This window comes from Marinomonas sp. THO17 (assembly GCF_040436405.1).
Taxonomy (GTDB): domain Bacteria; phylum Pseudomonadota; class Gammaproteobacteria; order Pseudomonadales; family Marinomonadaceae; genus Marinomonas.
Window position 1 is genome coordinate 3,465,306 of sequence record NZ_AP031575.1, and the last position, 57,671, is coordinate 3,522,976.

Below are 57,671 nucleotides of genomic sequence, written 5' to 3' on the forward strand. Positions count from 1 at the left end.
TTTCAATACAGTAGGTGAATTGCCTGCTGTTGGTTCGCAAGCGCCTGATTTTGAGTTGGTTAAAATGGATTTGTCAGTAAGCACCTTGGCTGATTACAAAGGCTCAAAATTGGTATTAAATATTTTTCCTTCAATTGATACACCTACTTGCGCAACATCTGTGCGTAAATTTAACGAGTCTGCTGCGGCGCTGAAAGGTGTGAATGTGATATGTGTATCTGCTGATTTACCGTTCGCTACAGCTCGTTTTTGTGGTGCGGAAGGTATTGATAATGTAGATACTGGCTCGAGTTTCCGTTCCAGCTTTGGTGAGGATTATGGTTTGACTTTTGCTGATGGTCCCCTAGCTGGTTTGCTGTCACGTTCTGTGGTGGTGTTGGATGAGTCTGGTAAGGTCATTTATTCTGAGCAGGTCGCTGAAACGGCTGATGAGCCAAACTACGATGCGGCACTAGCAGTACTATCTTAAAGAGATTAATTTCTTAAGAGCGGCTATCTAAAAAATAGCGAGCTTAAAAATAAAAATCCCGCATGACCAAAAGGTGACGCGGGATTTTTTATATTGGCAGATAAAGCGTTGTTTGAATCAGTTCTTTTGCACCGGGATGGTATTGGTAGAACGTTCTACACTATTGTCTTTGTTTAAGTAAACCAATTTAGGTTTATATTCATCGGCTTCTTGCTCTTCAAATTGGCCGTATGCAGCGATAATGACACGGTCCCCAACTTGTACACGTCGCGCCGCTGCGCCATTCATGGAAATGGTGCCGGAGCCTGCTTCCGCTAGAATCACATAAGTATGGAAGCGTTCACCATTATCGACATTATAGATATCGATCTTTTCAAATTCGCGTAAACCAGCGAGTTTAACCAGGTCTTCATCAATAGCACAGGAACCATCATACCAAAGCTCGGCTTGGGTCACGCTCGCCATGTGAAGTTTGCCTTTTAAAAGTGTTACTTGCATTACAATTTCTCTACTCTTATTTTGCCTGCCACTGAGATCAGAATCTGCAGTGTTCTATTTCCAAATGAAAGGTCCTTCATTTTGGTCATTAATGCGCCACCATTGATCAGGATCTTGTGTGCCTTCTTCTTGCCATCCTTGATAATTGCAGCGAACCTCACATTGTAGGACTGAAAAAGCGTGTTTTGCACAAGCCATATCGTTTTCCCATGGGGTTTGCTCAGAATCAAACCAGACGGATGTGAAGCGTTTTCCAGCAGCTTCTTGCAGTATGGTGACGTCAATTTCTGCCTCTTGATACTGTACTTTTAACTTAGTGCAGAGTTTGCTTAGGGTGGTCTTGTTGATAAGTGTGAATTCTTTTCCAAGCCATTCAATAATGTTTTCCAAAGGACAGGAAAGAACATAGATTTCGATGTCAGTTTGCATCGTCTTCGTCTCTTTTTTGTATCATATGATAAATTCGTAGGACGCTCATCGACAGGTATCCTACTAAGGTCCAGATAACACCGCAAGCCGCTAAAACTAAACCGACAAAGGCGATGATTTCCTGCGCAAAAGAATCTTTCAAAACACGATCAGCGACCATCAGCATGAGCGAGCCAAACACAAACAACAAGCCGCCCTGAATCATTTTAATCAAGGCCCGTCTTGGATTTTTGCCAAGTCTGATGGTTAGGTGGTGAATCTTATCTCTCATGCTGTTTGCTATGCTAATGAAGAAAATTAGCTGTTCTTTATGAACAGATTTTCTAAAATGCGATGATAAACATCACTCAGTTGATCTAAGCTATTGGCATCAACGCATTCGTTAATCTGATGTATGGTGGCATTGACTGGGCCAAGCTCAACCACTTGTGTGCCCATCTTGGCAATGAAGCGACCGTCAGAGGTGCCGCCAGAAGTGGATAATTCAGGCGTGATACTGACTTTTTCCTCGACGGCATCGACAATAGCGTCCACCAATTCACCTGGTCTAGTCAAAAAAGGCAGGCCATTATATGTCCAGTCAATGTCATACGCCAATTGATGTTTGTCTAGTACAGCCAGTACACGTTCTTTTAATGTGTCGAAGTCCAATTCAGAAGAGAAACGGAAATTGAATTGTGCTTTTAGATCACCTGGAACCACATTGGTGGCGCCAGTCCCCGAATGAATATTAGACACTTGAAAGCTGGTTGGCGGGAAGAAATCGTTACCATCGTCCCAATGGGTGCTTGCCAATTCTGCTAGTGCAGGAGCTGCTAGGTGAATGGGATTAACCGCTAGGTGAGGATAGGCAACATGACCTTGTTTACCGTAAATTGTTAGGTCACCGCTGAAAGAGCCACGACGACCGTTTTTAATAATATCACCTAATTGTTTGGTACTGGACGGTTCACCAACAATGCACCAATCCACTTGTTCTTCACGGGCCATGAGAGCATCCACAACACGAGTTGTACCGTCAACAAAGGGGCCTTCCTCGTCACTGGTAATGAGGAATGAAATTTGTCCTGGATGATCAGGATAGGCATTAATAAAACTCTCTACTGCTGTGATCATAGCGGCAAGGCTTCCTTTCATATCGGCAGCGCCGCGACCATAAAGCATGCCGTTGATAATTTGTGGCTCAAATGGTGGTACTTTCCATTCGTTCTCAGGGCCGCTTGGCACTACATCAGTATGGCCTGCGAAACACAGATTTGGTCCTGACTCACCTCGCTTTGCGTAAAAGTTTTTTACCTCACCAAAAGGCATTTTTTCAATTTGGAAATTGAGTTTTTCCAAGCGTGCAATCATCAGGTCTTGACAGCCTGCGTCTTCAGGTGTGACAGAAGCACGTGATATTAAGTCAATGGCGAGTTTTAGCGTTGGTGATAAGTTAGACATTCTTTACCTTTTCGTTGGTTTTCGCTACTTTATAAGAGACTCTGTTACTATAACAGGAGATGATCATAAAGGTGGAAATATGAAGCGAAGCGCCGTTATTTTATTGAGCTTTATTACTGCTGGGTGCGGTGTGTTGAGGCCGCCAGTCGTTCAGGAATCCTATTTTGTTCCAGTTATTCGTTCTGATGTATCTACTTCGGGGTACACACCCACGGTCACTCCAATGATTCAAAAAAAAGAAGATCCGCGTCGAATATATACCCCGGTTCTGCGTTAGTGAAATGCTTGGCTATATTGCTCGGCATTAAAGCCTAATAAAATTTCTGTTTTGGTCTCTATCAAAGGGCGTTTAATGATCGAAGGTTGTTGTTGCATTAATGCCACAGCCTTTTCAGCATCCATAGTATCTTTTGTTGCATCGTCGAGTTTGCGCCAAGTAGTACCACGTTTATTGATCACATTTTCCCAGCCGAGTTTGTCGATCCAAGCTTTTGCCTGTTCCGCCTGTACACCAGCTTTTTTATAGTCATGAAACTGATAGTCGATTTGATTGTCGTCAAGCCAGCGAAAGGCTTTTTTCATTGTGTCGCAATTTTTAATGCCATAGACATTCAACATAATGTTTTCCCCAATGAAGTTGCATTTAAAAATGGCGCCATTCCATGCAGAACAGCGCCATGACTTATTTTAAGGGTGATTAGTTGTGTGCGTGCAAGGCTTCATTAAGCGCAATGGCTGTTTTGTTGGTTTTGCATTCAATAGCGCCGCTTTCAGAGTTGCGACGGAACAAGAGGTCAGATTGACCAGAAAGCTCGCGTGCTTTCACAACAGAAACAACTTGGTTGTTTTCGTCCAATAAGGTCACTTTAGAACCTGCTGTAATGTATAGGCCAGATTCCACTGTGCAGCGATCGCCAAGGCCGATCCCGATGCCAGCATTGGCGCCAATCAAACATTGTTCGCCTACACCGATTACAATGTTACCACCGCCAGAAAGTGTGCCCATGGTGGAACAACCGCCGCCTAAGTCAGAGCCGTTACCAACCACAACGCCAGCTGAAATTCGGCCTTCTACCATGCTGGTGCCAAGTGTACCGGCATTGAAGTTAACAAAACCTTCATGCATTACCGTTGTTCCTTCACCCAAATGAGCACCAAGACGGATGCGAGCGGCGTCTCCCACACGAATACCAGCCGGAACAACAAAGTTAAGCATTTTAGGGAATTTATCTACGCTGAATACTTCAATAGTACGACCTTCCATGCGGGCACTTAGTTGGCGGTCTGCTAATTCACGAACGTCGATGGGACCATCGCTTGTCCAAGCTGTGTTAACCAGTAGACCAAACATACCGTCTAACACTGTGCCGTGTGGTTGCACTAAACGATGAGAAATCAATTGCAGTTTTAGATAAACTTCAGCAGGATTGGCTGGAGCTTCGTCTGTTGCCAATATACAAAGAATCACAGGTTGTGTAGAGGCTTTTAAGCGAGAGGCTAATTCGGCTTGCTCAATATTGCCTGCTTTTAATAGGTTCATATGAAGACGATTGAGGTCGCTTTCATCCAGAACTAGAGTGCTGTTGCCACCTTCATAGTTAGTGCTTTCGACGATAGCATCTACAGTGCTTTTTTCCGCGCCTAGGCAAGGTGCTGAATAGAAAACCTCAAGCCACTGGTCTTCTTTGTTTTGTGTACCAATGCCAAGGCCAAATGCGAAAATTGAATTACTCATGTAATCTTCTCCAACTGAGTGTTTTATAGCGAATGTTTTATAAAATAAGAGTTATCTGCGACTGAGGAAAGCTTTTATACGTTGTGCTGCTTCAGTGCATTCTGATTCTTCGGCAACCAGTGCCATGCGTGCATGTTGACTGCCCGGGTTGTGTTCATTAACCATGCGGCCTAAATAGCTACCAGGTAAGACCAGTACGGCTTCTTCTTGATAAAGGGCGGTGCAGAATGCTTCGTCTGGCATATCCAGCTCAGGCCATAGGTAGAAACCTGCTTCGGGTTTACTGACCTTCATTATAGGCTGCAATATGTTGAGTACCGCATCAAATTTACGCGTATAAATTTGACGGTTTTCGATGACGTGCGCCTCATCATTCCATGCTGCAATAGACGCAATTTGATGATGAAGCGGCATGGCACAGCCTTGGTAAGTACGGTACAGCAGAAAAGGCTTAAGAATGTTGGCATCACCAGCCACAAAGCCTGAGCGTAAACCAGGCAGATTTGAACGTTTAGATAAAGATTGGAAAATTAAGCAATGCTGGTAATCTGTGTTGCCCAATTTTTGGCAGGCTTCCAGCAACCCAAGCGGTGCTTTTTCTCCAAAATAAATCTCTGAGTAACACTCATCTGCCACAATGGTGAAGTTGAACTGCTTGGCTTTCTCAATTAATAGGGCATAGTCTTCTAGTGTGGTGACTGTTCCACTTGGATTATTAGGAGAACATACAAACACTAGCTCACAAGCTTGCCATACATCATCGCTTACTTTGCTGTAATCAATGCGATACTGATTGCTGGCATCACAAGCTAGGAAGTGGCGTTCCGCTCCAGCTAGAATCGCAGCGCCTTCGTAGATTTGGTAAAAAGGATTTGGGCTCACTACTAAAGGTGACGGTTTTTCTCCGACTAGCGTTTGAACAATAGCAAACAAGGCTTCACGGGTGCCTGTAACGGGTAATACTTGTGTCTCTGCGTCTAAATGATCCAAATCAAAGCGTTGTTTAGCCCAATTACTGATTGCTGTTCGTAAGTTGAGTTCACCTTTGGTGCTTGGGTACTTACTAACGCCTTGTAGGTTTGTTTCCAAAGCCTCCAAAGCCACCTTAGGGGCAGCGTGCTGAGGCTCACCAATGGTCAGTTTAATTAACTTTTTATCTGGGTTTGGCGTTAGCCCCTTAAGCAAATCAGCAAGTTTCTGGAATGGGTAGGGGTGTAATGTTTGTATGTGTGGGTTCATTGTGCTGTTATTCCGTTGCTTGCGAAAAGCGGTCAATTTTTTCTTTTAATAGATTACAAATAGTGTCCATACGCTGTGGGTTGCTGATTAGCTCACCTTGGTCGTCTGTGATGTAAAAGGTGTCTTCCACACGTTCGCCTAAGGTGGCAATTTTGGCTTTGTGCAACATGATATTGTTGTGCATAAAAAACTGGCCAATTAACGCGAGCAATCCTGGGCGATCTGGTGCTGTAACTTCCAAAGTGGACCAGACTTCCTCTGCTTGGCTAACAAAATGTGCCGTCGCTGGTGAATTGAATATCTTCAAAATGCGTGGTGTATGTCTTTGTACTAAGCCCACATAAGAAGAGGGATTCTCCAACTGCTCCATCAAGGTACTTTTAATCAATTCAATACGTTGTTTGTCTAGAAACAGGTTCGTATCATTATCATTACTGTCCATCACCACAAAAGTATCTAAAGAATAGTTATCAGTAGTATGACTGATTTTAGCATCCAAAATGGTTAAACCAAGTTGTTCAAAGGTGGCGGCTGTGGCAGCGAACAAGTGGTCGCTGATAGGGGTGTAAATAAAGATTTTGCTGGCGCCGGAGAAGTTGCGGCCACCTAATGGGGTAATGGCAATAAGGGGTTTATCACTCGGTCTGTGGTGAATTATGGACTCTGTATTCCAAGCAATTTCGTCACCGTTAGAGCGAATGAAGTATTCTTCTTCAATGGTATCCCAAATAGCTTCGGCTTCTGCTATGTCCACATTACGCTCAATAATGAATTCTAGGGCTCGTTGTTTATGCTCATCACTGATGGTTTCTGCGTCGATAGGTGAATCAAGGCCTCTGCGTAAGGCGCGTTTGGTTTCTAAGTAAAGTTGACGCATTAACGAAGCGCGCCAGCTGTTCCACATAGTTGGGTTGGTGGCATTAATGTCAGCTACGGTCAGTATAAAGAGGTAATCCAAATGCTCTTGGTCTTTTACATAGCTGGCGAATTCCCAGATGACCTCAGGGTCCGAAATGTCTTTGCGTTGTGCGGTGACCGACATGAATAAGTGATTACGCACTAACCAAACCACTAGTTCTGTATCACGCTTTGAAAGACCATGACGTTCGCAGAAGTCTTGCGCATCCACACAACCTAACTCCGAATGATCTCCACCACGACCTTTAGCTATGTCGTGATATAGCCCTGCGATGTAGAGTAATTCGACTTTTGGTACATGACGGATTGCTTGCGCAGAAATGGGGAATTTTTGTTTGAATTCAGACAGCCATAGGCGACGCATATTTTCAATTAGCTGAAGGGTATGGGCATCAACCGTATAGATGTGAAATAAATCATGTTGCATCTGACCTATGATGGCGCCGAATTCTGGTAAATATCGCCCGAGCAGCCCTAGGTGTTTCATAGATCTTAATATGCTGGTAAGGCGATAGCGACTGGCAATGATGTCTAAAAATAAGTCTGTGTTAACCTTGTTGTTGCGAAAATCATCGTCAATCAGATCTAAGCTGTCACGAAGTTGGCGCATGGTGTTGGCGCGAATGCCTCTAATGCTCTCATGAGTACCGTAGAGTACATAAAGTTCTAGCATGCAGGAGGGGTTGTCCTGGAATAAACGATTAGAACGAGCTTCTAGCTGACCATTGGCAACTTGAAAGTGCTCATTTAAGACTTCAATATTGTTTTGTTCATCACCACTTAAGAAGGATTCTTCAAAGTGTTGTAATAACAAGTCGTTTAGTTGCTGTATGGCGGCCACACTTTGGTAATAGCCCTGCATAAAGCGTTCAACATTGCGTTTCAGATCGTCATCGTCAAAGCCAAAGAGTTTCGCTAAGGTACGTTGGTGATCAAACAGTAAACGGTCTTCTTTTCGCCCTGCGATCATGTGCAATGCCCAGCGGATGCGCCATAAGTGACTGACCGCGCCTTTGATTTGAATGTATTCATCTTCAGACAAAAACTGTTTATCAATCAAGGCACTTAAGCGATGAGTGTGCAAGTGGCGTTTGGCTACCCAGTCGATAACTTGCATGTCTCGTAAACCACCAGGGCACTCTTTTAGATTGGGTTCAAGATTGTATGCAGTATTTTGGTATTTGGCGTGACGCTGCTTTTGCTCTTCTGTCTTGGCTTTGTAAAACGAGCGGCCATCCCACATCTTATCAGTATCGATATTGACTTGCAGTTTAGTGAGCAGGCTGTCTGGGCCAATTAAGGTTCGTGACTCAATGAGATTGGTGATAATAGTGATGTCTTGTTTGGCAATTTCTATGCAGTCGTCAATGCTGCGCACACTGTGGCCAATGTCTAAATTAATGTCCCACAAAAAAGTAATGAAAGACTCTAGTTTGTCTTTTGGCGCAGAGGTTTCGTTGTCAACTAAAATCAGTAAATCAATATCAGATTTAGGATGCAGTTCGCTACGTCCATAGCCTCCGACAGCAACCAAGCTGACATGCTTTTCACTATCTAGTTTTTTGGCGATCCAGGCGGCTTGTAGCACCTCATCAAAAAACGCAGATAAACCTTTTACCAGTTTTTCGATAGGGTAAAGAGAGTGAAACAAGTCATTGTAAGCGTTAGTTTTTTCTTCAATAACAGCCTTATAGCGAGAAATTGAGCAGTCGGTTTGGCTAAGCTCAATTTTTTCTTCCTCAGAAAGCAATGGCGGAGCGTCTGGAAAAGCAGGGAAGTCCATACAAAAGCCTCAATCAATGACAAGATAACCTAATAGTTTGATGAAATGAGAGATGCACTTCTATGCGAAGCGCGTTTCTTCTGGGCGGCGGGTTAGGACTTCTACGCCGTCCGCAGTGACCAAAAGTGTGTGCTCATATTGAGCAGACAAACGACCATCTTTGGTTTTTGCTATCCAATTATCTGGGCCTGAATGTTTCAGTTGCTTCTTACCTGCATTAATCATAGGTTCAATGGTTAATGTCATGCCTTCCTCTAAGGTATATCCAGTGCCCGGTTTACCATAGTGAGCTACCTGAGGCTCACCGTGGAAGGTGGTGCCAACACCATGACCACAATAGTCTTCTACCACGGAATAATGGTTTTTGTGGGCGTGTGCTGCAATAGCGGCACCAATATCACCAAGTTGTATACCAGGTTTTACCATGTCGATGGCCAGGTATAAACATTCCTGAGTGACTTTAGCAAGTCGCTCAGCATGAGCGGCAACTGGGCCAACAAAAAACATTTTACTGGTATCGCCATAATAACCGTTTTTGATGACAGTGATATCTATGTTAACCACATCGCCTTTTTTCAGGGGTTTGTCGTTCGGGATGCCGTGACAAACAACATCATTAACAGAGGTGCAGCAAGATTTTGGGAAGCCATGATAATTAAGCGGAGCAGGAATTGCGCCCTGTTGTTCAATCATGTAATTATGAGCAATGATGTCAAGCTGTTCTGTGCTCACACCTGGCACAACAAATTCTTCCAGCATAACCAGTACTTCCGCGGCAAGGCGGCCTGCGGTTCGCATGCCTTCTAAGTCGTTAATGTCGGTGAAGCGAGTGGCTGCCGGAAGTTTAACGCCAGCAGGTACCTCTACACGGCCATTTTGAGTGAGTTGTTCAACTTTTTGTAGGATTTCGTTGCTCATAGTGTCTTTATCTTAAAAAAGGTTTTAATAATTTGTCGCTTATTCTACATGAGTTAAGTGTTAGAATCCCCATGCAATAGAGAAAAAGTATTCTATTAATTTGATAGTAAAAAGCCATATAAAGTCTTTTGAAATGTGTCATTTTATGGTATAAAACGCCCGCTCGACAGACTTAGGTCTTAGTGTTGGGCAATTAACTTAAACTAACGATCTTGCCGCATGAATTAAAAGTGTCTGGGGTGTCATGGGTTGCTTTAAACCCGGTTTGACTGATGCTTTTAGCTGGTAAGCTTAATGTAACCCGAATAAAGGATAGTAAAATGCCTACAGTTTCTATGCGCGACCTTCTGCAGGTCGGTTCACACTTTGGTCACCAAACTCGTTACTGGAACCCAAAAATGAAACCATTCATTTTTGGTGCTCGTAACAAAATTCATATCATCAACCTTGAGCACACTGTTCCTGCTATTAACGAAGCGCTTGAGCTTGTTAAGAAAATGGCTGAGAACAAAAACAAGGTGTTGTTTGTTGGTACTAAACGTGCTGCATCTAAAACCATCAAAGAGCAAGCTGCTCGTGCTAGCATGCCATACGTTAACCATCGCTGGTTAGGTGGTATGTTGACGAACTACAAAACCATTCGTGCTTCTATCAAGCGTCTACGTGATCTAGAAACACAAATGACTGATGGTACGTTCGATAAATTGACTAAAAAAGAAGCTTTGATGCGTACTCGTGAGCTTGAAAAACTTGAGCTTTCTATGGGTGGTATCAAGGATATGGGTGGTCTTCCAGACGTATTGTTTGTTATCGACGTTGATCACGAGCGTATTGCAATCAAAGAAGCCAACAAGCTAGGTATCCCTGTTATCGGTATCGTTGATACCAACAGTGATCCAGATGGCGTTGACTACATCATTCCAGCTAACGATGATGCGATTCGTGCGGTTCAGCTTTATGTTACAGCTTTCGCTGACGCGGTTCTTGAAGGCCGTTCTGCAACCGCTGGTAGCGCTGACGAATTCGTTGAAGTAAACGAAGCTGCTGAAGCGTAAGCAAACTTTCGAGTTTGTTCTGGTTTCTAAAGGGAGGTTGAGAGTCTCACCTCCTTTTTTAAATTTGAATTGGTATAAGAGGATTTAACATGGCCGCAGTATCTGCAGCATTGGTAAAAGAGCTACGTGAACGTACTGGTCTTGGCATGATGGAGTGTAAAAAAGCACTTGTCGCTGCCAATGGTGATATCGAAGTAGCGATCGAAGAGCTTCGTAAATCTAGTGGTATGAAGGCCGCTAAAAAAGCAGGTCGTACTGCAGCGGAAGGAACCATCGTGATGCGTGTAGCAGACGATGCTTCTTACGGTGTGTTGGTTGAGGTAAACTCTGAGACTGACTTTGCTTCTCGTGACGAAGGTTTTGTTGCCTTTGCAAATAAAGTTGCTGATGTTGTATTCACCACCAAAGAGACCAACATGGAAACCTTGTTGGCTGGTGAGATCGGCGAAGCTCGTGAAGCTTTGGTTCAAAAGATCGGTGAAAATATTACGCCTCGTCGTGCGGTTGTCGTTGAAGGTGGTTTAATCGGTGGTTATCTACATGGTAACGGTCAAATCGCTGTATTGACTCAGCTAGAAAACGGCTCTAACGAATTGGCGAAAGACGTTTCTATGCATGTTGCAGCAGTTGCCCCTCGCGTTGTTAAAGGCGAAGACATGCCTGCTGACATTCTTGCAAAAGAAGAAGAAATCATCCGTGCACAGCCAGACATGGCTGGCAAGCCAGCAGAAATCGTTGATAAAATGATTGTTGGTCGTATGAAAAAGTTCTTGGCTGAGAACAGTCTTGTAGAGCAGCCTTTCGTTAAGAACCCAGAAATTAAAGTGGGTCAATTAGTGAAAGATGCCGGCGCTACTGTCACTTCTTTTGTTCGCCTTGAAGTGGGTGAAGGTATTGAAGTGGAAGAAGTAGACTTTGCAGCAGAGGTTGCAGCACAACTTAAGGGTTAATTCTTAATTGTGTGAATGTTTAAAAAAGGGGCAGCTTGACTGCCCCTTTTTATGAAAGTTGGATGCAAAAGAGTCATTTGCAGGTGATCTCAATGCTCTATTGAATAAACTAGTCCAGGCCGGAGGTGGGTATGCCAAAAGAAAAGAATCCAAATTACAAACGTATTTTGCTTAAGCTGAGTGGCGAAGCCTTGATGGGTGATGAGTCTTTCGGTATAGACCCTAAAGTATTGAATCGTATCGCATTGGAAATTGGCCAGTTACGCGGTATTGGAGTGGAAGTTGGTATTGTCATTGGTGGCGGTAACTTGTTTCGTGGCCAAGCTTTGAGCCAAGCAGGTATGGATCGTGTGACGGGTGATCACATGGGTATGTTGGCAACAGTAATGAATGCGCTGGCAATGCGTGACGCTTTGGAACGCGCTAATATCGCTACCCGTGTTATGTCGGCCATTACCATGACGGGTATTGTTGAGCCTTACGATCGTCGTCGCGCTATGCGTCAAATGAAAGAAGGTGATGTGTTGATTTTTTCTGCTGGTACCGGCAACCCGTTTTTTACCACTGACTCTGCTGCTTGTTTGCGCGGTATTGAGATTGATGCGGACGTGGTATTAAAAGCGACGAAAGTGGATGGCGTTTATTCGGCGGATCCTATGAAAGACCCTGATGCCGTCAAATATGATAAGTTAGGTTACGATGAAGTGCTTGATAAGCAATTAGGGGTGATGGATTTGACCGCTATTTGTTTGACCCGTGACCACAGTATGCCAGTGCGAGTCTTTAATATGAACAAGCCAGGAGCCTTGGTAAATATCATGGTTGGTGGCAATGAAGGTACAGTGATTGAGTGAGGAAGTTATGATTAACGAAATTTTGAAAGACGCAGAAGAGCGCATGTCAAAAGCCGTGTCTTCAGTTGAGTCGGCATTTAAAAAAATCCGTACAGGTCGTGCACACCCAAGCCTATTAGATCCAATTAAAGTGAACTACTACGGTGCTGATACACCGCTTAGCCAAGTGGCTAATATCACGGTGGAGGATGCTCGTACTTTGGGGATTTCTCCTTGGGAAGGAAATTTAGTACCTGAGATTGAAAAAGCCATCTTGAAGTCGGATTTGGGTTTGAACCCTTCTACCACGGGTAATCTTATTCGAATTCCTATGCCGGCATTGACGGAAGAGACTCGCCGTAACTATTTTAAGCAAGCAAAATCGGAAGCGGAAAATGGTCGTATTGCAATCCGTAATATACGTCGTGATGCGAATACTAGCCTAAAAGATTTGGTAAAAGAGAAAGAAATCTCTGAAGACGAAGAACGTCGTGGCCAAGATCAAGTACAGAAAGTCACTGACAAGTTTGTTGCGCAAGTGGAAGAGCGTCTTGCGGCAAAAGAAAAAGACTTGATGGAAATTTAATGAGAAGGGCGAGCTTGTCTCGCTTTTTTTATTGGCTAGGAATGATATATGTCTGAATCGGTTGACGGCAGTGCAGTCACTGTAGTCGGCCCTGCGCATATTGCCATTATTATGGATGGTAATAATCGTTGGGCGAAAAAGAAACTTTTACCAAGTATTGCGGGCCATACCGCTGGCGCCGCTGCGGTGCGGCGTACCGTCGAGGCAGCGGCGCGTTCTGGTGTAAAAGTACTAACTTTATTTGCGTTTTCCAGTGAAAATTGGAAGCGTCCACAGACGGAAGTGGACGGTTTAATGGGATTGTTTATGCGCTCTTTGAAAAAAGAGTTGAAACGCCTTAATACCCATAAAATTAAGTTGCGAGTCATGGGAGATGTTTCAGGCTTCAGTAAGGGACTGCAAGAACAGATTCGTGCAACGGAAGAGGCGACCCAGGATAATGATCATATGACCCTGGTGATCGCAGCTAATTATGGCGGTCGTTGGGATATAGCTCAAGCTGCTAAAGCGTTAGCAGTGGATGTGGCAGCAGGTCGATTGGATGCTAAAGACATTTCCGAAGAAACACTGGCTCAGCATATTCAACTGGCAGACCTTCCAGAACCGGATCTGTTGATTCGTACGTCAGGAGAAGAGCGTATCAGCAATTTCATGTTGTGGCAGTCAGCCTATACGGAATTTGTATTCTTGCCGGTATTGTGGCCGGACTTTGAGCAACAAGATTTTGATGAAGCCATTCGAATTTATCAAAATCGTCAGCGTCGCTATGGTGGACGATAATCATGTTACTTCCTCGTATTTTCAGTGCCGTAGTGATGGCGTTTCTATTCCTTTTCGCCGTTTTTTTTCTTGGCGCGCAAGCTTTCTCTTTATCTATGGCCGCTGTTGTGGTGTTGGCAGCTTGGGAATGGGCAAGTTTGTCTGGGGTTAAAAACCAATCCTTGCGAGTTTTGTTTGCGCTCTTAGTGGCCGCTTTTTGTTATATGACAGCTCGAGCCGACTGGTTGACTATGAGTGTAATGTTGAGTCCCTTGCTGTGGTGTTTGGCTTTATATTGGGTCATTCGTTATCCAACGCCTTTGTTATGGCAGCAAACGCCAGTAAGGCTGTTGTTTGGTGCTTTGGTGATGGTGTCGACTTGGGCTGCTTTAGTGGTGTTGAAGCAATCCGCTGATTTTGTGACTTGGGTATTATTGTTAATGGGTCTGATTTGGGGTGCAGATTCAGGCGCCTATTTTGCGGGTCGTCGCTTTGGCAAGCGCAAGTTGGCTCAATATGTTAGCCCGGGGAAATCATGGGAAGGGGTTTTTGGCGGGATAGTGTTAACGCAAATTGGCGTGGCTGTTTTCAGTTTCTGGCAGCTTTATACAACTCAGGATTGGTTGTTGTTAGCTTTGGTCGCCTTGGTCACTACCGCCGTATCTGTGTTGGGTGATTTAACCGAAAGTTTGTTTAAGCGCTATGAAGGGATGAAAGACTCTAGCCACTTAATTCCTGGTCATGGTGGTGTGATGGATCGAGTGGATAGTTTGGTAGCAGCGGCGCCTATTTTTGTTGTCTTCTTAATGTTGACTGGTTGGTTGTAAATGCAGGGTATTTGTTTATTAGGTGCGACTGGTTCTATTGGTCAAAGTACGTTAGATATCATTGCGCAGCATCCTGATAAGTTTCGCTTGGTCAGTGCGTCGGCAAATGTCAGTGTCGATAAAATGGCACAGATTTGTCGTCGTTTTAAACCTCAAAGAATTGTGATGGGGTCACAACAAGCCCGCGATGAATTAGCGACTCTATGCGCAGAGTCATCCACTTCGTTCGAATGGGGTGATGAAGCTTTGCAGAGCATTGTTGCGGATGCACAAGTTGACCAAGTCATGGCAGCTATTATGGGGTTTGCCGGTTTAAAACCAACCCTTGCTGGTATTCGTGCAGGTAAGCGTATTTTATTGGCCAATAAAGAATCCTTGGTGACCGCTGGTAAGCTGTTTATGGATGAAGTGGCGCAAAGTCAGGTTATGCTGTTACCGATTGACAGCGAGCACAATGCCATTTATCAAAGTTTACCTCAGCATAAGGCGGGGGCTCATAAACAGGATGTGGATAAAATTATTTTGACCGCATCTGGTGGTCCATTTCGTACTTGGTCATTAGATGAGATGGCTAATGTCACTCCAGCTCAAGCCTGTAAGCATCCTAATTGGTCGATGGGGCAGAAAATTTCCATTGATTCGGCTTCTCTGATGAATAAGGGGTTGGAGTTAATTGAGGCTTGCTGGTTGTTTGATGTGACTCCTGATGATGTCGAAGTAGTGATTCATCCTGAAAGTATCATTCATTCTATGGTGTCTTATCGGGATGGTTCTGTGATTTCGCAAATGGGCAATCCGGATATGAAGATTCCCATCGCCTATGGTATGACTTGGCCAAATCGCGTTGAAACTAATGTGCCTTCTTTGAATCTAACGCAAGTGGCTAAATTGCATTTTGAAGCGCCTGATTTACAGCGTTTTCCTAATTTGCAATTGGCTGCTGATGCTTGGTTTATGGGGGGGACAGCAATGGCAATATTAAATGCAGCGAACGAAGTGGCGGTGGCGGCTTTTCTTCAGCACCGAATTGGTTTTTTGCAAATAGCAGAAGTAAACCGAACTGTGTTGGAGCAAGCAGATATTCGATCTGTGAATCAGCTTGACGATGTTTTTGAAGCGGATGCGGCTGCGCGATTGTTGGCTGAACAATGTATTTCATGTGGTGAAAAATAATGCTGCAAAATATTCTTTCGATTGTGATTGCGTTGGGTGTACTGATTACCTTTCATGAATTTGGTCACTATTACATAGCGCGACGTTGTGGTGTCAAAGTGCTGCGTTTTTCTGTGGGCTTCGGTAAGCCGATTTATCGTTATGTAAGTAAGAAAACGGGTACTGAATTCACCTTAGCCATGATTCCGTTAGGTGGTTATGTGCGCATGTTGGATGAGCGAGAAGGGAATGTCCCTGATGCTCTGAAGCATCAAGCTTTTACGCAAAAGAATGTTTGGCAGCGTATTGCGATTGTTGCCGCTGGGCCTTTGGCGAATTTTATTCTTGCAGTAGCGATTTATGCCTTGGTAGCCCTATTAGGAATTCAAAGCTTAGCACCGAAAGTAGGCCATATCATAGACAATTCCCTAGCTGCGCAAACTCAATTACAAGAAGGTGATGAGTTAGTAGAAATCGCTGGTGAGGCAGTTTCTTCTTGGGAAGAGGTGAATTTAGCGCTGGCGGGCTTGATTGGTCAAACAAGAACTATTATCGTTCGCTATCGCGCAGAAGGTCTGTCTAGCATTCAGCAAGACCAGGTGGTGTTGAATCGCTGGTTGGTGGGTGAAGAGCCCAGTAACTTAATTCAATCCTTTGGCCTCTTACCTTGGCAACCAAAAGTGAAGCCGGTGATTGCGCAAGTGGTGGATTCAGGAGCGGCCCAAGCGGCAGGCTTTATGGTTGGAGATGTGATTACTACCATCAACGATGAAGCGATGGACAGCTGGCAGCAGGTTGTAAAGAAAGTGCAAACCAGCCCAAGTGATGAGCTGACAGTAGTAGTATTAAGGCAAGGACAAAGTAAAACGTTATTTTTACAACCTGATGCGACGGAGCGTGATGGTAAATTGGTCGGTTATGCGGGTTTGGCTGTTGTACCGCCTAAATGGGACGAAAGCTTAATTCGTGAGCGTCATTACGGTGTGTTTGCAGCCATGGTTTATGGCGTTGAACAAACCGCAAAAATGATCTCTTTGACCATAGGGTCGATTGGTAAGATGCTGCAAGGGTTAATTTCTCTGGATAACTTATCCGGTCCTATTACCATTGCAAAGGTGGCAAGTGCTTCTGCGGATTCTGGTCTGCAATCGTTTTTAAAGTTTATGGCTTACCTAAGTGTGAGTTTAGGTGTGTTAAATTTGCTGCCTATTCCTATGTTGGATGGTGGGCATTTGTTGTTTTTTGGAATAGAAGCAATTCGTCGTAAGCCAGTGTCAGAAAAGATACAGGGCATGGCTTATCGAGTTGGCGCTTCGTTATTATTTGCCTTAATGGCCGTTGCCATTTTTAATGATATTGCCCGCTTGTAGAGAGGTATATGTGAGAGTCGTTTTAGCTGTATTGTTGGCTTTTTTCAGTGTGTATAGTGTTGCCAAAGCGGTTGAGGACGTTCGAATAGATGGTTTAGTACAAATGCCATCGTCTCGGGCTTTTGATTTGATCGGTTTTAATGAAGATCAGTCATACGACTCAAATAAGGTATATGAAGCCATTAGTGCTTTGTTTGATACAGGTTTTTTCAGCGACATTGATGTGCTGGAAGAGAATGGTGTGTTGGTATTTAAGGTGGTAGAACGCCCATCTATAGGTAACTTGACCATCGAAGGCAATGAATTGGTGAAAACCGAAGATTTAGAGCGTGGCTTACAGTTGTCAGGATTGGAAATAGGTGAAATTTACAAACCTGAGACCTTGAACCAGATTACTCAAGAGCTTCAGCGTCAATATTATGCGTTAGGTCGTTACAGTGCCAAAGTAGATATTGATGTGGAAGACATGCCACGTAATCGTATCGCCATTAAAATTAATATCGACGAAGGTGATACGGCTAAAATCGTTCACATTAATATTGTGGGTAACAAGGCTTTTGATGAAGAGACCTTAACCAAAGATTTTGAATCCCGTGAAACGGGTTATTGGAACCCTTTCAGCTCTGCAGATGAATACGCTAAGGCAAAAATTCAGGGCGACATTAATACTCTAAAGAGCTTTTATCTGGACAATGGTTACCTAGATTTTCAAGTGGTTTCCAGTCAGGTCAGTTTGTCTGCGGATAAACGTGATGTCTATATCGTCATTAATGTGAATGAAGGCCTACCTTATTATCTAAATAACGTCACTCTGAGTGGTAGCTTACCGATTTCGGAAGACAGGGTATGGAAGCGAATCTCGCAGAAAAAAGGTGATCTCTTTTCGCGTAGTCAAGTGACAAAAATCATCGAAGGTATCTCAACTGAGCTTGGTGACGATGGTTATTTATTTACCAATGTCAATGTGATTCCTGAGAAGTTGGATGATCATACAGTAAATTTGAGTTACCAAATTACCCCTGGACCTCAAGTTTATGTGCGCCGCATAACTTTTAGTGGTAACAGTGAAACTCAAGACGAAGTATTGCGTCGTGAAATGACACAATTTGAAGGTGCATTAGCCACGCATTCGAAGATTCAATCTTCTAAGCGTCGTATTGAGCGTCTTGGTTTCTTCGGTAATGTGGACTTACGTACGCGGCCTGTGACTGGCACCACGGATCAGGTTGATATCGATGTTGTGGTAGAAGAGCAAGCGTCTGGAAGTATTCAAGCCAGTATTGGTTACTCTCAGGAAGACGGTACCGTGTTGGGTTTTGGTATCTCCAAACGCAACTTCTTAGGTACAGGCAATAAGCTTTCTTTTAAAGCGTCAAGAACCGATCAGACGGATAACTATTCTATTAGTTATGATAATCCCTATTTTACTGTTGACGGCGTGAGTCGAGGCTTTCAGATTTTTTATCAAGCCAGTGATCATGCAGATGATGATGTTGAAGATTACGATCTCGATGAAATTGGAGCTGGTGTGACTTATGGTTATCCGATTTCTGATACCCAACGTCTAACCTTTGGTATGACGATAAAAGAAAGTACCGTTCAGCTGGGTAGCGAGCCGTCTAATGAGACCGAAAATTATATTGATAAATATGGTGATAATTACGATGACCTGATTGCTAGTTTGACCTGGTCCGATAATGACTTGGTTGGTGGTGTTTTGCCAACGGACGGATACTCGACTAAAGCTTCAATGGAAGTGTCGCTACCAGCGGGTGATCAGGAATACTACAAACTGGGCTTAACCTCTCAGCGATACTGGAGTTTTACAGAGTCCAACCTTTGGTTGTTCCGTTTAAAAGGACGCTTAGGATATGGTTCTGGTTACGGTGATAGTGAGGAATTACCCTTCTTTGAAAACTATTATGCTGGTGGTGCTTATTCGGTACGTGGTTTTGGTGCCTCTTCTCTTGGTCCTCAAAACTCATATGATGATTCCAGCACTAGCACATCTGCTTTGGGCGGTAACATCTTGATTACTGGTACGGCCGAGTTCATTTTCCCATTACCTATGGTCGAAGATCATAAATCAGTTCGTACTTCTTTCTTCATGGACGCAGGTAACGTGTTTACAGATAATTGTTTAGCGGCCAATACTCAGTGTAACGAAGGTGTCGACTTGTCTGAGATTCGTTATAGTGTGGGCTTGAGTTGGACCTGGATTACGCCGATTGCCCCCTTGTCCTTTAACTTTGCACGACCACTTAATGCTCAAGATGGCGACAGTACTGACTCTTTCCAGTTCCAGTTAGGTACCACATTCTGATTCCGTTTACGGTAGCAAGAATAATGTAAATGTTTAAAGAGGATTTGTGATGAAAAGAATGATAATGGCTCTGTGTTCGCTATTGATTACGGTAAACGTGCAGGCGACGGAAGTTGCGGTGGTGGATTTTAGGGCGGCACTTTTACAAAGCAATATTGGTCAAGAAGCAGCCAAAGAGCCGCAACAAAAAATTCAAGCAATGGATGCCAGATTGCAAAAAGCACAAGACGATTTAAAAGCAGCAGATGAAGCATTAAAGCGAGAAGAGTTAACTTTAGCGCCAGAAGAGTTTAATAAGCGTCGTAGAGAATTGGTACAACGTCAAAATGGCATTCGAAAAATGGCTGCCCAAATGCAACAGCAAGCCAAAATATTGGAGAAAAATCTAATAGACAGTCTAACGCCAAAAGGTGAGGCGGCATTAAAATCTATTATTGAAGAACGTAAACTAGACTTAGTCCTCAATAGGCAGCTAAGCTTGTATGCAAATAGTGAATCTGATATCACCAGTGAATTGGTGGAACGCATTAATAAGGATAATTAATATATGAGTTACTCGCTAGGGCAATTGGCTGAGAAAGTTGGTGGTTTGGTAAAAGGTGACAAGCAGCTTGTCATTGAAAAATTAGGAACCCTTGCAAAGGGGACGAAAAACGAATTGAGCTTTTTGGCCAATCCTAAATACCAAAGTCAGCTTGCCAATACTCAAGCGGGTGCTGTTCTTGTTAAAACTGAGGAACTTGCAGCCACCTTAGACAACGCCATTATAGTTGCCAATCCTTATCTTGCCTTTGCTCAGCTTACCCATCTCTTTGTTCCACAAACAGAATCTTGGCAAGGGGTTCATCCTTCTGCAGTGATTGCCGACAATGTAACCTTGGGCAGTAATGTGGTAATTGGCCCCAATGCCGTCATAGATGCAGGCGTGATTATAGGTGACGATTGTGTCATCGGAGCCAATAGTGTGGTCAGTTGTGGCTGTACTTTGGGGCAAGGAACGCGTTTATACCCCAATGTAACCTTTTACCATGATGTGCATGTGGGGGCAGAGTGTATATTCCACAGTGGCTGTATTGTTGGGTCTGATGGTTTTGGTTTTGCGCCCAATAACGGTGAATGGGAAAAAATTGATCAATTGGGTGGGGTTGTTATTGGCGATCGTGTTGAAATCGGCTCAAATACAAGCATTGACCGAGGTGCCATTGAAAATACCCAAATTGGCAGTGGTGTTAAGATAGATAATCAAGTTCAAATTGCTCATAACGTAGTAATTGGTGATAATACTGCAATAGCTGCGAATGCAGCGATTGCAGGAAGTGCAAAGATAGGTGCTTTTTGTACAATTTCTGGTTGCGTAGGGATTGTAGGTCATATCACGATTACAGATCATGTTCATATCACAGCGATGAGTATGGTAAGTAAATCGATTCCAGAAGCGGGCTCATATTCCTCTGGCATGGGGATGGAACCAACGTCCAGGTGGCGTCGTTCGGTGGCTCGCTTTAGACGAATCGATAGTATGGCGAAGCAAATTACAACACTGGAAAAGAAAATTAATAAGCTTTCAGAAAAGGTTGATGTTTAAATGATGGACGTAAATGAAATTCGTCAGTATTTACCTCATAGGTACCCATTTTTATTAGTTGATCGTGTTGTTGAGTTAAATCTGAACGATTCCATCGTGGCATATAAAAACGTGACTGTAAACGAACCATTTTTCAATGGTCATTTTCCTGATCATCCCGTTATGCCGGGTGTGCTGATTATTGAAGCCATGGCACAAGCCGCAGGCGTACTTGGTTTTAAAACCATGGACAAAACGCCAGAAGATGGTTCTATTTATTACTTTGTTGGTTCAGATAAAGCACGTTTCAAGCGTCCTGTTGTGCCAGGTGACCGTTTGCAATTAGAGGCCAAGATTCTGACTGAGAAACGTGGTATATGGAAATTTGAGTGTCAAGCAACCGTAGATGGCGAGTTAGCATGTTCTGCAACCATAATGTGTGCTGATAGGAAGTTATAGTGGCGATACATCCAACGGCTTTAGTTGACCCTAATGCGGATCTTGATCCAAGTGTTGAGATTGGTCCCTTTAGCGTTATTGGAGCGAATGTCAAAATTGGGGCTGGTAGTATTATTAAATCTCATGTTGTGATTAATGGTCACACAGAGATAGGTGAAAATAATGAAATTTACCAGTTTGCTTCAGTTGGAGAAGCGAACCAAGACAAAAAGTATAAGGGTGAACCAACGCGTTTGCTGATTGGTGATAATAACGTTATTCGTGAAAATGCCACCATTCACCGTGGCACCATACAAGATCAAGGCATTACGGTTATAGGCAGTGGTAACTTGTTTATGGCCAGTACCCATGTTGGTCACGATTGTGTTGTTGGTGACAACAATATAATGGCCAATTACGCCGCATTAGCAGGCCATGTCAAAGTGGGTGATAATGTTATTTTGGCTGGCTATACCGGAATTCATCAATTTTGTCAGGTGAACTCCTTTAGCATGTGTGGCATGGGCTCTATGGTGACGAAAGATGTACCCAGATACGTAATGGTGTCTGGTAATCCAGCTAAAGCTCATGGTATGAACTTTGAAGGTATGCGTCGTCGTGGCACACCGAAAGAAGTGATTAGAGCGCTACGTAACGCTTATAAAAGTGTTTACCTGAAAGGGCAGACTCTTGAAGCCGTTCTGAACGAACTAGAACAAAGCGCAGATTTTGCGATTTCTGAAGTGGCTGAATTTGTCGCTTCTATTCGCAAATCTGAGCGTGGGATTGTGCGATAGTTTCCCCGTAAAAAGAAAACCCCGGAAGTATTCGGGGTTTTTTTGTTATTAGAGGTTGTATTAATGAAAGTGGCGTCAACAGTACGTTACGTATTGGTTGCAGGTGAAGCGTCTGGGGACATTCTTGGCGCGAATTTGATTAAGCATCTAAAAAACCTGCAACCGGAAGCAATATTCGAAGGCATTGGCGGGCCCTTGATGGAAGCCGAAGGTCTGACTAGCATGGTTCCTATGGATCGTTTGTCCGTTATGGGGCTAGTAGAAGTGTTAGGTCGTCTCAGAGAATTGTTGGGAATTCGCAAACGACTTTATCAAACTTGCGTTGACAATCCGCCTACTGCATTCATTGGTATTGATTCCCCTGACTTTAACTTACCTTTAGCAAGAAAGTTGAAACTAGCTGGGATTCCAACCGTGCATTATGTTAGTCCATCCGTTTGGGCTTGGCGTCAAAAACGTATTTATAAAATTAAGCAATCGGTTGATCTAATGTTGGCATTGTTTCCATTTGAAATGCCCATTTATCATCAACATCAGATTCCAGTAACCTGTGTTGGTCACACTTTGGCTGATGACATTCCATTACAAAGTGATGCAACAGAAGCGCGTCAAAAACTAGGCTTGGAAAAGGTGGATGGGCCTATATTTGCGATTTTGCCTGGTTCGCGAGAAGGAGAAGTGTCTCGCCTTGCGCCCTTATTTGCTGAGACGATTAAGTTGATTAAGCAAAGGCAGCAGGATGCTACCTTCATTATACCAGCGGCCAATTCAGCGCGGCGAGAACAAATTGAAAAAATTTTGGCTGAGACGCAAGCTGACGCTGTGATTATTGATGGGCAATCCCGAACCGTCATGGCAGCGGCGGATGCCATTTTACTGGCGTCCGGAACGGCTGCTTTGGAAGCCATGTTGGTTAAACGTCCTATGGTAGTTGCTTATAAAGTGAATCGTTTAACCTATGAGATTATGAAACGTATGGTCAAGGTGCCTTATGTGTCCTTGCCAAATTTATTAGCGAATGAAACCTTGGTGCCAGAGTTATTACAAGATGAAGCGCAGCCAGAAAGTTTGGCGACGCGATTATTGCAAACATGGCAGTCCTTCCAGCAGGATAAACAGATCCAACAAAAGTACGTGGATTTGCACAACATGTTGCGTAAAAATGCAGGTGAGCAAGGGGCTCAGGCTATTGTGACTATGTTGGCGGAGAAACAAGCAATGCAGGTGGAGAAACAAGCTTGATGGAAGCCTTTGTTAGTCAGGTTTACTTTGGTGATTTGCTCGCAGGCGTTGACGAAGCAGGACGAGGTCCGCTTGCTGGTGAGGTTGTCGCCGCCGCCGTGATTCTGGATCCGCAACAACCCATTGCGGGATTAGCGGATTCTAAAAAACTGTCAGAAAAGAAACGTGAGGCTTTGTATTTAGAGATTAAAGAAAAAGCCTTGAGTTATGCTATTGCCAGTGCTTCTGTGGCAGAAATTGATCAGTTGAATATTTTGCACGCCAGTATGCTGGCTATGTCTCGAGCGGTTGAGCAATTATCTATCAAAGCTGAGCATGCGTTAATTGATGGCAATCGCGTGCCAGCCAATCTGAGTTGTTCTGCAGAAGCTGTGGTAAAAGGAGATGCTCGTCATGCAGCTATTTCGGCAGCCTCTATATTGGCAAAAGTGACCCGTGATAGAGACATAGTGAAAGCGGCAGAAACTTATCCAGGGTATGGCTTTGATAAGCATAAAGGTTACCCTACAGCTGTGCATTTGCAGGCGATTCGTGAGTTGGGAATCACGCCTTTACACAGGCGCACCTTTGGCCCAGTTAAAAAGATCATTGAGGGATAAATTTTGTCCACGTCATTCATACACCTAAAAGTACATACAGAGTTTTCTTTGGTCGACGGTTTGGTCAAGGTGAAAGGCTTGTTGGGCACTACTGAATTGATGTCCATGCCTGCGGTAGCGATCACAGATGAGAATAACTTATGCGGTTTTGTGCGTTTTTACAAAGGGGCGATGGACAAAGGTATCAAACCCATTTGTGGTACAGACATAGTGATTGAAGACGATACCGGAGAAGTCGAATCCCGCTATCGTATGACCTTGTTGGCCATGTCCAACAAAGGATATAAAAACATCATAGAAATCATTTCTAAAGGCTACCAATTAGGACAAGTGGAAGGCCGTCCTATTATTCAGCGTGAATGGATTGAAGCGGCCAGTGACGATGTTATCGCCTTATCTGGCGCAGGCTATGGTGATCTTGGTATCTTGTTACAAAAAGGTCGAATGGAATTGGCCAAGCAGCATATGTCTTATTGGATGTCAGTCTTTCCTGACCGTTTTTATGTAGAGTTGCAGCGTACCAGCCGAGCTGGTGAAGAAGCCTATATTCATAGTGTGGTGCCTTTGGCGGCTGAACTGGGCTGTCCTGTGGTGGCAACCAATGATGTGCGTTTTTTGAAGCGTGAAAACTTTGAAGCCCATGAAGCTCGTGTTTGTATTCATGATGGTGTAACCCTTGATGATCCTCGTCGTGTGCGTCGTTACTCTGAAGAGCAATACTTTAAGTCATCAGAAGAGATGGCAGAGCTGTTTCAAGATATTCCAGAAGCCTTAGAAAATACCGTTGAGATTGCCAAACGTTGTAATGTGGATGTGTTACTTGGCAAATACTTTTTGCCTGACTATCCGGTGCCAGAAGGCATGACCATGGAGGCGTTTTTCAACAAGATTTCTTTTGATGGCCTGCAAGAACGCTTTGATGTATTGAGCTTAAAATATGGTGAACGTATAGAAAAACGCCGCCAAGAATACTGGGATCGTTTGCAATTTGAGTTAGATATTATCAACCAAATGGGATTCCCTGGTTACTTTCTTATTGTAATGGACTTCATTCAATGGGCCAAAGATAACGATATCCCGGTGGGGCCTGGGCGTGGCTCTGGCGCGGGTTCCTTGGTGGCTTATGCGCTAAAAATTACCGATCTTGATCCGTTGGAATATGACCTTCTTTTCGAACGCTTCTTGAACCCTGAACGGGTTTCCATGCCTGATTTTGATATCGACTTTTGTATGGATAATCGTGACAAGGTGATTGATTATGTATCGCGTACTTATGGCCGTGATGCGGTGTCACAGATTATTACTTTTGGTGCCATGGCCGCCAAAGCCGTGGTACGTGATGTGGCTCGTGTACAAGGTAAGCCATACAGTTTAGGGGATAAGTTGTCCAAACTGATTCCATTTGAAATCGGCATGACGTTAGCCAAGGCGTTGGAAGAAGAGCCTGCATTACCTGAGTTTCTGTCGGCGGATGAAGAAGCCGCGGAAGTGATGGAAATGGCCATGTCACTAGAAGGCGTAGTTCGTAACTTTGGTAAGCATGCGGGTGGGGTGGTTATTGCTCCAACTAAGCTTGTTGATTTTGCGCCTCTGTACTGTGAAGAAGACGGTTCAGGCTTGGTGACTCAATATGACAAGAATGATGTGGAAGAAGCTGGCCTAGTAAAGTTTGACTTTCTGGGTTTGAAAACCCTAACAGTGGTCGATTGGGCGGTTAAAAATATCAATGATATTAATGCTTTAGAAGGTAAACCACCTTTGGATATTGCACTCATCGATTTGGAGGATAAGTCTACTTACGATCTGCTGCAAAGAGCCGAAACCACAGCGGTATTTCAGTTGGAATCCCGTGGTATGAAAGAGCTGATCAAGAAACTGCTACCATCGCGTTTCGAAGATATTATCGCCTTGGTGGCCTTGTATCGCCCAGGGCCATTAGGGTCGGGCATGGTAGATGACTTTATTAACCGTAAGCACGGTCGTGCTGAGTTAGCTTTCCCGCATCCAGATTACCAACATGAAGACTTGATTCCTGTATTGGAGCCTACTTACGGCATCATCCTATATCAAGAGCAGGTGATGCAAATTGCTCAGGTATTGGCGAAATTCACTTTAGGTGGTGCCGACTTGTTGCGTCGAGCTATGGGTAAGAAAAAGCCTGAGGTAATGGCTGAACAGCGTTTAATCTTTATGGAAGGGGCGCTGAAAAATAATATAGATAAAGACTTGTCAGGTAACATTTTCGATTTGATGGAAAAGTTTGCTGGCTATGGTTTCAACAAATCTCATTCAGCAGCGTACGCTTTAGTTTCTTATCAAACGGCATGGTTGAAAAATCACTACCCTGCGCCTTTTATGGCGGCGGTATTGTCTGCCGATATGCAAAATACCGACAAGATAGTAATTTTCATTGAAGAATGTCGATCGATGAATTTAGCCTTGGAGCTGCCGAATGTTAATGAGTCGATATACAAGTTTACGGTCAACCCGAAAGGTGCCATTGTGTATGGTCTAGGCGCCATTAAAGGAGTGGGCGAAGGACCGATTGAAGCCATTGTCGAAGCCCGTAAAGATGGCCCATTCAAACACATATTTGATTTCTGTCAGCGGGTGGGCAAGAAGGTTAACAAGCGCGTTATGGAAGCCTTGGTTCGCTCCGGTGCGTTTGACACCATAGGACCCAATCGTGCAACCTTGTATGCCTGTATTGATGAAGCCTTGAAACGCGCTGATCAAGACGCTAAAAATCAAGATGCGGGCATGATGGACTTGTTCGGTGTGGCCGTTGAAGAAAGCACTGAGGATGCCTATAAGGAAATAGGTATTCAACATGAATGGCCTGGACGACAACGTTTAGATGGTGAGAAAGACACCCTAGGCTTGTATGTAACAGGTCACCCAATAGATGAGTATGAAAAGGAGGTCAGACGCTTTGCACGTGCAAAAATTGTTGATTTGCAACCCAAGCGTGGCGATACCCAAGTTATGGCAGGGTTGATTGTTGATTTGCGTGTAACAAAAAGTAAAAAAGGTGGTAATATTGCATTCGTCACATTGGATGATCGTTCGGCTCGTATTGAGGTGACGGTCTTTCCGGATAACTATGACAGCTTCAAAGACGTGATCGTCAAAGATGAAGTGGTGGTAGTAGAAGGAGAAATTTCAGTGGATGAATTTCGCGGTGGCCAGAAGGTCATTGCGCGAAATGTACTTGATATTGCTCAAGCTCGTATTCGCTATGTTGAAGCATTGCGAATCACATGGAGTTCGGAAACGGTAACACCATCTGAAATACAGCTATTGGCTGATCATATGTCAGAATTCCGCGGGGATGGATGTGATGTGGTCATTGGGTTTGACACCCCTGAAGCCTTTGGCGATATCCGTTTAGGTTCGAGTTGGCGAGTTCGTCCTGATGACGAATTAATTCACCAGCTACAGAAACAATACGGTAAACAAAATGTTCAGTTAGTGTATACTTAGGCTCATTTTGAAATGAGTGCAAAGGAGTGCAGCGTAGCGATACGTTAAAAAGCTTTAGAGCAATCGGCATGATGCCTTTTGCCTTATATTAAATGGCAACCAGACAGTAGTGTAGTTAACGATGAATTTAAATTATTTACCTTTCGAGCAGCCGATCGCTGAGCTCGAACAGAAAATTGAAGAATTACGTCTAGTGGGAAATGATAATGAACTGAATATCAGTGATGAAATCAGCCGACTAGAAGACAAAAAAGTAGCATTAACAAAAAACTTATTTAGTAATCTAGGTGCCTGGGAAGTGTCTCAACTTTCTCGTCACCCTAAGCGTCCTTACACACTGGATTACATTGAACACGCCTTCACTGATTTTGAAGAAATGCACGGAGATCGTCATTACGCTGATGACCGTGCCATTGTTGGTGGAGTTGCTCGTATAGACGGCCGTTCTGTGATGGTTATTGGTCATCAAAAAGGTCGCGAAGTGAAAGAAAAGGTATTACGTAACTTTGGTATGCCTCGTCCTGAAGGCTACCGTAAAGCCTTGCGACTTATGGAAACCGCTGAGCGCTTCAAGCTGCCCATCGTTACTCTTATTGACACACCCGGGGCCTACCCAGGTATCGGTGCAGAAGAGCGTGGTCAGAGTGAAGCTATTGCGTACAACCTTGCGGTGATGTCTCGTTTGAAAACCCCCATCATCTCGACGGTGATCGGTGAAGGTGGTTCTGGCGGTGCCTTGGCCATTGGTGTTTGTGATGAACTGATGATGTTGCAATACGGTACTTACTCGGTAATCTCGCCAGAAGGTTGTGCTTCTATCCTTTGGAAGAGCGCTGAGCGCGCCTCTGATGCGGCAAAGGCCATGGGCATCACAGCACCACGTCTAAAAGAGCTTGGTTTGGTGGATACCATTATCCAAGAGCCTATGGGTGGTGCGCACAATGCACATGAGCAAATGGCTCACAGCTTGAAAGAGAATGTCCTAGCGGCTCTTGATCGTATGGAAGCTCTGACCACAGAAGAATTGCTGGCGCGTCGTTATAATCGTCTGATGTCATACGGTTTGTAATCGATTGCGAAGCTTAAGAGCCTCCTTTAAAGGGGGCTTTTTTATTTGTAGAAGCGCATATTGTGGATAACGCTTGTGTATAAAATGACTCTAAATTGACCTGAAGTGAATGATGAAACAATCTTCGCCATTGGATTTGACTAAGCAAAGCGAACTGACTTTTAACCCTATTTGGTTGAATGCTCTTTTTGCGCATGCAGATCGGGTTTGGGTTGGTTTTAGTGGTGGTGTGGATTCTCAGGTTTTGTTACACGCTTTACTTCAGCAAGTGAGCAAAGAGCAAAAACAAAAGTTAGCCGTGCTGCATGTGCATCATGGTTTAAGTGCTAATGCCGATGCTTGGTTGGAAAACGCAGAGCAAATTTGCCAACAGCATGCTTTGCACTTTGAGTATCAAAAAGTACGCGTGTCTTCCGCGTCTTCTTTGGAGGAGGCGGCTCGTGAAGCGCGTTACCAAGTTTTTGAAGACGTCTTGTCAGCGCAAGATGTGCTGTTGCTTGCTCATCATCAAGATGATCAAGCGGAAACCATTTTATTCCGTTTATTGCGTGGTACAGGCGGTAGAGGTTTGACCGGAATGCCGCAGATGAGAAAGCTAGGTCAACAAGGCGCGTATTTGTATCGGCCTTTGTTGCAAGTAACAAAGGCGCAGATTCTTCACTATGCGCAAAAACACAAGCTGCAATGGGTAGAAGATGAGTCGAATCAAGATGATTGCTTTTCCCGGAATTTTTTACGCCATAACATTTTACCCAAATTGCAGACACACTTTACTAAAGCATCACAGAATGTGGTCGCGAGTGCCGATAAGCTTAGGCAGGATTACCTGGTTCTCACAGAATTAGCGGCTGAAAAATTAGCGCATGGGGTGAACGAGTTTGGGGGCCTTTCTGTCGAGTGGTTGGTATCTCAATCCCAAACACAACACGAATTCTGGCTACGTGAATATCTAATAACACAAGATATCAGCCTAACTTTGTCACAACGCTTGAATTTGCTAACTATGTTGGCAAGCTCAACAGACAAGCAGCCGCAATGCGATTTTCCATTAGGTCGTTTGATGCGCCATCAGGGATATCTATATTGCTTGCCTGTGGAGCAACCCGTGCAATATGGAAGCTTAATTTTAGGGCAAAAGTATCAACGTGCCTTTGATCAGTTAACCTTACTGTCTGCTCATAATGTAGAACTTAAACCTCGTCCTTTGGGAGCAAAGCTTTTACAGACTAATGGCCAACATAGAGAGTTGAAAAAGTGGCTTAATGATCAACAAATTCCTGTGTGGTGGCGGGAACATTTACCTTATCTTTTTATTCAAGATGAGTTGGTTGCCATTGGCAATTTATGGCGGCATCCTGCTTATTCCAGTCTGCAGGTGAATTGGCAAATTGATCCAAGCTTGCCTTTGCCCATAAAACAAGCGTCTTTCTAAACTTGAATTAACCAATCTGCTAAACTTGAATTAACCAATCTGCCCTTGATCGCGAGTCAGCTACTGTCTTAGCGTTTAAAGCATCATTTTGTTGGATGCGCTCATTGGCTTGTTGCGCGCTGATGCCCCAAGCCTGCTGGTGGCGTTGGGATAATCTGGCCATGGCGGTATCGAGTGGCACATCCAAAAACCAAGTTTGTTGATAATAGCGTCTTGCCTGTAACCAGTGATGGCTATCAAGTAGTAAATATAAGCCCTCAATAATCACGACTTTGGTTTGACGATGAATCATCAAGCTGTTTTCGATAGGGTCGCCTAAGCTATGGTCAAAGCTTGGCCAATAGCAATCTTCTTGCTGGTAACTTGTTGCCAATTTTTCCACTTGTTGGGCAAAGGCCTGACTATCAAATGTCCAATCTGCGCCACGTCGAGTTAAGGCTTTAGCTGGATCCGGGAAGCTTTTTAGTGCTTGTTTGGTAAAGTGGAAGCCATCCATGGGTAAACTAATGACTGCTGGAATCTCTGTGTCTGTGTTTGAAAATCTTGTTTGCTTGACTAGGTAATTTGCCAAGGTGCTTTTACCGGAACCAGGCCCACCTGCTAAGGCAATAATGGTACGTTCATTGTTATGTAAGTGTGTCTGAATTTTATTTAAAGCCAGTTGAATGGCTTTAGCAGAATGCAATGTATCAAACATAGTTTGTTCTTATCGTTGGATGAGTATCAAAAATATGACGGCTCTTGATGATTATAAATGGATTTAATCTGAACTGATTTCAACGTGCCTGCGTACCAGACTTTGTTGTACAAACTATATCAACAAAACGCGGGGAACAAGCTAATGGAACTAAAACAATTAAAACATACGCAGCATTTCGATAAAGTAAAACTTCATTCACTAGAGTCCAATTTGTATCAATTGTCAGTGGTGGTTGATGGGCAAGAAGAGTACGTTGTCGATGGCAAAGGACGTTTCGTAACCAGTCATAATAAGTTGGATCTGCAATCTTTGTTTAAAGAGAAGCAGGTTGATTCTATGGTGCTATGTCATCAAAGTGCTTACGATGAAATGGTTGGTCAACCTATTGGCGCAGGTGGAAATGTGCTTGAGGTGCCACTGGGTAACACAAATTTAAGTTAATTTGAGTTCGCTTCATTTTGCTTGCAAGACTTTCATTTTGTCTGCGCTGCTTTCTTTTTGTGAAAAAATCTTAGCATAGCCTAGTGTGGCATTAGCGTGTTCTCTCATAATAGCTTCTGCTCTACTCCCCTGACCCTGACAAATGGCGTCAAACACGGCATGGTGTTGCATGTGAGCGAAGTTGAAACGGCGAAATTCTAATGCCAAATTCTGGTGATCAAAAGCCAGTGATCGTACTGATGCGAAAGGTAAGTGTTCGTTTCGGCTAAGCGCTTCAGCAATGGCAGGGTTGCCACTGGCGTCAATAATGATCTGATGAAAAGCTTGGTTGATATCATGGTATTGTGTGAGATCTTGTTCAGCAAGGTGACCCTTTTCAAACAAGGTATCGCCCTTGAGGAGAAGTGATTGTAAAGTTTTGCTTTGTTGCTCTGTTAATCCCCGCTCGGCTGTTTGTCTGGCTGCCAAACCTTCCAGCACGCCTCTCACTTCAATCGCACCTGTAATGTCAGATAAGGTGACTTGTCTAACACAGTAACCCCGTGATGGGCGTTTAGTGAGTAAGCCTTCTTGTTCAAGGCTGCGAAAAGCGATTCGTACAGGCGTTCTTGAAACGCCTAACTGTTCAGCGGTAGGAATCTCCGCAATGCGTTGGCCTGCGCTGAGTTCGCCTGACAAAATCATTTGTCTAAGTCGACTGATTACTTCTTGTCCCGATTTACTCATGTCCTACTTCTTAGTGTCTCTTAAATGTCTTGGTATCTTGCCAGATATGCATTATTGGATCCATTTCTTTTCATAAAAACCAGAGTAATGGCATTTTAATCATTCAAAAATAATTTTATGGATCCAATTTTGTGGATCTTAGCTTCAATATTTTGATTTTTGTTTTATATTGGATCCAATACATAACAATAACAAAGCAGGAGTCAGCAAATGAAACAACAAACCTTTCCTAAAAATACCTGGTATGTTGCCGCAATGGCAGAAGAGGTAGTGGGCAGCAAACCTCTTGGACGAAAAATTTGTGGTGAGAACATTGCTTTTTATCGGACAGCAGACAATCAAATTGCGGCGATATTGGATTTTTGTCCTCATCGCGGTGCTGCTCTTTCGCTAGGCTATGTGGAAGATGGATTACTTGTATGTGGTTACCATGGCTTAAAGATGGGGGCGGACGGAAAAACTCAAGCTATGCCTTTACAGCGTGTCAAAGGTTTTCCTTGCATGAAGTCTTACGCGGTGGAGGAAAGATATGGCTTTATTTGGGTTTGGCCTGGGGATCAAAGTAAAGCGGATAAGAGTTTAATTCCTCATCTGGAGTGGGCGGTTAACCCAGAGTGGGCTTATGGCGGAGGTCTCTATCATATCCATTGTGATTATCGTTTGATGATAGATAACTTGATGGATTTAACTCACGAAACCTATGTGCATGCTTCCAGCATAGGACAAAAAGAAATCGATGAATCCCCAGTCAGTACGGAAGTGAATGGTGATAAGGTGATTACCAGTCGTTTTATGGAAAACATCATGCCACCGCCATTCTGGCAAGCCGCTCTACGGGGTAATGGTTTAGCAGATGATGTACCTGTGGATCGTTGGCAAATTTGTCGTTTTAGTCCACCATCTCATGTAATGATAGATGTGGGAGTGGCACATGCAGGGCACGGTGGTTATCAAGCGGATGCTAAATACAAAGCCAGCAGTACGGTTGTGGACTTCATTACACCAGAAACTGAAACCTCGATATGGTATTTTTGGGGCATGGCTAGACACTTCAAGCCAGAAGATCAAGCACTAACCGATAGCATTCGAGAGGGGCAAGGCAAAATTTTTGCGGAAGACCTTGAAGTGCTGGAAAGGCAACAAGAAAATTTACTCGCATTTCCTGACTATGATTTACTAAAGTTAGATATTGATGCTGGTGGTGTTCAATCTCGTAGAATCATTGAGCGTATTATTGCAGAAGAGATAACACAGCAGGCTGTTGAGGTGAGTGAAAAGCCTTTGCAAGTGATTACTTTTTAAGCGTATGAAAAGGCAGTGAGTATGATTCCAGTAGTAGTAAAAAATCGCGTGATGGAAACTCAAAATGTGGTGCGTTTAGTATTGGCTCGATCAGATGGAAAGAGTCTGCCTGCTTTTTCGGCTGGTGCCCACATTGATATTCATCTCCCTAGTGGTCTTATTCGACAATATTCACTTTGTCGACTGCAAGTGGAGCCAGACTATTATGAAATTGCTGTGTTAAAAGATCCTCAATCTCGAGGCGGTTCCCTTGAGGTCCATACTCTTGCCATTGGAACTGAGCTAGTCATCAGTGAGCCTCGTAACCATTTCCCGTTAAAGCAGGGTCAAGGCCACGTCTTGCTTATAGCAGGTGGTATTGGGGTTACACCTTTATTACCAATGGCACAGACACTTCAGCAAGAAGGCCGGTCGTTTGATTTTCATTATTGTGCCAAATCACCCAATCAAGCAGCTTTTGTCGAAGCGCTGGAAAAAGGTAGCTTTGCTGACAAAATGCATTTTCATTTTAGTCAGGTAGAAGGTTCTGGGCGAATGGATTTAGTGAGTGTGTTGTCTCGACATGCTTTTGCTAGCGAGCTTTATTTATGTGGCCCAGCCGATTTTATTACCGCGGTGTTAACTCAGGCAAGAATGTTGGGATGGAGTGAGGATAGACTGCACAAGGAATTCTTTGCAGCCCCAGAATTAGATGAAATTGCAAGCGATAATGAGACTTTTCAGGTAAAAATCCACAGCACAGGAGAACTGATTGAGGTGGTGCCAGAGCAGAGTATGTTTGATGCACTGGATGCCAATGGTATCTACCTTCCTGTGTCCTGTGAATCTGGTGTGTGTGGAACCTGTCAAACCGCTGTTATTTCAGGCACACCTGATCATAAAGATGTGTTTTTAACTGAGCAGGAAAAAAACAGTGGTAAGTGGGTAATGCCTTGTTGTTCAAGATCAAAATCCGCTATTTTGGAGTTGGATTTATAGCCTAATTTCTGCCCTAACAGACTGCCTTCATCAGGATGCAAAATAGGGATGTTTTACATTGAGTGATGAAGGCAGCGATGTTATTATTTGCTCCCGTCCTGAAGGTGCATTGATCTGTGCCATCAAATTTTATTTTTATCTATTTTTAAGGCGGGCTAAACACTCATGGCGACACGATATATTTTCGTAACAGGTGGTGTAGTATCATCTCTTGGTAAAGGATTGGCATCTGCTTCTTTAGCGGCCATTCTTGAATCTCGTGGGCTAAAAGTCACCATGTTAAAGCTGGATCCTTACATTAACGTTGATCCAGGCACTATGAGTCCCTTCCAACACGGTGAAGTGTACGTTACTGAAGACGGCGCGGAAACCGATCTTGACTTAGGTCACTATGAGCGTTTTATTTCCACTAAAATGGGCAAACGCAATAACTTCACGAGTGGCCGTGTTTATCAGCATGTTTTGAAAAAAGAGCGCCGTGGTGAATACCTTGGTGGTACGGTACAGGTGATTCCTCATATTACCGATGAAATTAAACGTCGCGTTATTGCTGGTGCAGAAGGCGCGGATGTGGCTTTGGTGGAAATCGGCGGTACAGTCGGTGACATTGAATCACAACCTTTTCTAGAAGCCGTTCGTCAATTAAAAGTTGAACTTGGCTCGCATCGTGCGTTGTTCATGCACCTCACTTTAGTTCCTTATATACGTACTGCTGGTGAAACCAAAACCAAACCTACTCAGCACTCAGTAAAAGAACTGCGTTCTATCGGTATTCAGCCTGATATTCTAGTATGTCGTTCAGAAGTGTCTATTGAAGCGCCTGAGCGTAAGAAAATTGCTTTGTTCACCAATGTGGATGAGCGTGCCGTTGTGTCTCTTCCAGATGCTGACACCATCTATAAAATTCCGCAAATGTTAGCTGACCAAGGTTTGGACAGCTTGATCGTGCAACGCTTTAATCTGGATTGCAATATTGCTGATTTGGAAATCTGGAACAAGGTGGCACAGGCAAAATTGAATCCGGAAAAGCAAATCAACATTGCCATGGTAGGAAAATACATGGAATTGTTGGACGCTTATAAGTCTTTGATTGAAGCAATGGATCATGCTGGTATCCATGCTCGTACTAAAGTAAAACTACACTACATAGATTCTGAAAGCATCGAAGAAAATGGCACTGATGTACTAACCGATATGGACGCCATTCTAGTACCAGGAGGTTTCGGAGAACGTGGTGTAGAGGGTAAGATTTTGACGGCCCAGTATGCCCGTGAAAACAAAGTGCCTTATTTAGGTATTTGTTTGGGTATGCAGGTGGCGGTTATCGAATTTGCTCGTAACGTAGCAAATTTACAAGGTGCGCACAGTACCGAGTTTAATCTAAAAGCAGAGAATCCAGTTGTTGGTCTGATCACAGAATGGACTAACGCAGAGGGTTCCAAAGAAATCCGGTCAGAGGAATCCGATTTGGGTGGGACTATGCGTTTGGGTGCGCAAAACTGTAATCTTACAGAAGGCACAAAAGCCTTTGAAGCTTATGGCAGTGCGGTTATCACAGAACGTCATCGTCATCGTTATGAAGTAAATAACTTTTATGTGTCTGCGTTAGAAGAGGCAGGTCTGACGATCTCAGGTCGTTCAGAAGACAAATCTTTGGTTGAAATGGTTGAAATTGCTGATCATCCTTGGTTTGTGGCTTGTCAATTCCATCCAGAATTTACCTCAACGCCTAGATACGGTCACGGCTTATTCAGTGCTTTTGTTCACGCGGCATTGAAATATGCAGGAAAAGAAAAATAAGTAAAGAAAAGGATGGGCAAGGTGTGTTTATCTTGTCGAGGCTTTTCTAAAGCAAACAAGCTGTTTGTGATTTTTTATCTATTTAAAGAGGTTTGTTATGAGTCAAATCGTTGATATCAAAGCACGTGAAGTATTGGATTCTCGTGGTAATCCTACCGTTGAAGCGGATGTTATTTTGGCTGACGGTTCTGTTGGTTCAGCCTGTGCGCCTTCTGGTGCATCCACCGGTTCTCGCGAAGCTTTGGAACTACGTGATGGTGATAAAAGCCGTTACCTAGGGAAAGGTGTTTTAAAAGCCGTTGCTGCTGTGAACGGTCCTATCCGTGATGCTCTGATCGGTAAAGATGCATTAGCGCAAGCAGAATTAGATAAAACCATGATCGAATTGGATGGCACGGAAAACAAATCGACTTTCGGTGCCAATGCGATTTTGGCGGTTTCTTTGGCTGCGGCAAAAGCGGCTGCAACGTCTAAGAAAGTTCCTCTGTATGCTCACATTGCAGACCTAAATGGTACCTCTGGTCAGTACTCTATGCCAGTGCCAATGATGAACATCATCAATGGTGGTGAGCACGCTGACAACAACGTTGATATTCAAGAATTCATGATTCAGCCAGTGGGTGCGCCTAACTTCCGTGAAGCTCTGCGTTACGGGGCGGAAATCTTTCACGCGTTGAAGAAGGTTCTGAGTGCTCGTGGTTTGAACACAGCAGTGGGTGATGAAGGCGGTTTCGCGCCAAACCTATCTTCTAATGCTGAAGCTTTGGCAGTAATTAAAGAAGCAGTTGCTGCGGCTGGATACGAACTAGGGAAAGATATCACACTGGCGATGGATTGTGCGGCGTCCGAGTTCTATGAAGAAGGTAAATACAACCTGAAAGGTGAAAACAAAGTCTTCACTTCAGAAGGTTTTTCTGACTACCTTGCTGAACTATGTGAAACCTACCCAATAGTGTCCATTGAAGATGGCTTAAACGAATCCGACTGGGAAGGTTTTGCTTATCAAACTAAGATTCTAGGTGACAAGATCCAATTGGTTGGTGATGACTTGTTCGTAACCAACACTAAAATCTTGAAGCGTGGTATTGATGAAGGCATTGCTAACTCTATTTTGATTAAGTTCAACCAGATCGGTTCGTTGACGGAAACGTTGGAAGCGATCAAGATGGCGAAAGACGCTGGTTACACAGCCGTTATCTCTCACCGTTCTGGTGAAACGGAAGACGCAACCATTGCCGATTTGGCGGTGGGGACAGCGGCAGGTCAGATCAAAACGGGTTCTTTGTGTCGTTCTGATCGTGTTGCTAAGTACAATCAATTGCTACGAATTGAAGAGCAATTGGGTGGTAAAGCACCTTACAACGGTCTTTCTGAGATCAAAGGTCAGGCGTAATGTCGTCTTGACCTGAAAAAGGGAGAACTGAGTTCTCCCTTTTTTTATTTTTTTATGCGATTCCTTCGATAATAAAAGAAGGTTTTTAACATAGAGGATGTTATGGCGCGTTTATTATTGGCTTTTTTTGTCTGTGCCATTGGCTATCAGTGTTATCACTTGTACTTTGGTGAACAAGGCATTAAGCGACAAGAGGGGTTGGCAAAGCAAATTGCCTATCAGGAACGCATTAATCAAAGATTAAAGCATCGTAATGACGCTTTGCGTGCGCAAGTGGAAGACTTGCGCCTAGGTGAAGAAGCGGTGGAAGAACACATTCGAACTGAGCTGCAGTACATTAAAGAAGGTGAAGTGTTTTATCGTATGGTGGAAAAAAAATGAGTCAGCTTATTTGGGTTATTATTCCGGCGGCTGGAGTAGGTAAGCGTATGCAGGCAGATTGCCCAAAACAATATTTGCCTCTAGCCGGAGAAACCATCCTTGATCGCACTATCGGCTTGTTTTTAGCACATCCGCAAGTTGCGGGGGTGGCAGTAGGGTTGAGTGAAGAAGATGACTATTGGTCAGAGTCTAAATGGTTGGAGCACCCAAAGGTAATGACATTCATTGGTGGTGCTGAGCGTTGTGATACCGTATTGCAAGGCTTGCTTTTTGTTCAGTCTCAAGTCAGTGATCAAGAGCAAGCTGTATTAGTGCATGATGCAGCTCGACCTTTGTTATCCCAAGCTTCCTTAACTCGTATTATAGAGCACAGTGCAGATCATGGTGCTTTATTGGCTATGCCGTCTCGAGATACGGTGAAGCAGCAAATGTCAGATACTAACCAAGTGTTGGCTACACTGGATAGAAGCCATATTTGGTTAGCCCAAACTCCACAGAAATTCCCATTAAATGCATTGCAAAATGCGCTACAACAGGCGGCTGAACAAGGTCTTACCCTAACAGATGAATGTTCCGCAATGGAGTTAATGGGTTGGCAGCCAGATTTGGTCATGGGAGAAAGCAGTAATATTAAAGTGACCTTACCGGAAGATTTGCTTATTGCTGAAGCTTTATTTGGGCATCTGCAACAAAACGGTCAGGTCTAAGTGAGGAAGGATTATGTTGCCATTTCGTATTGGTCATGGGTTTGATGTACATAAATTTGGTGAGGGTGACCATATTATTTTAGGGGGGGTGCGCATTCCCTATGAACGGGGGTTGATCGCTCATTCGGATGGTGATGTGGTATTGCATGCATTGACGGATGCTTTATTAGGGGCAGCCACTTTGGGTGACATAGGAAAGCATTTTCCCGATACGGATGCCGCGTTTGCTGGAGCGGACAGCCGTATCTTGTTAAAGCGAGCTTTTGCGGAAATTAAAGCCCTGGGGCATAAAGTGGGTAATGTGGATGTCACCATATTGGCGCAAGCGCCTAAAATGCGTCCATACATTGATACCATGCGTGCGCACATAGCAGAAGATTTAGAATTGCCTATGGACCGCGTGAACGTCAAAGCCACGACCACAGAAAAGCTTGGTTTCACTGGTCGTAAGGAAGGCATCGCGGTGGAAGCGGTTGCCTTGCTTTATCAATGACAGAAAGGACAAATATGAATACAGAGTGGCATTATGCTTGGTCAAAACCTACCAATACTGGTGATTTAAAAACCTTTGCTCAGGACTTTTACGTTGAGGAACAATTGGGCTTTGAACCAGATGGGAAAGGCGAGTTTTGTTATGTATTCATCGAAAAGATTGGGGTTAATACGGATTTTTTGGCGAAGCGTCTTGCACAGCTTGCTGGTATTGCAACCAACAAAGTAACCTATAGCGGTGTGAAAGATCGTCATGCTTGTACTCGTCAATGGTTCTGTCTGCATACATTGAACCAAGAGCCTGATTTAAGTGACATACAGCAGGCTTTTCGTGAGCCAGAAAGTGTGCGTGTAGTAGCGCAATTAAAACATTCTAAGAAGCTTAAAACGGGCACCCATTTTGCCAACCGTTTTGTTATTCGTCTGCGTAATCTTGATGGAGATTTAGCCGAGCTGAATGCGCGTTTACAGCTGATTAAGCAAGCGGGTGTGCCAAACTATTATGGTCCACAGCGTTTTGGCATTAACGGAAATAATCTGCATAACGGCAAAGACTTTGTGCTCAAAGGGCGGCAAAGTCGTCGCAAATTATCTAAAACAGAATCCTTTTGGTTGTCAGCTATTCGTTCTTGGTTTTTTAATCAGGCTTTAAGTGATCAGGTGGAAAACGGCATGTGGGCCCGCTTATGCGATCATGATATAGCGCAATTTCAACATGATGATGAGCAATTTCGGGTTCAGCAAATGTCGGCATTAATGCATCTCAAAGTGCAGCAAGGCCAGATTAGCCCTGTGCTGCCTTTATTGTGCGAAGGTTGGCAAGCCGGTACGGGATCTGAACGCGAAGCGGCCATTAAGGCTTCTCTGTTAGATGATTGGTCTTTAGTAGAAGGGTTGATGAGCTTTGGATTGTCACGCGATAGTCGTCTGGCCAGATTGATGCCGATAAACATGGCCTGGGAATTGCTAAACGAGAGAACCGATAGTGCTGAAAAGCCACAATTGATTTTAGAGTTCTCGTTGCCGAAAGGCTGTTTTGCAACCAGTATGTTGCGCGAGATGTTGGATTTTACCGATAAATCTGCTGAGAAGCTTCATGAAAATATTGATCGCCAATGACGATGGTATTGATGCATTAGGCATTCAAACCCTTGCTCGTCATTTATCAGCACAATACGACACCTTATTGGTGGCTCCAGATCGAAATCGCAGTGGTGCGAGTAATTCACTGACGTTAACGCGCCCTTTGCAGCCTAGTCAGGTTGATGAGCATGCTTATAAAGTCGATGGCACGCCAAGTGATTGTGTGAATCTGGCTTTGTCTGGTGTGATTGATGGGCCAGTGGATATTGTGGTGTCTGGTATTAATCATGGCCCCAATTTGGGCGACGATGTGATTTATTCTGGCACGGTGGCCGCTGCTATGGAAGCTAGGCATCTAGGCCGTCCAGCTTTGGCGATATCTTTGGTTGGTACGCATCATTTTGACAGTGCTGCTCAGGTTGTCATGATGTTATTGAAAGATTCACACACATTGGCCATGCCAGCGGGCGTTTTATTGAATATCAATGTGCCGGATTTGCCTTATGAGCAAATCAAAGGACTTAAAGTAACTAGGCTGGGTTATCGTCATCAGGCGCAAGCGCCTATTTCGGCTCAACACCCCAGAGGTGTGCCTAGTTATTGGATTGGCGCATTGTCAGAACCTTATGATGCGTCACCAGGGACAGATTTTGATGCAGTGGCTAATGGGTATGTATCCATTACGCCAATACATACCGATATGACTTGTTATCAAGCGAAAACCTCTCTGGAAAACTGGATTGATGTTGTTACCTTATGAGCCAATATGATCTCAATGGTTTAGTCACTCATACTGAACCTCGTGCTTCTGGTATGATTCAACAACTGCAACAGCAGGGCATCACTCATCCTGAGCTATTGGCTTTGATGGGAAATATCCCACGTCAGGACTTTGTTGAACCCGCTTTTTCTCATTTGGCATATTCAGCAACGCCTTTGCCTATCGGACGAAATCAAACCATCAGTCAGCCTTTGACTGTAGCTCGCATGACGGAATGGCTACTGCGTTACGCGCGACTAGGCCGAGTATTGGAAATCGGCACAGGATCTGGTTATCAGACTTGTATATTGGCTCATTTCTTTAACAAGGTGCACACCATAGAGAGACAACAAAGTCTCTATTCGCAAGCGCGTCAGCGTTTGGCGGGTATGGGTATTAAAAATGTAGAATATTTGTTTGCGGATGGTCAGGCGGGTTGGCCACATAAGATTGAAATGGATGCGGTTATTATTACCGCAATGGCCAGTAAAATTCCTTTGGCTTTAACCAATTGTTTAAAAGACAAAGGAATACTAATTATGCCAATCGACCATCCGACACCTCAAATAGGTTGTTGGCGTAAAGAAGGTGATCGTTGGAAATGTTTGGGGAGCGAAGCTGCGTCTTTTGTCCCATTATTAGAAGGAATGGAACATGCCTAAATGGCTAAAAATATACTTAAGTGGTGCCTTGATGGGGGCTGCTGATGTGGTTCCCGGAGTGTCTGGTGGAACCGTCGCCTTTATTTTAGGTGTTTATGATCGATTGATTGCAGCACTCAGTGGTGTTAATAAAAACAGTGTGAGCATGCTGTTCAAAGGTGATTTTAAAGGACTGTGGAGACATTTTGACGGTACTTTTCTATTTACTTTAGGGGCTGGTATTGTGACCAGTATTTTTCTGATTGCTGGGGTGATTACGCATTTACTAGCCGAGTATCCTATCTTCGTATGGAGTTTTTTCTTTGGCTTAATCTTGGTTTCAGCGATATTTTTACTACAGCAAATTAAGGGTTTTGCGGGGCGTCATTTGGTGGCGCTTTTAGTGGGAATAGTCATTGGTGCTAGTGTGTCTTTGTTAGTACCTACTCGTATGGAGGCCAGTCATTTAATGGTTTTCCTAGCTGGCATGATAGCCATTTGTGCGATGATTCTGCCTGGTATTTCTGGCAGTTTTTTGCTGTTGATCATGGGGCTTTATGGTTATGTCTTAAGTGCGGTGAAAAATTTGGATTTGCTGATTATTAGCATTTTTGCTTGTGGTGCTTTGATTGGCTTGTTGAGCTTTTCTAAGTTATTGAATCTTATGCTAAAAAAAGCACATGCTATGACTTTGTCCATATTAACTGGCATTATGCTTGGGGCGTTAGTAAAAGTTTGGCCGTGGAAAGAGACTTTGCGTTGGGAGCAGATTGGCAATAATAACTTGCCAGTGGAGAGTCATTTAATGATGCCTTGGCAGCTATCGAATTATCATTTTACGACGGATTTTTTGTTACCAATGGTTTTCATTTTAATGGGTATTTTGGTGGTTTTTTGTCCGCGTTACATTTATTTACGAAATGAAGACAAAAGATAATAAACGCTACAATTCTATGGTTTGAGGGATAAATTATTCGCCAGTGGGATTTACAGAAGTCATTAAAATCAGTCCTGACTAATTGGTTAGGACGATTGGTTTTGTTGTGCTTTTTTCTGTCTGGATGTTCCTATCAAGTGTTGCATTTTCCAGATAAAAATCTATCGTCTTATTCCTCTAGCCATGCTCGTGAGTCCTCCTTACCATTCTCTGGCTATCATCGAGTAAGTAGTGGTGACACCCTGTATTCTATTGCTTTTCGCTATGGTTTGGATTATCGAGCCTTGGCTAAGGCGAATAATATTAGTGCTCCTTATGTTATTTACCCGAACCAAAAGATTCATCTGAGAGAGGCTAAATCCTTAGCCGCAACACAAGCTCAAGCAACACCAAAAGTGAACGCAAAATCGTCTCAAGTTGTTGCCAAATCGGCCTCTTCAACTGCTGGTAAAGGGGCTTCTCCAGCGGCTACAAAAAATACCACTCTGGTTACAAAAGACATCAAATGGGCTTGGCCAGTTGAGGGCGAGGTGAAGAGGGGGTTTTCAAACGCCGGGGTTAGTAGTAAAGGTATAGACATCAAGGCGCAGAAAGGCGTTTTGGTGAAAGCAGCAGCAGATGGAATTGTTGTGTATGCAGGCAGTGGTCTTATTGGTTATGGAAATCTGGTGATCGTAAAACATGATGATGTTTACCTGAGTGCATACGCTTACAACGAAAGAATAATAGTAAAAGAAAAACAAAGTGTTCGAGTAGGTGACTCCCTTGCTGTAATCGGTGGTAAGGGGGCGGATAGACCCCTGCTTCACTTTGAAGTTCGCCGAGATGGTCAGCCGATTGATCCGTTAGATGTATTACCCAAAAATTGAGTAAAAACTAGCGTTTTAAGGAGGGGGTATGAAGTTAGCAAGTATGGATAAAAGCGCAAACAAAGTCTCTAACGTGCGAGACTTTGACCTTGATACACTTGATGATTATGAAGAAGATATGGTGGATGAGGAGTTTGAATCCGCTGTTAATGCACGTTATGCAGATCACAATGATTCTTCTTCCAAAAGTTTAGACGTCACTCAGTTGTATTTGAGTGAAATTGGTTTTTCACCTCTTTTGTCGGCTGAGGAAGAAGTCTACTTTGCACGCTTGGCTTTGAAAGGTGATGAAAAAGCACGTAAGCGTATGATCGAGAGCAATCTTCGTTTGGTGGTTAAGATTTCGCGCCGTTATTTGAACCGAGGATTATCATTGCTCGATTTGATCGAAGAGGGCAATTTAGGTCTCATACGAGCGGTCGAAAAGTTTGACCCTGAGCGAGGCTTTCGCTTTTCAACTTACGCAACTTGGTGGATTCGTCAGACCATTGAACGAGCTATCATGAATCAAACTCGTACCATTCGTTTACCCATTCATGTGGTAAAAGAATTGAATGTATATCTGCGCGCAGCTCGTGAGCTTACGCAAACCTTGGATCACGAACCCAGCCCTGAAGAAATCGCTGAGAAACTGGATTGCCCAGTGGAAGATGTGCAAAAAATGTTGGGGCTGAATGAAAAAATCAGTTCAATTGATGCATCATTCGGTGGTGAAAATAACGACAAGAGCTTGGTCGAGGTGTTGGCCGACGATTTACACCAAGGTCCTGAAGCGGATAGACAAGATGGGGATGTGTTACAGGGCATTGAGCAATGGCTTGATGAGTTAAGCGAAAAGCAGTGTGAAGTGATCACGCGACGTTTTGGCTTGCGTGGACACGAAGCTAGTACCCTTGAGCATGTAGGCGCTGAAATTGGTTTGACACGTGAAAGAGTCCGCCAGATTCAGGTCGAAGCCCTACGCAAATTGCGCCTGATATTAGACAAAGAAGGTTTGTCTTTGGATGATGTGATTAGTATGCAAGGTTAAAGAGGACTTGAGTCGATCCTAAAAAGCTAAGTCCTGTAAAAAATAGCCCAAGTTATTTTGCTTGGGCTTTTTTTATCAGAGCCAGTCTTAATGCAACCAGAGTATCCTACTACCTTACTTATTCCTGTGCGACTTGCTCTGCTGTCATATCAGAAATATGTTGTTGGATAATTGTGGTGTATTTGTCAGACATGCCTTTTACTTCATAAGCTAGTATTTCTTCGTCCCCGTCTTCAATGATGTCAGGTAGACTGGTAAATACTCGATTCTGAATTTGAGACAAGGTAAAAATATCATCAGTAATCACTAGCTTATTAATGTGCTCCGTATTACGAATCTGAGCGACTTTTTCCAACAGTTTGGTGATTTTCTCTGGTTCAAGTTTTTCTTCTTTAATCATGTGCGAGATTTGCACATTACCTTGATGTAAACCTAGGTGGAATTCTAACTTAGGTGCTTCTTCGTAGAGCGCATTTTCATACAGTTTATCAACCAAACCAATAAAGAGCTGAGCCGTGCTAATCGCATTAATATAAAGGCTATCTTCGCTATGTTCTGCGCTGAACAGAATGATAGCGGCGTCATTCTGATATTGATGAACTTGCCCTAAATAGGTCTCACTGGCTTGAAACATAGCGCGATAGATGGGGGTTAGTAAATTGGCCACCTGCAGTGGGGACAAAGACTCGCGCCATGTATCTAGGTTTAGAATATCGAAATAGAGTAAGCAGCTACGTTGTTTGGATTCTTCAAAAATGGCGTCAAAATTGATTTCAAATTGAGCTTTTTCAACTACCGATTTGTTTTCATCAGCGCTAACTTTTGTCTCTGTTTCTTCTGATATTTCTAGGTTGTCATTGTTGCTAATGGCCGTTTTAGCTTTTTTACGAGGACGTGTTTCAGTGACAGCTTTATGGAGCTGTCTGGCTTCTTTATAAATTGGTTCATCGAGAGCGGTTTGACGTTGCTTCTTGTCTAAATTGACCATGGCATCGGCAATATCATTGATTGGATTAAATAGCCATCGAGTAATTAAGACAATGAGTAACAGAGCAATGGTTGACACGAAGATGGCTACACCAATCAACAAATGATTTAAGTGTTGAAGAGTGGCTTGAGCGGGTGTTCTGTCTAATGTGATAAGCACATGGCCGACAATTTCATCGCGAAATTTAATACTCGAACTGTAGACTCGGCGTTGCTCATTAGGACGCAACTCTTCCTCTTTGGTAAGGCTTGTCACACCACTACTGTCAGCCTCGGCCAGCAATTCATCTTTTTTGTTGTAAACGCGGGCGCTGAGAATGTTTTCGTCCACCACGAGACGATTCAACAATACGTTCAAACTTAGTAGATCATTGGTGAGAATGGATTGTGTGGCGTTAAATGCGGCTTGAGTGGCAAGACTGCTACCTAAGACTTCTGTTTGTTGATTGAGGTAATTGCCCAGAGCGTGAGCCATTGTGTACCAAAAAATGAAGACGGTCAGCACCATTAGGCTAAGAAAGGTAGTGACGGTAATGGTTGCAGCACTGAGTCTTTTTCGAACAAACGCGGAAAAGACCTGCTTTTTAGATAGGGTTTCCATTCAAATCCTTTGGTGCTTACTCACAGAACAATGACTTAAGTATACACATGATAACGGCGATTTTCTGTTTTCTTAAGCCGAGATGTCTGCATTTTGTAAAGTTTTTTACTTTTCTAAACTTTTCGTTTGAAGGAAAATCTTAAGATTTTAGGACAATGCATTTCTTACTTAGAGAAAGTTAGGTGATTTGTTATAGTAGGCGCCACATTCAATGAGGAAGTCCTATGTCAGCTAGTATTACTCTGATCGGTGCTTTTAGTAGCGAATATCTAGAGCAATTTCAAACTTGGTTATCGGATCGTCAACTGACGGCAAATGTGCGTGTTTTATCCAGTGAGGAGGATGATATCAGTGTGGCGCAATGGCAGATTATGTCGCCAGTGTTTGATCATAATGAGATACGAGCGGATTTACTTAAGTTGGCTGATCACACAGGCATAGATCATATCTTGCAAACACAATGGGTGGATATTCATAAAGCTGGGGTGGCTGTATTTGATATGGATTCTACCTTGATCAAAGCCGAAGTGATGGATGAGTTGGCTGTTGAGGCCGGTATTGGTGAGCAAATTGCAGCAGTTACGGCTAGCGCGATGCGTGGTGAGATTGATTTTGTCGAAAGTTTTGTGCAGCGCTTGGCGTTACTTGATGGCCTAAGTAGTGAGGTGATGGATGGTGTGTATCAACGTATTGAACCTATGGAGGGTATTGCATGCCTCATGAAGGTGTTAAATCACTTTGGCTGGCATACAGCGATTTTGTCCGGCGGTTTTACCTATTTTGCCGATCGTGTTAAAGACGCTTACAAGATGAGTGAGGTGCATGCAAATGTGCTTGAAATTATCGATGGTAAACTCACAGGTAAGCATTTAGGGGATATTGTTGACGGCCCTAGAAAGCAACTTTTATTGGAAAACATTGTAGCTCAACAACAAGTGGATTGGTCGCAGACCATTGCCTGTGGTGATGGTGCAAACGATTTATTAATGTTGAACAAAGCGGCCTTGGGAGTGGCTTTGCATGCCAAACCTATGGTGCGAGAACAAGCGCCTTGTCCAATGAATCAATTAGGTCTAGACGGTATTTTATACCTTCTGGGCATGACATCTGCCGAAATTTGCGAGATAAATGATTAAAAAGTGCCTATTTTGCATGGAAAGTCATCAATTTATAGAGATATCATGTTTATGACTACTGTCTGCAGGAAAAGCTGGTTATGATTTCAAACTATAATAATAAATCCGCATGAGGTGACGTTTTGTCTGAACTTAGGTTATCGGATATCGATCTTAATTTATTGTACGTCTTACATGTTCTCATAGAAGAGCAAAATGTGACCAAAGCGGCAGCGCGTTTGAAGGTTTCACAGCCTGCGGTTAGTCGTTCCTTATCGCGCTTGCGTGATGTCTTTGATGACCCATTGTTCATTCGTACCTCACATGGCTTAAGTGCCACTGCGAAAACGCAAAGTTTGCAGCCGTTTTTAACGGAAACCTTGAAGTCTCTTGAAAACCTGATTCAACCTGTTGAGTTTGATCCGGCTTCAAGTGAGCGTCGCTTTAGCTTATCCACCACAGATTTTGGTACTTTAACAGTATTGCCAAAAATTCTTGACCAATTTCGACAAGAGGCACCCAATGCCGTTTTGGATGTAAAGTCTTGGGATGAAGACATGGCCGGGCGGCTTGATCAAAGTAACATTGACCTTGCTGTTGCTGTCTTGTCTAAAGAGCCGCCTGCAGGGATTCGAGCCATGCGGTTGCAGAGTGATCAAATAGTGTGCTTGGCACGCAAAGGTCATCCTTTGATTGGCGATGAATTAACCTTGGATGCCTATCTCAATGCAGATCATGTTCAGGTAGTGCTTGGGCGGCGAGAGTTTTTTGCTGTAGACAAAGTGTTGGATAAATTAGGACACAAGCGTCATGTGGCGGTTCATCTACCCAACTTTGTACCTGCCGCACGTACTGTAATGAACAGTGACTTGCTGCTGACGGTGCCGCGTTTGTTTGCTGAAGATATGGTGCAAACGGCATCGGATATTGTTTTATATGAATTACCCTTTGAAAGCCGCAGTTTTGATTACTCCATGATCTGGCATGAAAGTGTTCAACATGACGCAGCCCATAAATGGTTTCGTGGCTTACTAAGGCAAGCCTTTTTGCAGGCGACTCAAGCCTAATTATCTAGGCTAGATAAACGCGTTATCCATTCTTTGGTTAGTACCTCAACCAGGCTGTAGCGTCTTAAGGTCATGGCTTCGGCTAACTGGTCGAAGTTTTCCTCCAAATAATCGTGGAGAATGATGTCTCTTAGTTTTATTAAATACTTTATTTGCTCAGCTTGTTCAAAGGTTACGTCTTTATTGTTAACCAGTGCTTCCAATACGTCTTCTCTGGATGACACTTCTACTTGATAGTGGTGTTTTAAAACGTATCTTGCTAGATCCAGCATTGAGGCCACCAGAAGTTGAAACGAGTGTTCAATGATCATCATTTCATCGCTGTCGTATGGTTTGCTGTTGGCTTGTTTGCGAAAGCTGTCTAAGCGTTTAATCATACTGTGTTGGTGATCGTAGAGCGCGTTTTCCCAGTCTGGATTTCTCATCTGTACCTCTCTTAGCTGCTAAACCTACTGTATTCAGTATGTTTAATTAGTGTAGGAGAGGAAATGAAAATTGCGAAATATAACCTCTTGTTTAGTGCTTAAAAGCTGCTAAAGGGGTAAAAATCATAATGGTTGTGCAAGTCGATGTACTGTCCTGTTTTAATGTGCAGGTAGCCATCACTGTCGCTGGCGGCCAATAAAGCCCCGGAGCTTTGTTGTGGATGAGGGTAGGCTTTTCCATCTTCAAGATGAACACGCAAAAATTCGTCTCGTTGAATGGCTTTTTTGCGCTCAAAGCCCGCTTGAATTGAAAAGGCTTGAGGGCGAGTGATGCTTTCACCGGCACAACCGGACAGAAGTAAGCGAGCAAACCAATGAAAGGTAACCAAAGTAGAGCTAGGATTACCTGGTAAGCCGAGGAAAGGAATGCCATTAAGTGTTGCGTATACTAAGGGTTTACCTGGTTTTATCGCAATCTTCCATAAATGCAATTGTCCTAGTTTTTCCAACACGGCTTTAACATGGTCTTCTTCTCCTACCGATACGCCACCAGATGAAAGAATAAGGTCGCTATTAGTGAACAGTTTCTGAAGTGCTGCTTCGGTTGCTTGTGGAGTATCTGCAGCGTGCACAACTTGACTGACTTGATGGCCTGCCTGTATGACTAAAGCTTGCAACATGGGGCCATTGGAGTTGTATATCTGTCCAGTTTGTAGGCCCTGTCCCGCAGCAATTAATTCATCTCCCGTGGTCAAAATACCGACCTTTAAAGGGCAATATACTTTGACCTTGGTGATGCCAAGACTGGCCAGTAAACCAATTTGAATGGCCTGCAAGCGTTGACCTGCATGTAAAACCATTTGCCCTTGTTCCATGTCTTGGCCTTCGGGGCGAACGTTAGCACCTTGCTTTGGTGCTACAAGAAATCGGACTTGGTCGCCTGTCACTTCTGCGTTCTCTTGCATAATCACAGTATCAGCCCCTGCGGGTAGAATGGCACCAGTGAAAATGCGCGCGCAACTGCCAGGTTCAAGTAAACTGGGTGCTTGTCCAGCGGCAATACGCTGACTGATGTGAAAGCCTTTGTTTGGTTGCCAATCTTGAAAGGCTAGCGCGTAACCATCCATTGCACTGTTGGCTGCTGGTGGAACCTTCATTGGAGCCTTGACGTCTTGTGCTAAAACATGACCGAGCGCATTGGTTAATGCAAGAGTTTGGGTTTTAACTAAAGGACATGCTGACGCTTCAATGGCTTTTAATGCATCTTCAAATGCCATCAATCCTGACATTAGACCTGCACTCCATTTTTCTCATCGGCTGAATAAGGACCGAGTAGCATACCGACAAAATTACAAGGTTTATGAGTGGCATTAAGTTGCTCTTTGAGAATGCCATTCCATGCAGTCCGGCAAGCACCTGTGGAGCCAGGTAGACAAAAGATTAAAGTGCGGTTTGCAAGGCCAGCAATGGCGCGAGATTGAATGGTTGATGTACCAATTTCATCGTAAGAAATCTGGCGAAACAATTCGCCAAAGCCTTCAATGGTTTTATCAAATAATGGTGTCATGGCTTCCGGTGTGCTATCACGAGCATAAAATCCGGTACCGCCAGTAATAAGCACCACATGAGTGTCTTCATCGGCAATCCATTGAGATACCACAGCACGCATTTGATAAACGTCGTCTTTAACGATTTGGCGTTGATTAAGCTGATGACCTGCCTTGTTTAACATGTCAATTAAGGCGTCTCCGGAAGTGTCTTCGGCTAATGTGCGCGTATCGGAAACGGTTAACACACTGATGTTCAGTGGTCGAAATGGAGTTGCTGTTTTCGCCATTGTGTTCCTTCTTAGCCGCCTGTTGCGCTCATAAAGCGAAGTATTTGCGGCGTTTCATCTAGGTTGAAGTGATGCTGCTGTGGTTTTAAAGCCAAAGCCTCAATAATACCATCTCGCAATAACTGGTGGTCGTTAGGGTGTGATCTTAAAAGCGATTTTAGGTCTTTTGAATGTTCGTTGCCTAGGCAGAGTAATAGACGTCCTTCTGCGGTTAGGCGCACACGATTACAAGTATCACAGAAATTATGACTATGGGGAGAAATGGTGCCAATGCGATTCTGGTAGCCTTCTACTTGATAATATCTTGTTGGGCCACCGGTTTTCATGGTACTTGGGGTAAGGCGATAAGTTTGTTCTAGATTAGCTATGACGTCATCGCTGGACATATAAGTGGCGGCTCTGTCATGGTCGTGGATAATACCTAATGGCATTTCTTCAATGTAGCTAATGTCCAAGCCACGGCTAAGGGCGAACTCTGCCAAAGCATAGATTTCATCGTCGTTACGGCCTTTGAGAATAACGCTATTTAGCTTAAGCCGCTTAAAAGGCAGTTGAGCTGCGCTTTCTATACCATCAATGACTTGTTGAAATTTGTCTCGGCGTGTCAGTTGATAAAAGCGTTTTGCCTTTAGGGTGTCCAAACTGATGTTGATGCGTGACACCCCAGCATTGTAAAGGGCTGGTGCCATTTTGGCTAATTGCGAACCATTGGTGGTAATAGTGAGTTCATCTAATCCAGGAGTGTTGGCAATTTGCTCAATGGCCCACAAAATGTTTTTGCGTACTAACGGCTCGCCGCCTGTAATACGAATGCGTTTGGTGCCCATAGCAATAAAGGTTTGTGCTACAAAGACAATTTCTTCTAAAGACAATATATGTTCGCGGGCCAAAAAAGAAACGTCTTCATCCATACAGTAGGTGCAACGAAAGTCACATCGATCGGTAACCGAGATGCGTAAATAATCAATTTTGCGACCAAAAGGATCGATCAATTCAGACATGGCCAAGATATTTTCCCCACTTGCAGAGTGTCATAAAAACAAAAAAGACCTGTGTTAGTAAAGTAGCAAGGTGGTTTTCGCAACATTTATTCTAGGAATTCATATTTTATCTGAATTTTCGGATCGTGGCATGAGGTAAAAAACGTCATAATAAGACACAAGTATTTTTGTCTAGGAGTGGCATCTTGAACCCTGTTGTAAATAATCTCATTGAATTATTGGCACTTGAGCGAGTATCCGAAACTGAATTTGTTGGTCGTAGTCAGGACTTAGGATTTCCAAAACTCTTTGGTGGTCATGTTATTGGTCAAGGATTAAGTGCTGCTACGCAAACAGTTGATAGTCGCTTTCCCCACTCATTGCATTGTTATTTTTTGCGTCCAGGTGATGCCTCTGAACCCATTCATTATGATGTGGAAATCGTACGAGATGGTGGCAGTTTCAGTTTACGTCGTGTCGTCGCATCTCAGTTTGGTAAGAGTATTCTGGTAATGACGGTGTCATTCCATTTACAAGAGCCAGGTTTGGATCATCAGAATGCGATGCCCAATGTACCAGGCCCTGAGTCATTCAAATCTGAGCTGTCATTATTCAGAGCGCACGCGGAAGAAATTCCAGCGAAAGTTCGTGAACTTTTCACGGCAGATCGTCCTATTGAATACCGTATTGTGGAGAACCAAAATCCATTTCGTCCTCGTCCCGGTATTGCCAAGCGTCATATGTGGATTCGTAGTGTCGCTGCGCTGCCGGACAATGAGTTGGTTCATCAGTCCATGCTGGCTTACACGACCGACTATGGTTTTATTCAAACAGCATTAATGCCTCATGGTATATCAATCGGTAATCCTTATTTGAATGTTGCTAGCCTAGATCATGCTATTTGGTTTCATCGTCCATTCCGTTTGGATGAGTGGTTGTTGTATGTGGCGGATTCCCCTTCTGCTAGCGCTGCTCGTGGTTTTGTTCGAGGGGAAATTTTTAACCAAAAAGGGGAGTTGGTTGCATCGACGGCGCAAGAAGGTTTGATTCGCTATTCCAAAGGCCAATAACCAAATATTATAAGAAGGAAACTTTTGCACCTTTAGCACTGATGTTGTTTTAATGCCCACTGAATGTGCTCTTGGACTAATGGCGTGGTTTGTTCTAGAGCTTTTTGTAACACTTTTATAACTTCTTCTGTTGTTGGAGCATTACCTAAGGCAACGGCAATATTGCGTTGCCAATTCTCGTAGCCAGTACGGCGAATGGGCGAACCTTCGGTGTTTTTTAAGAAGGTATCTTGATCCCACTGAAACAGCTCGACTAGACTTGCTGCGTCCAGATTGTGTCTGGGTTGAAAGTCTTCCTCCTCGGTATGCTTGGCGAATTTGGTCCAAGGGCATACCAGCTGACAATCGTCACAACCAAAAATGCGATTGCCCATTTTGCTTCTTAGTTCTTCTGGAATGGCACCCTTATGCTCAATAGTAAGATAGGAAATGCATTTACCTGCATCCAAGACCCAAGGCTCAACAAAAGCATCGGTTGGGCATTGTGTGAGACAGGCTGTGCAACTGCCACAATGTCGACTGGCAGTGGGCTTGTCTACCGGCAGAGGCAAGTTAGTAAAAATCTCCCCTAGCAAAAACCAGCTGCCAGCCTTTGGGGTTAATAGCAGGGTGTTTTTACCAATCCAGCCCATACCTGCTTGCTCGGCAATTTGTCTTTCTAGAATAGGAGCACTGTCGACAAAAGCGCGATAACCGTGATCGCCAATGTGCTCTTGTATCTTTTTGGCGAGTTGGGTGAGGCGTTTTCTGATCAGTTTGTGATAATCACGACCTAAGGCATATCGCGCTATGTAGGCTTGTTCTTTGGTCTGTAGGCGTTTAACCGTTTCGACTGATTGTGGCAGGTAGTGCATGCGTAACGAGATGACTCGTTGGGTGCCTGGGTGCAGTTGTTCGGGGTAAAAACGCAGATCGCCATGATTGGCGAGATAATCCATGCCTGCGTGATAGCCTTTGGCTAGCCATTGCTTGAATTCATCTTTATGTTGAGCAAGTTGAGGCGCTACGATGCGAGCTTCGGCAAAACCAAATTCCTGTGCCCAGAGTTTGATGTCTGTGGCCAGTTGCTGAAGTTGTTCTGGGGTGGATAAGGACGAAGGGAGCAAGACAATTCCATGCAGGTTCCACGCTGGGAAGAAACGGTGTTCTGCCCAACGTCAAAATTTGATTAGTAGAGTAAAGCGTCGCCTTTTACTACATCCATCAACAAGTTGATAAACATACGATCGGCTTCACTATGCTCTTCTGGGATTTTTAATGTAGTTTGACTAGACACCTCTTCGGCAATTCGCTGATAGGCGTTAGGCTGATTAATATTTTCCCTGGCTATGCGTACTAACTCTTCAGCAAGTTTTGGATCCATCAGCAGTTTACGGAAGCAGCGCATGAATTCATCAATGATGCGTTGTTGATTTAGTTCATTAGCCATAATAAAACTCCTAGTCGAATAATCTGCGTATGACACCATGAAGCGGGTGTTAGAGCAAGTTTTTATGTGTCTTTTGCACCTTAAGTATTGACAAATTTTTGCGGCGAAGAGAAAATTACAAACCTTTTAAGTCGACGTCACCCTGTCACTAAAGTCTTATTCTTGAGCCACTAGCTCATTTCAGTCAGAGTGAATCTGATAAACACAAGCGTAATATGACTCAATATGGTTGTTTTATGCTTCTCCTCGCGAAAAGACGCGGGCAGTGTAAAAACTGCGATTTCTTGCGTTTGAGTGTTCTTTTTTTAAAGTTACCTCAGTTAGTTCAGCAAACTTCGTTCTATCAACTTTAATCTGCTTGTAGTATGCGGTTACAATAGCCGCCACTCGTAATTTTAATAGCAGATAAATATTATAGAGGGTAACAAGGTGGAGTTATTATCCGGTGGTGAAATGATCGCCCGCTTCCTCAAAGATGAGGGGGTTGAATATATCTATGGCTACCCAGGTGGTGCCGCACTTCACATTTATGATGCATTGCATCGTCAATCTGATGTTAAGCATATTCTGGTTAGGCATGAACAAGCGGCTACCCACATGGCAGATGGTTATGCACGTGCAACAGGTAAAGCGGGTACAGTACTCGTCACTTCAGGCCCTGGTGCAACTAATACAGTAACCGGCATTGCAACAGCTTACATGGACTCTATCCCCATGGTGGTTATCTGTGGTCAGGTAATGAGCTACTTGATCGGTGAAGATGCTTTCCAAGAAACCGATATGGTGGGTGTCTCGCGGCCAATCGTGAAGCACAGTTTTACTGTGAAACATCCTTCGGAAATCCCTGCCATCATGAAAAAGGCATATTACATCGCGACCAGTGGTCGTCCTGGTCCAGTTGTGATTGATGTGCCAAAAGACATGACCATGCCGGGTGAAAAGTACGAATACAAATACCCTGAGTCAGTCACTTTGCGTTCTTATACGCCACCAACCAAAGGGCACAGTGGTCAAATCAAGAAAGCGGTGGATTTGTTGTTGGCTGCGAAGCGTCCGATTATTTACTCGGGTGGCGGTGTCATCATGGGCGGCGCATCGGATTTGTTGGTTACCCTTGCCAAATCTTTGAACGTGCCTGTTACCAACACCCTAATGGGTCTAGGTGCTTTTCCTGGAACGGATCCTCAGTTTGTCGGCATGCTTGGTATGCATGGTAGTTACGAAGCCAATATGACCATGCATCACAGTGATGTCATCTTGGCAGTAGGCGCGCGTTTTGATGATCGTGTGACCAATGACCCTGATCAATTCTGCCCGGGTGCCAAAATCATTCATATTGATATCGACCCAGCAGCCATTTCTAAGACGATACGCGCCGATGTGCCGATTGTTGGGCCAGTGCGTCAAGTATTGGAAGAGATGCTGTCTTTGGTTGCAGGTGAAAAAGGCAATACCGAAGCGTTAGAAACTTGGTGGAAACAAATTAACGAATGGCGTGCTGTGCATGGCGGTCGTTATGATACAAGTGGTGACCAAATCAAACCGCAAGCCGCCATTGAAGCTTGTTGGCGTGCAACAAAAGGGGATGCTTTTGTGTCTTCTGATGTGGGTCAGCACCAAATGTTTGCCGCTCAATACTACAAGTTTGATAAGCCAAATCGCTGGGTGAATTCTGGTGGTCTGGGAACCATGGGCTTTGGCTTACCAGCAGCCATGGGAGTCAAAATGAATTTCCCAGAAGAAACTGTAGTGTGTGTAACAGGGGAAGGCAGTATTCAGATGAATATTCAAGAACTGTCGACCTGTTTGCAATACGGTTTACCGGTGAAAATTTTATGTCTTAACAATGGTTATCTTGGCATGGTTCGTCAATGGCAAGATATGAATTATGAAGGTCGCTATTCCAACTCTTACTTAGATTCATTGCCTGACTTCAAGGTACTGATGGACGCTTATCGTCATAAGTATGTTGAGATTCGTAGCAAAGATGAATTGGATGCCAAGATGGAAGAGGCGTTTGCCATGAAAGACCAGCTGGTATTCATCAACTGTTATGTGGACCCGGAAGAACACGTTTATCCAATGCAAGTACCTCGTGGTTCTATGCGTGATATGTTCTTGAGTAAGACGGAGCGAACCTAATTATGCGACATATTATTTCTGTATTGATGGAAAACGAGCCTGGTGCTTTGTCGCGCGTAGTGGGTTTGTTTTCGCAGCGTAACTTCAACATTGAGTCATTGAATGTGGCACCAACAGACGATCCGAGCTTGTCTCGTCTGACGTTAACGACTTTTGGTTCGGACCAAGTGGTTGAACAAATCACCAAGCAATTGAATAAGTTGATTGATGTGGTGAAACTAGTGGATTTAACCGAAGGACAACACATTGAACGTGAACTAATGTTGGTAAAAGTACGTGCAACAGGTGCCCAGCGTGCTGAAGTAAAACGTACGGTAGATATTTTCCGTGGCAATATTGTTGACATGACTCCTTCTATTTACACCATTCAAATTGTGGGTGAATCGGATAAGTTGGACGGTTTTCTACAAGCGCTAGGTGGTACTCATTTATTAGAAGTGGTTCGAACTGGAGTGTCTGGTATCGCTCGCGGTGAAAAGACCTTATCACTATAATAATTGAGCTCCAAGGATAATAACTTGTTGTTAAAAGCCGCGTTATCGCGGCTTTTCTATTTCTAACATGAAATTTTAGTGAATAAACAAGATGGATAAAACAAACTGGAAATTGGTAAAAGCATTACAAGAAAATGCACGCTTATCCTATGCGGAGTTGGGTAAATTAGTGCATCTGTCTGCACCTGCGGTAGCGGAACGTATCCGCAAGTTAGAAGAAGCAGGTGTTATTACAGGTTATCGTGCTAAGGTGAATTTGGAAAAAATTGGTATTCCTATCACGGCGCTGGTGGAGTGTCAGGTTTACCGCACTAAGGAGAGGGAGTTTAAAGCCTTGGTAATGAGTTTAGACGAAGTGTTGGATTGTTATAACGTGACTGGACCTTATGCTTTTGTCTTACGTGTGGCGGTGCATTCCATGTCTAAGTTAGATCAATTGCTGGAACGTCTTATCGATCTAAGTGATACCAATACCATGATGATAATGTCGACACCGGTATCTCGTGAAATACCGGCGGACAGTGAGAAAACGCCTGCGACTTATTGAGCGACACTGGCGGACATTTTATTTTGACGCGGCCATTGGCTGATGATCATGCCGACGAAGATCAGTGCGCAACCCATAAACTCACGTGTTGATAAATACTCGTCCATCAATAACCAACCACCAATGGCGGCGAAAACCGCTTCTGTCGATAGGATCAAAGCAGCGGAACTCGGTGCGACATTTTTTTGTCCTAGGGTTTGCAAAGAGTACGCGATGGCTGAAGAAGCAATACCCGCATACACCAATGGAATCCAGCTTTGTTGAATGTTCTGCCAACTTGGTTGCTCTGTCATTAGCGCAAGAAGCCAAGAAAATACCGCCACAATAACAAGCTGTACAATTGAGAAACTAATAATCGGTACTTTACGAGAGTAATAACCAACTACTAAAACGTGCCCAGCCCAGAAAAAAGCACCCGCTAACTCAATGGCATCGCCTTTTTGAATGCTGAGATTAGGCCCAACGGTGAGCGTATAGAGTCCTACTACAGCAAGCACAATACCAAACCAAGTATGGCGTTCAATGGTGTGTTTGAGAAACAAACCGACGATTGGCACAATCAGCATGTACATGGTGGTGATAAAACCCGCATTGGCGGCAGTGGTGTAAAGTAAGCCAATTTGTTGCAATGTGGCACCAGAAAACAGAATCAAACTTGCAATCGCACCTGCTTTTATGGTTAGGCCAATATCGGCTTTACGATGGCGTTCAAACAGATAAGCTAAAGGCAACATAGATAAAGAGGCTAAAGTGAAGCGTGCAGCATTAAAGCTATAAGGTCCAAGGGATTCCATACCCAGGCTTTGTGCAACAAAGGCAAAGCCCC

General features: G+C 43.9%; 58 protein-coding genes (2 of these 58 cut by a window edge). 39 read left to right on the forward strand and 19 right to left on the reverse strand.

Translation table 11 applies throughout. The features are described 5' to 3' along the window. Positions 1-469: the 3' portion of a thiol peroxidase gene (gene tpx / locus ABXS85_RS16335; RefSeq protein WP_353667591.1), read on the forward strand. Its footprint begins 29 nt before the window's first position; only the last 469 of its 498 coding nucleotides appear in the window; its start codon lies beyond the left edge, outside the window; the stop codon is at positions 467-469. A gap of 117 nt (positions 470-586) precedes the next feature. Here tpx and panD read toward each other — a convergent pair whose 3' ends face one another. From panD to map, 9 genes are all read right to left on the reverse strand, one after another. Next, positions 587-967, reverse strand: a complete 381-nt coding sequence (gene panD, locus ABXS85_RS16340) for an aspartate 1-decarboxylase (protein ID WP_353667592.1) — start codon at positions 965-967, stop codon at positions 587-589. Positions 968-1,021: 54 nt separating this feature from the next. Continuing rightward, a complete protein-coding gene (locus tag ABXS85_RS16345) occupies positions 1,022-1,396 on the reverse strand; it encodes a hypothetical protein (RefSeq protein WP_353667593.1) in 375 nt (124 codons plus the stop codon). Then, entirely contained in the window at positions 1,386-1,667 is a 282-nt protein-coding gene (locus tag ABXS85_RS16350; RefSeq protein WP_353667594.1) for a hypothetical protein, read from the reverse strand. Before ABXS85_RS16350 ends, ABXS85_RS16345 begins: the two co-directional genes overlap by 11 nt. Positions 1,668-1,693: 26 nt before the next feature. Further along, positions 1,694-2,839, reverse strand: a complete 1,146-nt coding sequence (gene dapE, locus ABXS85_RS16355; protein WP_353667595.1) for a succinyl-diaminopimelate desuccinylase — start codon at positions 2,837-2,839, stop codon at positions 1,694-1,696. Positions 2,840-3,112: 273 nt separating this feature from the next. Next, positions 3,113-3,457 (reverse strand): ArsC family reductase, encoded by a 345-nt coding sequence (locus ABXS85_RS16360; RefSeq protein WP_353667596.1) that lies wholly within the window; start codon positions 3,455-3,457, stop codon positions 3,113-3,115. 79 nt (positions 3,458-3,536) lie between these two features. After that, complete coding sequence (gene dapD / locus ABXS85_RS16365; protein WP_353667597.1) at positions 3,537-4,574, reverse strand: 2,3,4,5-tetrahydropyridine-2,6-dicarboxylate N-succinyltransferase; 1,038 nt, start codon at positions 4,572-4,574, stop codon at positions 3,537-3,539. 51 nt (positions 4,575-4,625) lie between these two features. Continuing rightward, the gene (gene dapC, locus ABXS85_RS16370; protein WP_353667598.1) at positions 4,626-5,813 is read right to left on the reverse strand and encodes a succinyldiaminopimelate transaminase; all 1,188 of its coding nucleotides are present in this window, start codon (positions 5,811-5,813) and stop codon (positions 4,626-4,628) included. Between the two features lie 7 nt (positions 5,814-5,820). Further along, positions 5,821-8,514: a [protein-PII] uridylyltransferase gene (gene glnD, locus ABXS85_RS16375; RefSeq protein ID WP_353667599.1), complete on the reverse strand. Its 2,694-nt coding sequence runs from the start codon at positions 8,512-8,514 to the stop codon at positions 5,821-5,823. 60 nt (positions 8,515-8,574) lie between these two features. Continuing rightward, entirely contained in the window at positions 8,575-9,432 is an 858-nt protein-coding gene (gene map, locus ABXS85_RS16380) for a type I methionyl aminopeptidase (RefSeq protein ID WP_353667600.1), read from the reverse strand. Between the two features lie 320 nt (positions 9,433-9,752). Between map and rpsB the strand changes: the two genes are divergently transcribed. The 18 genes from rpsB to tilS all read left to right on the forward strand — a co-directional run bounded on the left by rpsB (position 9,753) and on the right by tilS (position 29,911). Continuing rightward, entirely contained in the window at positions 9,753-10,487 is a 735-nt protein-coding gene (rpsB, locus tag ABXS85_RS16385) for a 30S ribosomal protein S2 (RefSeq protein ID WP_353667601.1), read from the forward strand. Positions 10,488-10,576: 89 nt separating this feature from the next. After that, a complete protein-coding gene (tsf, locus tag ABXS85_RS16390; protein ID WP_353667602.1) occupies positions 10,577-11,437 on the forward strand; it encodes a translation elongation factor Ts in 861 nt (286 codons plus the stop codon). Positions 11,438-11,568: 131 nt separating this feature from the next. After that, positions 11,569-12,291 carry a UMP kinase gene (gene pyrH, locus ABXS85_RS16395; protein WP_353667603.1) on the forward strand — a complete coding sequence of 241 codons (723 nt, stop codon included), beginning with the start codon at positions 11,569-11,571 and terminating at the stop codon, positions 12,289-12,291. A gap of 7 nt (positions 12,292-12,298) precedes the next feature. Continuing rightward, positions 12,299-12,856, forward strand: coding sequence for a ribosome recycling factor (frr, locus tag ABXS85_RS16400; protein ID WP_353667604.1), 558 nt, complete (start codon positions 12,299-12,301; stop codon positions 12,854-12,856). Between the two features lie 48 nt (positions 12,857-12,904). After that, complete coding sequence (gene uppS, locus ABXS85_RS16405) at positions 12,905-13,636, forward strand: polyprenyl diphosphate synthase (protein WP_353667605.1); 732 nt, start codon at positions 12,905-12,907, stop codon at positions 13,634-13,636. Between the two features lie 2 nt (positions 13,637-13,638). Next, entirely contained in the window at positions 13,639-14,442 is an 804-nt protein-coding gene (locus ABXS85_RS16410; protein WP_353667606.1) for a phosphatidate cytidylyltransferase, read from the forward strand. Continuing rightward, positions 14,443-15,615, forward strand: coding sequence for a 1-deoxy-D-xylulose-5-phosphate reductoisomerase (ispC, locus tag ABXS85_RS16415; RefSeq protein WP_353667607.1), 1,173 nt, complete (start codon positions 14,443-14,445; stop codon positions 15,613-15,615). Next, positions 15,615-16,964: an RIP metalloprotease RseP gene (gene rseP / locus ABXS85_RS16420; RefSeq protein WP_353667608.1), complete on the forward strand. Its 1,350-nt coding sequence runs from the start codon at positions 15,615-15,617 to the stop codon at positions 16,962-16,964. Before ispC ends, rseP begins: the two co-directional genes overlap by 1 nt. A 10-nt stretch (positions 16,965-16,974) precedes the next feature. Then, a complete protein-coding gene (bamA, locus tag ABXS85_RS16425; protein WP_353667609.1) occupies positions 16,975-19,287 on the forward strand; it encodes an outer membrane protein assembly factor BamA in 2,313 nt (770 codons plus the stop codon). 49 nt (positions 19,288-19,336) lie between these two features. Next, positions 19,337-19,831, forward strand: coding sequence for an OmpH family outer membrane protein (locus ABXS85_RS16430; RefSeq protein WP_353667610.1), 495 nt, complete (start codon positions 19,337-19,339; stop codon positions 19,829-19,831). Between the two features lie 3 nt (positions 19,832-19,834). Further along, on the forward strand, positions 19,835-20,872 hold the full coding sequence (gene lpxD / locus ABXS85_RS16435; protein WP_353667611.1) for a UDP-3-O-(3-hydroxymyristoyl)glucosamine N-acyltransferase: 1,038 nt from the start codon (positions 19,835-19,837) through the stop codon (positions 20,870-20,872). Further along, a complete protein-coding gene (gene fabZ, locus ABXS85_RS16440) occupies positions 20,873-21,310 on the forward strand; it encodes a 3-hydroxyacyl-ACP dehydratase FabZ (RefSeq protein ID WP_353667612.1) in 438 nt (145 codons plus the stop codon). Further along, positions 21,310-22,086 (forward strand): acyl-ACP--UDP-N-acetylglucosamine O-acyltransferase, encoded by a 777-nt coding sequence (gene lpxA, locus ABXS85_RS16445; RefSeq protein ID WP_353667613.1) that lies wholly within the window; start codon positions 21,310-21,312, stop codon positions 22,084-22,086. Before fabZ ends, lpxA begins: the two co-directional genes overlap by 1 nt. A 63-nt stretch (positions 22,087-22,149) precedes the next feature. Further along, entirely contained in the window at positions 22,150-23,328 is a 1,179-nt protein-coding gene (gene lpxB, locus ABXS85_RS16450; protein WP_353667614.1) for a lipid-A-disaccharide synthase, read from the forward strand. Continuing rightward, positions 23,328-23,927: a ribonuclease HII gene (gene rnhB / locus ABXS85_RS16455; RefSeq protein ID WP_353667615.1), complete on the forward strand. Its 600-nt coding sequence runs from the start codon at positions 23,328-23,330 to the stop codon at positions 23,925-23,927. Before lpxB ends, rnhB begins: the two co-directional genes overlap by 1 nt. Before the next feature lie 3 nt (positions 23,928-23,930). Then, positions 23,931-27,410 carry a DNA polymerase III subunit alpha gene (gene dnaE, locus ABXS85_RS16460; RefSeq protein WP_353667616.1) on the forward strand — a complete coding sequence of 1,160 codons (3,480 nt, stop codon included), beginning with the start codon at positions 23,931-23,933 and terminating at the stop codon, positions 27,408-27,410. A 121-nt stretch (positions 27,411-27,531) separates the two neighbouring features. Next, positions 27,532-28,479: an acetyl-CoA carboxylase carboxyl transferase subunit alpha gene (gene accA, locus ABXS85_RS16465; RefSeq protein WP_353667617.1), complete on the forward strand. Its 948-nt coding sequence runs from the start codon at positions 27,532-27,534 to the stop codon at positions 28,477-28,479. Between the two features lie 112 nt (positions 28,480-28,591). Next, entirely contained in the window at positions 28,592-29,911 is a 1,320-nt protein-coding gene (gene tilS, locus ABXS85_RS16470; protein WP_353667618.1) for a tRNA lysidine(34) synthetase TilS, read from the forward strand. 19 nt (positions 29,912-29,930) lie between these two features. On the opposite strand, the gene ABXS85_RS16475 is transcribed toward tilS, so the two are convergent. Then, positions 29,931-30,608, reverse strand: coding sequence for a hypothetical protein (locus ABXS85_RS16475; RefSeq protein ID WP_353667619.1), 678 nt, complete (start codon positions 30,606-30,608; stop codon positions 29,931-29,933). Positions 30,609-30,752: 144 nt separating this feature from the next. Here ABXS85_RS16475 and ABXS85_RS16480 point away from each other — a divergent pair, with 144 nt between their 5' ends. Then, entirely contained in the window at positions 30,753-31,052 is a 300-nt protein-coding gene (locus ABXS85_RS16480) for a DUF6482 family protein (RefSeq protein WP_353667620.1), read from the forward strand. Positions 31,053-31,064: 12 nt separating this feature from the next. On the opposite strand, the gene ABXS85_RS16485 is transcribed toward ABXS85_RS16480, so the two are convergent. After that, positions 31,065-31,778 (reverse strand): GntR family transcriptional regulator, encoded by a 714-nt coding sequence (locus tag ABXS85_RS16485; RefSeq protein ID WP_353667621.1) that lies wholly within the window; start codon positions 31,776-31,778, stop codon positions 31,065-31,067. A gap of 210 nt (positions 31,779-31,988) precedes the next feature. Here ABXS85_RS16485 and ABXS85_RS16490 point away from each other — a divergent pair, with 210 nt between their 5' ends. From ABXS85_RS16490 to rpoS, 13 genes are all read left to right on the forward strand, one after another. Further along, a complete protein-coding gene (locus ABXS85_RS16490) occupies positions 31,989-33,080 on the forward strand; it encodes an aromatic ring-hydroxylating dioxygenase subunit alpha (protein WP_353667622.1) in 1,092 nt (363 codons plus the stop codon). Between the two features lie 21 nt (positions 33,081-33,101). Next, positions 33,102-34,058, forward strand: a complete 957-nt coding sequence (locus ABXS85_RS16495; RefSeq protein WP_353667623.1) for a PDR/VanB family oxidoreductase — start codon at positions 33,102-33,104, stop codon at positions 34,056-34,058. Between the two features lie 165 nt (positions 34,059-34,223). Continuing rightward, positions 34,224-35,858: a CTP synthase gene (locus tag ABXS85_RS16500; RefSeq protein WP_353667624.1), complete on the forward strand. Its 1,635-nt coding sequence runs from the start codon at positions 34,224-34,226 to the stop codon at positions 35,856-35,858. A 97-nt stretch (positions 35,859-35,955) separates the two neighbouring features. Continuing rightward, positions 35,956-37,251, forward strand: a complete 1,296-nt coding sequence (gene eno / locus ABXS85_RS16505; protein WP_353667625.1) for a phosphopyruvate hydratase — start codon at positions 35,956-35,958, stop codon at positions 37,249-37,251. 102 nt (positions 37,252-37,353) lie between these two features. Next, on the forward strand, positions 37,354-37,632 hold the full coding sequence (locus tag ABXS85_RS16510; RefSeq protein WP_353667626.1) for a septum formation initiator family protein: 279 nt from the start codon (positions 37,354-37,356) through the stop codon (positions 37,630-37,632). Next, complete coding sequence (ispD, locus tag ABXS85_RS16515) at positions 37,629-38,339, forward strand: 2-C-methyl-D-erythritol 4-phosphate cytidylyltransferase (protein WP_353667627.1); 711 nt, start codon at positions 37,629-37,631, stop codon at positions 38,337-38,339. The genes ABXS85_RS16510 and ispD overlap by 4 nt, the downstream gene beginning before the upstream one ends. A 13-nt stretch (positions 38,340-38,352) precedes the next feature. Further along, positions 38,353-38,832 carry a 2-C-methyl-D-erythritol 2,4-cyclodiphosphate synthase gene (gene ispF, locus ABXS85_RS16520; protein ID WP_353667628.1) on the forward strand — a complete coding sequence of 160 codons (480 nt, stop codon included), beginning with the start codon at positions 38,353-38,355 and terminating at the stop codon, positions 38,830-38,832. Positions 38,833-38,846: 14 nt separating this feature from the next. Continuing rightward, positions 38,847-39,950: a tRNA pseudouridine(13) synthase TruD gene (locus ABXS85_RS16525; RefSeq protein ID WP_353667629.1), complete on the forward strand. Its 1,104-nt coding sequence runs from the start codon at positions 38,847-38,849 to the stop codon at positions 39,948-39,950. Then, positions 39,928-40,674 (forward strand): 5'/3'-nucleotidase SurE, encoded by a 747-nt coding sequence (surE, locus tag ABXS85_RS16530; RefSeq protein ID WP_353667630.1) that lies wholly within the window; start codon positions 39,928-39,930, stop codon positions 40,672-40,674. Before ABXS85_RS16525 ends, surE begins: the two co-directional genes overlap by 23 nt. Then, entirely contained in the window at positions 40,671-41,336 is a 666-nt protein-coding gene (locus ABXS85_RS16535) for a protein-L-isoaspartate(D-aspartate) O-methyltransferase (protein ID WP_353667631.1), read from the forward strand. Before surE ends, ABXS85_RS16535 begins: the two co-directional genes overlap by 4 nt. Then, complete coding sequence (locus tag ABXS85_RS16540) at positions 41,329-42,252, forward strand: DUF368 domain-containing protein (RefSeq protein ID WP_353667632.1); 924 nt, start codon at positions 41,329-41,331, stop codon at positions 42,250-42,252. Before ABXS85_RS16535 ends, ABXS85_RS16540 begins: the two co-directional genes overlap by 8 nt. A gap of 101 nt (positions 42,253-42,353) precedes the next feature. After that, positions 42,354-43,121: a peptidoglycan DD-metalloendopeptidase family protein gene (locus ABXS85_RS16545; protein ID WP_353667633.1), complete on the forward strand. Its 768-nt coding sequence runs from the start codon at positions 42,354-42,356 to the stop codon at positions 43,119-43,121. Between the two features lie 28 nt (positions 43,122-43,149). Then, a complete protein-coding gene (gene rpoS / locus ABXS85_RS16550; protein WP_353667634.1) occupies positions 43,150-44,151 on the forward strand; it encodes an RNA polymerase sigma factor RpoS in 1,002 nt (333 codons plus the stop codon). 118 nt (positions 44,152-44,269) lie between these two features. On the opposite strand, the gene ABXS85_RS16555 is transcribed toward rpoS, so the two are convergent. Next, entirely contained in the window at positions 44,270-45,739 is a 1,470-nt protein-coding gene (locus tag ABXS85_RS16555) for an AhpA/YtjB family protein (protein WP_353667635.1), read from the reverse strand. A 224-nt stretch (positions 45,740-45,963) separates the two neighbouring features. On the opposite strand from ABXS85_RS16555, the gene serB reads away from it, so the two are divergent. Both serB and ABXS85_RS16565 read left to right on the forward strand, forming a co-directional pair. Beyond that, positions 45,964-46,875, forward strand: coding sequence for a phosphoserine phosphatase SerB (serB, locus tag ABXS85_RS16560; RefSeq protein WP_353667636.1), 912 nt, complete (start codon positions 45,964-45,966; stop codon positions 46,873-46,875). A 122-nt stretch (positions 46,876-46,997) separates the two neighbouring features. Beyond that, positions 46,998-47,921, forward strand: coding sequence for a LysR family transcriptional regulator (locus tag ABXS85_RS16565; protein WP_353667637.1), 924 nt, complete (start codon positions 46,998-47,000; stop codon positions 47,919-47,921). Here ABXS85_RS16565 and ABXS85_RS16570 read toward each other — a convergent pair. The 4 genes from ABXS85_RS16570 to moaA all read right to left on the reverse strand — a co-directional run bounded on the left by ABXS85_RS16570 (position 47,918) and on the right by moaA (position 51,184). Beyond that, the gene (locus ABXS85_RS16570; protein ID WP_353667638.1) at positions 47,918-48,346 is read right to left on the reverse strand and encodes a HepT-like ribonuclease domain-containing protein; all 429 of its coding nucleotides are present in this window, start codon (positions 48,344-48,346) and stop codon (positions 47,918-47,920) included. The genes ABXS85_RS16565 and ABXS85_RS16570 overlap by 4 nt on opposite strands. Before the next feature lie 98 nt (positions 48,347-48,444). Next, complete coding sequence (gene glp, locus ABXS85_RS16575) at positions 48,445-49,635, reverse strand: gephyrin-like molybdotransferase Glp (RefSeq protein WP_353667639.1); 1,191 nt, start codon at positions 49,633-49,635, stop codon at positions 48,445-48,447. After that, the gene (gene moaB / locus ABXS85_RS16580) at positions 49,635-50,183 is read right to left on the reverse strand and encodes a molybdenum cofactor biosynthesis protein B (protein WP_353667640.1); all 549 of its coding nucleotides are present in this window, start codon (positions 50,181-50,183) and stop codon (positions 49,635-49,637) included. The genes glp and moaB overlap by 1 nt, the downstream gene beginning before the upstream one ends. An 11-nt stretch (positions 50,184-50,194) precedes the next feature. Beyond that, positions 50,195-51,184, reverse strand: a complete 990-nt coding sequence (gene moaA / locus ABXS85_RS16585) for a GTP 3',8-cyclase MoaA (RefSeq protein ID WP_353667641.1) — start codon at positions 51,182-51,184, stop codon at positions 50,195-50,197. 185 nt (positions 51,185-51,369) lie between these two features. Here moaA and ABXS85_RS16590 point away from each other — a divergent pair, with 185 nt between their 5' ends. After that, positions 51,370-52,233 carry an acyl-CoA thioesterase II gene (locus tag ABXS85_RS16590; protein WP_353667642.1) on the forward strand — a complete coding sequence of 288 codons (864 nt, stop codon included), beginning with the start codon at positions 51,370-51,372 and terminating at the stop codon, positions 52,231-52,233. A 32-nt stretch (positions 52,234-52,265) separates the two neighbouring features. Here ABXS85_RS16590 and queG read toward each other — a convergent pair whose 3' ends face one another. After that, positions 52,266-53,339: a tRNA epoxyqueuosine(34) reductase QueG gene (gene queG / locus ABXS85_RS16595; protein ID WP_353667643.1), complete on the reverse strand. Its 1,074-nt coding sequence runs from the start codon at positions 53,337-53,339 to the stop codon at positions 52,266-52,268. Between the two features lie 62 nt (positions 53,340-53,401). After that, positions 53,402-53,662 carry a hypothetical protein gene (locus ABXS85_RS16600; protein ID WP_353667644.1) on the reverse strand — a complete coding sequence of 87 codons (261 nt, stop codon included), beginning with the start codon at positions 53,660-53,662 and terminating at the stop codon, positions 53,402-53,404. A 429-nt stretch (positions 53,663-54,091) separates the two neighbouring features. Between ABXS85_RS16600 and ABXS85_RS16605 the strand changes: the two genes are divergently transcribed. From ABXS85_RS16605 to ABXS85_RS16615, 3 genes are all read left to right on the forward strand, one after another. After that, positions 54,092-55,804 (forward strand): acetolactate synthase 3 large subunit, encoded by a 1,713-nt coding sequence (locus ABXS85_RS16605; protein WP_353667645.1) that lies wholly within the window; start codon positions 54,092-54,094, stop codon positions 55,802-55,804. Positions 55,805-55,806: 2 nt separating this feature from the next. Further along, positions 55,807-56,298 (forward strand): acetolactate synthase small subunit, encoded by a 492-nt coding sequence (gene ilvN / locus ABXS85_RS16610; protein ID WP_353667646.1) that lies wholly within the window; start codon positions 55,807-55,809, stop codon positions 56,296-56,298. 91 nt (positions 56,299-56,389) lie between these two features. Beyond that, the gene (locus tag ABXS85_RS16615; protein WP_353667647.1) at positions 56,390-56,845 is read left to right on the forward strand and encodes an Lrp/AsnC family transcriptional regulator; all 456 of its coding nucleotides are present in this window, start codon (positions 56,390-56,392) and stop codon (positions 56,843-56,845) included. On the opposite strand, the gene ABXS85_RS16620 is transcribed toward ABXS85_RS16615, so the two are convergent. Then, positions 56,839-57,671 carry the 3' portion of a DMT family transporter gene (locus ABXS85_RS16620; protein ID WP_353667648.1) on the reverse strand. The gene runs 43 nt beyond the window's last position, so only the last 833 of its 876 coding nucleotides appear in the window; the start codon falls outside the window, past its right edge — the gene reads right to left on this strand; the stop codon is at positions 56,839-56,841. The genes ABXS85_RS16615 and ABXS85_RS16620 overlap by 7 nt on opposite strands.

Bases quoted from the DNA above. Each gene is read 5' to 3' on its own strand.
- uppS (WP_353667605.1), top strand. From the start codon at position 12,905: ATGTCTGAATCGGTTGACGGCAGTGCAGTCACTGTAGTCGGCCCTGCG.
- accA (WP_353667617.1), top strand. From the start codon at position 27,532: ATGAATTTAAATTATTTACCTTTCGAGCAGCCGATCGCTGAGCTCGAA.
- rseP (WP_353667608.1), top strand. From the start codon at position 15,615: ATGCTGCAAAATATTCTTTCGATTGTGATTGCGTTGGGTGTACTGATT.
- dapC (WP_353667598.1), bottom strand. From the start codon at position 5,813: ATGAACCCACACATACAAACATTACACCCCTACCCATTCCAGAAACTT.
- tsf (WP_353667602.1), top strand. From the start codon at position 10,577: ATGGCCGCAGTATCTGCAGCATTGGTAAAAGAGCTACGTGAACGTACT.
- frr (WP_353667604.1), top strand. From the start codon at position 12,299: ATGATTAACGAAATTTTGAAAGACGCAGAAGAGCGCATGTCAAAAGCC.
- ABXS85_RS16430 (WP_353667610.1), top strand. From the start codon at position 19,337: ATGAAAAGAATGATAATGGCTCTGTGTTCGCTATTGATTACGGTAAAC.
- map (WP_353667600.1), bottom strand. From the start codon at position 9,432: ATGAGCAACGAAATCCTACAAAAAGTTGAACAACTCACTCAAAATGGC.
- glp (WP_353667639.1), bottom strand. From the start codon at position 49,635: ATGTCAGGATTGATGGCATTTGAAGATGCATTAAAAGCCATTGAAGCG.
- ABXS85_RS16410 (WP_353667606.1), top strand. From the start codon at position 13,639: ATGTTACTTCCTCGTATTTTCAGTGCCGTAGTGATGGCGTTTCTATTC.
- ABXS85_RS16480 (WP_353667620.1), top strand. From the start codon at position 30,753: ATGGAACTAAAACAATTAAAACATACGCAGCATTTCGATAAAGTAAAA.
- surE (WP_353667630.1), top strand. From the start codon at position 39,928: ATGAAAATATTGATCGCCAATGACGATGGTATTGATGCATTAGGCATT.
- ABXS85_RS16495 (WP_353667623.1), top strand. From the start codon at position 33,102: ATGATTCCAGTAGTAGTAAAAAATCGCGTGATGGAAACTCAAAATGTG.
- ABXS85_RS16600 (WP_353667644.1), bottom strand. From the start codon at position 53,662: ATGGCTAATGAACTAAATCAACAACGCATCATTGATGAATTCATGCGC.
- ispD (WP_353667627.1), top strand. From the start codon at position 37,629: ATGAGTCAGCTTATTTGGGTTATTATTCCGGCGGCTGGAGTAGGTAAG.
- rpsB (WP_353667601.1), top strand. From the start codon at position 9,753: ATGCCTACAGTTTCTATGCGCGACCTTCTGCAGGTCGGTTCACACTTT.
- moaB (WP_353667640.1), bottom strand. From the start codon at position 50,183: ATGGCGAAAACAGCAACTCCATTTCGACCACTGAACATCAGTGTGTTA.
- dapD (WP_353667597.1), bottom strand. From the start codon at position 4,574: ATGAGTAATTCAATTTTCGCATTTGGCCTTGGCATTGGTACACAAAAC.
- ABXS85_RS16345 (WP_353667593.1), bottom strand. From the start codon at position 1,396: ATGCAAACTGACATCGAAATCTATGTTCTTTCCTGTCCTTTGGAAAAC.
- rpoS (WP_353667634.1), top strand. From the start codon at position 43,150: ATGAAGTTAGCAAGTATGGATAAAAGCGCAAACAAAGTCTCTAACGTG.
- moaA (WP_353667641.1), bottom strand. From the start codon at position 51,184: ATGTCTGAATTGATCGATCCTTTTGGTCGCAAAATTGATTATTTACGC.
- lpxB (WP_353667614.1), top strand. From the start codon at position 22,150: ATGAAAGTGGCGTCAACAGTACGTTACGTATTGGTTGCAGGTGAAGCG.
- eno (WP_353667625.1), top strand. From the start codon at position 35,956: ATGAGTCAAATCGTTGATATCAAAGCACGTGAAGTATTGGATTCTCGT.
- fabZ (WP_353667612.1), top strand. From the start codon at position 20,873: ATGATGGACGTAAATGAAATTCGTCAGTATTTACCTCATAGGTACCCA.
- ABXS85_RS16490 (WP_353667622.1), top strand. From the start codon at position 31,989: ATGAAACAACAAACCTTTCCTAAAAATACCTGGTATGTTGCCGCAATG.
- ABXS85_RS16570 (WP_353667638.1), bottom strand. From the start codon at position 48,346: ATGAGAAATCCAGACTGGGAAAACGCGCTCTACGATCACCAACACAGT.
- ABXS85_RS16510 (WP_353667626.1), top strand. From the start codon at position 37,354: ATGGCGCGTTTATTATTGGCTTTTTTTGTCTGTGCCATTGGCTATCAG.
- ABXS85_RS16535 (WP_353667631.1), top strand. From the start codon at position 40,671: ATGAGCCAATATGATCTCAATGGTTTAGTCACTCATACTGAACCTCGT.
- ABXS85_RS16350 (WP_353667594.1), bottom strand. From the start codon at position 1,667: ATGAGAGATAAGATTCACCACCTAACCATCAGACTTGGCAAAAATCCA.
- panD (WP_353667592.1), bottom strand. From the start codon at position 967: ATGCAAGTAACACTTTTAAAAGGCAAACTTCACATGGCGAGCGTGACC.
- ispC (WP_353667607.1), top strand. From the start codon at position 14,443: ATGCAGGGTATTTGTTTATTAGGTGCGACTGGTTCTATTGGTCAAAGT.
- ABXS85_RS16500 (WP_353667624.1), top strand. From the start codon at position 34,224: ATGGCGACACGATATATTTTCGTAACAGGTGGTGTAGTATCATCTCTT.
- dapE (WP_353667595.1), bottom strand. From the start codon at position 2,839: ATGTCTAACTTATCACCAACGCTAAAACTCGCCATTGACTTAATATCA.
- ABXS85_RS16475 (WP_353667619.1), bottom strand. From the start codon at position 30,608: ATGTTTGATACATTGCATTCTGCTAAAGCCATTCAACTGGCTTTAAAT.
- ABXS85_RS16555 (WP_353667635.1), bottom strand. From the start codon at position 45,739: ATGGAAACCCTATCTAAAAAGCAGGTCTTTTCCGCGTTTGTTCGAAAA.
- lpxD (WP_353667611.1), top strand. From the start codon at position 19,835: ATGAGTTACTCGCTAGGGCAATTGGCTGAGAAAGTTGGTGGTTTGGTA.
- ABXS85_RS16615 (WP_353667647.1), top strand. From the start codon at position 56,390: ATGGATAAAACAAACTGGAAATTGGTAAAAGCATTACAAGAAAATGCA.
- ABXS85_RS16360 (WP_353667596.1), bottom strand. From the start codon at position 3,457: ATGTTGAATGTCTATGGCATTAAAAATTGCGACACAATGAAAAAAGCC.
- tilS (WP_353667618.1), top strand. From the start codon at position 28,592: ATGAAACAATCTTCGCCATTGGATTTGACTAAGCAAAGCGAACTGACT.
- pyrH (WP_353667603.1), top strand. From the start codon at position 11,569: ATGCCAAAAGAAAAGAATCCAAATTACAAACGTATTTTGCTTAAGCTG.
- ABXS85_RS16525 (WP_353667629.1), top strand. From the start codon at position 38,847: ATGAATACAGAGTGGCATTATGCTTGGTCAAAACCTACCAATACTGGT.
- serB (WP_353667636.1), top strand. From the start codon at position 45,964: ATGTCAGCTAGTATTACTCTGATCGGTGCTTTTAGTAGCGAATATCTA.
- ABXS85_RS16485 (WP_353667621.1), bottom strand. From the start codon at position 31,778: ATGAGTAAATCGGGACAAGAAGTAATCAGTCGACTTAGACAAATGATT.
- ispF (WP_353667628.1), top strand. From the start codon at position 38,353: ATGTTGCCATTTCGTATTGGTCATGGGTTTGATGTACATAAATTTGGT.
- ilvN (WP_353667646.1), top strand. From the start codon at position 55,807: ATGCGACATATTATTTCTGTATTGATGGAAAACGAGCCTGGTGCTTTG.
- rnhB (WP_353667615.1), top strand. From the start codon at position 23,328: ATGGAAGCCTTTGTTAGTCAGGTTTACTTTGGTGATTTGCTCGCAGGC.
- ABXS85_RS16540 (WP_353667632.1), top strand. From the start codon at position 41,329: ATGCCTAAATGGCTAAAAATATACTTAAGTGGTGCCTTGATGGGGGCT.
- glnD (WP_353667599.1), bottom strand. From the start codon at position 8,514: ATGGACTTCCCTGCTTTTCCAGACGCTCCGCCATTGCTTTCTGAGGAA.